Source organism: Pseudomonas parafulva (genome assembly GCF_000800255.1).
Taxonomy (GTDB): Bacteria; Pseudomonadota; Gammaproteobacteria; order Pseudomonadales; family Pseudomonadaceae; genus Aquipseudomonas; species Aquipseudomonas boreofloridensis.
Genome location: NZ_CP009747.1, coordinates 3,993,928 through 4,051,598 on the forward strand (window position 1 = coordinate 3,993,928; position 57,671 = coordinate 4,051,598).

Genomic DNA, 57,671 nt, shown 5'->3' on the forward strand with positions numbered 1-57,671 from the left:
CAACCGCGTGCTGGGCGGCTTCGTCAACCTGTTCCGCTCGGTGCCATTCCTGATCCTAATGGTGGCGCTGATCCCCTTCACCCGCCTGATCGTCGGCACCACCTACGGCGTATGGGCTGCCGTGGTGCCGCTGACCATCGCGGCCACGCCGTTCTTCGCGCGCATCGCCGAAGTGAGCCTGCGTGAAGTGGACCATGGCCTGATCGAAGCGGCCCAGGCCATGGGCTGCCGGCGCTGGCACATCGTCTGGCACGTATTGCTGCCCGAAGCGCTGCCCGGCATCGTCGGCGGCTTCACCATCACCCTGGTGACGCTGATCAACTCCTCGGCCATGGCCGGTGCCATCGGCGCCGGGGGCCTGGGCGACATCGCCTATCGCTATGGCTACCAGCGCTTCGACAGCCAGATCATGCTCACGGTGATCGTCATGCTGGTGGCGTTGGTGGCGGTGATTCAGTTGGGCGGGGATCGCCTGGCCAGGGGCTTGAACAAGCGCTGAGGGGCCGTGATTGGAGGCGGGTCAGAACGAAACGCTCTTTTCGATTCAAGAGTGAGTGCGCGAGCGCACGACCTCGTCACCCCCAGCTCAACGCCTGCGGCGCCACCGGCCGACCGAACCAGTAGCCCTGCCCCAGGTCGCACTGCTGCTCCAGCAGAAAGCGCGCCTGTTCGGCCTGCTCGATGCCCTCGGCGTGCACCTGCATGCCCATGCTGCGCGCCAGGGCGATGATCACCCGAACGATGGCCACGTCGTCGTCATCCTGCGGCAAGCCGGCGACGAAACCTTGGTCGATCTTGAGCTTCTGCACCGGCAGGCGCTTGAGGCGCAGCAACGACGAATAGCCGGTGCCGAAATCGTCGATCGCCAGGCGCAGGCCCAGTTCGCGCAGCCGGTGCAGTTGCTGCATGGCCACCTCCGGGTCCTCCATCACCGCGCTCTCGGTGACTTCCAATTCCAGCAGCGCCGGGTCCAGGCCGGTGTCGTGCAGCACCTCGGCGACTTGACGATACAGTTCGCGCTGACCGAACAGCCGGCTCGACAGGTTCACCGCAACGAAGCTCAGCGCGCGCCCTTCGGCTTGCCACTGGACCATCTGCCGGCAGGCTTGAAGCAGCACCCAGGCGTCGATATCGGCGATCAGGCCGGTGCGCTCGGCAATCGGGATGAACTCGCCCGGCGGCACCAGGCCGCGCTCGGGATGCTGCCAGCGCACCAGCGCCTCGACGCCGACCAGGGTGCCGGTCAGCAGGTCGTGCACCGGCTGGTAGAACACCCGCAGTTCCTCCTGGGCCAAGGCGCGGCGCAACTCGCCGGCGGTCTCGACGCGGTGCTGGGCGTGGGCGGTCAGCTCTTCGGTGTACAGCGCATAGCAGGCACGACCATTGTTCTTGGCCTTGAACAGCGCCGAGTCGGCATTGCGCAGCAGTTGCTCGGCGCTCTGTGCATCGCTGGGGAACAGGCTGATGCCGATGCTGGCGCTGATGAACAGGCGCTGGTCCTCGACCTCGAACGGCTCGTGCAGACGCTCGATCAGGCACTGCGCGGTGCTCGCGGCCTGGGCCACCTGCTGGCCGCCTTCGAGCAGCACGGCGAACTCGTCGCCGCCCAGCCGCGCCAGGGTCACACTGGCGCCGACCTGATCGCGCAGGCGGTCGCCCACCAACTTGAGCAACTGGTCGCCCACGGCATGGCCGAGGCTGTCGTTGATGCTCTGGAAGTGATCGAGGTCCAGCAGCAACAGGGCGCAGCCGCGCTTGTTCGACTGCGCGGCGGTCAGCGCCTGTTCGGCACGGTCGCTGAACAGCAGACGATTGGGCAGGCCGGTGAGCGGGTCGTGGTGGGCCAGGTAGGTCAGTTCTTCCTCGGAATGCTTGATCGCGCTGATGTCGCTGAACACTGCGACGTAATGACTGAGCGCGCCTGCGTCGTCGCGAATGGCGCAGATGGTCTGCCACTGCGGGTAGATTTCACCGCTCTTGCGCCGGTTCCAGATCTCGCCGCTCCATTCGCCACAGGCTTCCAGGGTGTCGTAGATCTGCTTGTAGAACGCCGCGTCGTGGCGGCCTGACTTGAACTTGTTAGGGCGCTGGCCGAGTACTTCGTCCTGCTGGTAGCCGGTGATGCGCATGAAAGCGCGATTGACGTGCACGATCAAACCGTTACGGTCGGTCACCAGCACGCCTTCGAGGGTGCTGTCGAACACGGCGGCGGCCATGCGCAGGCGCTCGCGGTCTTCGCTGCGCAAACGCGCACCGACGCCGATGAAGTTCAGCAGGCGCACCCGCGAGACGAAGATCAGGCCGGCGCTGAGCAACACCCAGACCACCAGGTTGATCTGTCGGCCGACGGTCAGGGCCAGGTCGTCGTCGGTCATGCCACGCAACACCACCTCCGACAGGGCCAGCCAGAGGAACGACAACACAACGTAGAGCGCAGCCATGCGCAAGGCGTCGCGAACAGAAACAGACATGTCGGGCGTATCGGTCCTGGGAAAATGATGGCGCAGTATAAATGCTGAAACATGCCGTGACTTTAATTCCGGGCTCATTAATAAGTCGTGTTTCGCGCCGACGCCTCCCGGCTGGCCTGCCTTTGCGGCCTGGCCGGTGGCCTGCACCAGACCGATGGCACGCCTGCCCGGCGACGCTCGACTGGTTTTATTTCCCCGCCCAGGGATAATGCGCCCGTTGTCCACCCTACTCTCGAGGGCTTTTCCAACCATGTGGCATAACGGTCTACTCGACCTCTCGGCCTGGCAACTGGTCGCGGTCACCTTGCTGATGACTCATGTGACCATCGTCAGCGTCACCATCTATCTGCATCGCTATTCCGCGCACCGCTCCCTGGAGCTCAACGCCGGACTCAAGCACTTCTTCCGCTTCTGGCTGTGGCTGACCACGGCGCAGAACACCCGCGAGTGGACCGCCATCCACCGCAAGCATCACGCCAAATGCGAAACCCCCGACGACCCGCACAGCCCGGTGCACAAGGGCCTGGGCACGGTGCTGCGCAAGGGCGCGGAGCTGTACCGCGAGGAGGCCCGCAACCCGGACACCTTGCGCATCTACGGCAAGAACTGCCCGGACGACTGGATCGAGCGCAACCTGTATTCGCGGTACAAGCTCGGCGGTATCGCCCTGATGGCGGTGATCGACCTGGCGTTGTTCGGCACCATCGGCATCACTATCTGGGCCATCCAGATGATGTGGATTCCGTTCTGGGCCGCTGGCGTGGTCAACGGCCTGGGCCATGCGGTGGGCTACCGCAACTTCGAGTGCCGCGACGCCGCCACCAACCTGGTGCCCTGGGGCATCATCATCGGCGGCGAGGAACTGCACAACAATCACCACACCTACCCCAATTCGGCCAAGCTGTCGGTACGCCGCTGGGAGTTCGACATGGGCTGGATGTGGATTCGCCTGCTGTGCCTGCTGCGCCTGGCCAAGGTGCAGCGCGTGGCGCCCATCGCCCATCGGGTCGAGGGCAAGGCGTCGCTGGACATGGACACCGCCATGGCGATCCTCAACAACCGTTTCCAGATCATGGCCCAATACCGCAAGCTGGTGATCGCCCCGCTGGTCAAGCAGGAACTGAACAAGGTCGATGCCTCGATGCGCCACCAGTTCCGCCGTGCCAAGCGCCTGTTGTCGCGTGAACCCAGCCTGCTGCAGGACCGCCATCACCTGCGCATCGAGTCGATGCTCGAACACAGCCAGGCGTTGAAAACCATCTACGAGAAACGCCTGGCTCTGCAGCACATCTGGGCACGCACCAGCGCCAACGGCCACGACATGCTGGCGGCGATCAAAGACTGGGTACATGAGGCCGAGGCCAGCGGCATCCAGTCGCTGCGCGACTTCGCCGCTCAGCTCAAGACCTACTCCCTGCGCCCCGGCGCCGCCTGAGCGCCGTTGATCGGCGTGCCCTCGTTCGGGGCACGCCCTCCGGAACTTCACCCCCTGCCTCGACTCGAAATCGGATCATCGCCCGCGTGGCGGGCTGTCTGGCGGCCGCACGCCCTCTCGTCGAGAACCGATCCGTGCTCATGGCCAAAGAACGTCCCTCTTCGCACACCGGCGACTCCCGCCCCGAAGCCGCTCAGATGCTCCTGGCCCTGCTGCATGCCCAAGGCGAAGTAGCCCGCCTGAGCGAACGCGAACAACTGTTCAGTTCGTTGCTCGACAGCGTCAACGCGGTGCTCTGGGCCTTCGATTGGGAAAAGCGTCAGGTGCTCTACATCAGCCCCGCCTACGAGCGCATCTACGGACGCTCCGCGAGCCTGCTGATGGCCGACTTCAACGAATGGCGCGACGCGATCCACCCGGACGATCTCGACTACGCCGAGCGCAGCCTGGCCCAAGTGCTGGTCAAAGGCACGGTCGAGGACCGCGAGTACCGCATCGTCAACGGCCAGGGCGAAGTGCGCTGGCTCAGCGACAAGTGCTACATCAACCAGCAGCGCGAGGGCGAGCGGGTGATCATCGTCGGCATCGCCGAGGACATCACCGAAAAGAAGCACCTGGAAGGCGAACTCAAGCGCCTGGCCACCACCGATGTGCTGACCCAGAGCAGCAACCGCCGGCACTTCTTCGAATGCGCCCGCCAGGCCTTCAACCGCGCCCGCGACAACGGCACGCCGCTGGCCTTCCTGCTGCTGGACATCGACGACTTCAAGCTGATCAACGACAGTTATGGCCACCCCGAGGGCGACCAGGTGCTGCAGCGCATCGCCGACAGCGGCAAGACCATCCTGCGCCGGGGCGACCTGTTCGGCCGCATCGGCGGCGAGGAATTCGCCGCCGTGTTCCCCGGCTGCAGCGCCGAGGTGGCCGCACAGATCGCCGAACGCCTGCAACGGGAAATCGAACGCCTGGCCTTCAGCCATGGCGAGCAGCGCTACAGCGTCACCATCAGCCAGGGCCTGACTGCACTTTCAGCCCAGGACACCGACCTGGACAGCCTGTTCAGTCGCGCCGATGCGGCGATGTACCAGGCCAAGCGGGAGGGGAAGAATCGGATTGTGTGTGGGTAGGAGAACACGCTGGCGCCGCGCTACGGAAAAAACTCATCGCTCCTGATAGCGGTCATGGGCACGTGTCCTTCGACGATTTACGGCCGGGTCCAGAATCTCGATTGGCTCCGACAAAGCCCCGCACACAACAAAACCGACACGCCTAAAAACAGTCAGCGCTCTATGTGCTGATCGTCACCACGAGCCTTACCCTGACTTCCGATTGAATAACCGCGACCAGAATCCTCGACGCTCTTCGGGTTTCGCTTCCAGGCTCTGCTGCGCTGGCAGCGTCTCGGGGTGGAGCAACGCTTGGGGATAGTGCTCCTGCCCTAGACACAGCCTGTCGTCGAGCCCAAACGCCTTCACCGCCGCCACAGCCTCCACGCACCAGCGGCCGAAATAGGCTCCCCCCTCAAAGTTTTCATCACCATAGCGATACCAATAAGGGTGCTTGAATGCCGTTGCCTGCTTACCCACACCTGAGCGCGCCCCTGCACCGACTTCGCCATACCAATGTCGAACGAAATCCAACAATGCAGACGCTCGTTGGTCAGGCTGGTCATCGATCGCCTTGAGCAAGCGGGCATAGGGTTTGGGATAAAGCAGCACATCACCTATACGCCGTTGCGGGGAGCGGGAGGCGATGATTCGGTCCAACAGACGGTCTTCGCCCTCATTCCCTACGAGTGTGAGCAATTGCTCCCACTGCTGGTCCGGTATTTCCAGAGCCAATGCCAAGCCGACCAGCCAGAAGCAGACGATGTAGTGGTCGTAATTAACCCGCCAGGCGTTGCGCGTGTACTGCTCATCCTCGTTCCACTGCTCAGCCCCCAGTCGCTTGGAGCGGTCCCAGGCGTCGAGCAAGCCGGGAAAGTAGGCGGTCATTTGCGCCACTGCATTCCCCGCTGAATAGAGTCTCAGCATCTGATGCAAGTGCTTCTGTATCAATGTGAAAAGGTACTGTGGCTCATAGCTGGGGTCGCCAGGTGACGTGCTGGCGTGCATCTTTGCCTGACAGATAGACTCCTCCCCGTAAGTAACCCAGCCCTTCCAATATGCCGAATCTCCTCGGTTCGCTCTTATCATCAGTGTCCAGCCCTCCTCGAGGATCAGCGCCATTAGTTCAGCCCCCTAACGGCGGCGACTCAAGGACATGCACCTACCCAGATAGCGACCGCGGCACAAAGACGCTTGGACTCAGACCGCTTCAGTCAACTCAACGCCTGAATTGGTCAAGCAGTGTCAGATGTACATCCATATCGACTTTTACCAGACCATCTAGGTCCGCACGCCCCCCCAGACTCAGCGCAGGCTCAAAAGCGTACATTTCGCTCTCCGATACAGGCCCTAGCTTGGCGAGCGCACGCTCGAACAAAGGGTTACCCATTCGGTCTTCGAAGTCGAAGTCGGCTTTTGTAGCGGTTGCGAAAAAGATGCCCAGCGCCCGGTCAGGATTCGTCTGGCGTTGTTGCAGTTGGCTCTTCAGCGCGACGATGCCACCCGCCAGGCTCGATATCGTGATGCTACGCTGGTAGCGCTCGCCCCAGGCATACAGAGAACCAAAGGCGTCTCTCGCAATGACATGATAGTTATCGACATGCTCTATCTCCGAGCCACTCAGCCATTGTTTCAGCGTGGCCGAGTACTGATCGGGGTCGACGATCCAGAACAGACCGTCTGCGTAAGCACTCCAGCCCTCACTTTGCCAATAGCCAAGTAGTGCATCAGGAAGTTTAAAACGATATTTTTCAACGCTGGAAGCCGGAACTTCTCTGCGGTTCACAGGCTCCCCGAAGTTATCGACGAACATCTGAAAGTAATCATCTCTCATTGTTTAGGGCCTCTGAGCAGCTCCAATCTAACATTCATGTTCGATGCGCCTGCACCGTTAGCGATAGCTTTGTCGACTGCGGAATCCAGCGCATCCAGTCGACTCGGCCAACCCCCACCAATCGAAGAGTTGACAAGCGTATCGCCCATTCTGACAGGTTTGAAGCTGGACCACCCACCAGCGACCATGTCAGGCTCATGCAACGCGGCTAGGTCCGCACGTATTTGCTTAGCTCTGACAGTTGCTTCTGCGGTGGCAGTCCTTATATCCACCCCTTTCTCAAGAAGGCTCTCAGTCACATTCCGTCTGACCAACGCTTCGAAGTCCTTTCCGAATTTCTGCTGAGCAGCCACTGCATCAGGATTTCGCCCGACCTCCTTGTAGGCGTCTCGCGCAGCCTTGAAGTCATCAACCGTCATCCGATTGATAGCATCCTGCTGCGCTTGCAGCTGTTTGTTGTATTCCTTGAGGAACGCCTTCTGCTGTTCAGGCGTCATTGCCTTGAACTTATCACTGCCAAATGGATTGAATGACTTGACCGTGAACTCTTCCATTGGAGGCACTGGTTTGACAGAAGGCTCAGCTTTTGGAGGCACAGGATCCGTTGCAGGCTTAGTACCGCTGGCTACTGTTTCCGGATTAACCACCACAGGTTTTTCGGGAGCTCCGGTTACAGGTCTGGACGCAGGTTTACCTACTCCGGCCGCCGTGCTCTCCGCTTTCGCCATCCTGGCCCCATCCGTGGCCATCTTCTCTAACGTCCCACGACCGACCTTGATGCCGACACTGGCCAGCTTCACGCCACCCTTGGCCAGCGCTCCAGCACCCGTGGCGATGCCGCCCACCTGCCACACCAACTCACCCAGGTCACGCCCCAACTCGAAAGCCTTTTCATCCCCGCCCTTCTCCAGCGCCTCGGCCATGCGGTCGATCTTCTGGTCCAGGGCGGCGATCACATCGTCGCCAAACTGCTGGCGCGCTGCCGGATCGTCGATCAGTTGCTTCATGCCTTGCAGCCCCTGGATCGGGTGCATGACGAACTGGGCCAGGCCCTTGATATCGTCGAAGCCAGCGCCCACCAGGCCAGCGCCAACCCCGCTCTGGGTCAGCAGGTCCTGCTTCTTGCTGATATAGGCCCACTTGCCCAGCACTTTCAGCTCGGCAATACGCCCATCGGCCTCCTTCAATTCCTTCCTGGCCTGCACCAACTGCTGCGTCGCCAACCAGTTGTTATCCACAGCCCCGGAGGCCGCCGCAGTGGCCGTGGCGGCGTCCAGGTTCGAGGTGGCGGCGAGCCCGGTGACCAGGCTGACGATCAGGTTGCGCTTGGCCTCGCGCTCGCGTTCGCTCTCGTTCGGGCTGGCTTCGGAGAACAGCCCGGTCAGCAGGCTCGACGCCGCCGCGCCAGCAGCCCCGCTGCCGCAGCTCTGGCTGCTGGCGGCAGCACCGGCGCAGGCCAGGATGCCATGCAGTGCGGCGTGCAGCGGCGTGCCTTCAACCAAGGTGCCCTTGGCCACCAGGTCGCCGATGTAGCCAGCGCCCTGCTGCTGCACGTAGTTGACCACCATGCCTTGGAGGAAGGCGCCGTTGCTGGCGCTGATATTGCCGCTGGCGGCCGCCACCAACGCCGTGGTGATCTGCCGGTAGGTGCCGCCGGCGCCCCAGTTGCCGGCGATGCCGTCGGCTTCGTTGCGCAGGTTTTGCGCACGGGTGCGCAAGGCCAGCGCGGCGGTGGGGTCTGCGGCCTTGTCCGCTTGGGCCTCGGCCTCTTCGGCGGCTTTGCGCTTGGCATCGACCTCCTTGGCCTTGTTCGCCAGCAAGGTGCCGGCCTCGTTGGCGAAGGCCTGGACGATCTCGAAGCCCGAGCGGATCTGCTCTTCGTCGAAGATCGGCTTGAGTGCATTGCTGCCGTCACGCTCGCTGGACACCTCGCGGTCCAGGCCCGCCAGGGTCTGCTCGGCGCTCTGACCGCTGCGCTCGCGCTGGGCGGCTTCGTCGGTGATCAGGATCGAAGCGCCGCTGATGCCGCTGCGGGTCACGCTGCTGGCGCTGTCGCTCGCGCTGATGGCGATCGGCAGGCTGGCGCCCAGCTCGCGCTCGTTGGTCGGGATCTCGGTGCCTGGCGTGATGCTGCCACCGGTCTGCACGTTGCCCTGCTGGTCCTTGCCGATCTCGTTGAAGCCGCCACCGACGTTGAAGGTGCTGGCGTCGTACTCAGCCTTGTTGCGGATATCGCTGCTGGTCAGGCTGCCGGTGACCAGACGGTTGCGGCCCTCGGCCACGGCCTGCTCGCTGCTGGCGATCACCGCGCCCTTGAGGTCGGTGTTGCCGCCCACGCGGACGTCGAACCCACCGTCGCCGGCCTTGATCCCGGACTGCTCGGTGACGCTGGCGAAGTCCGAATCCATGTCGGTGCCGCCGAAGTTGGCGCTGGCCCCGCTGATCGAACTCATGCCCACGCAGAACGGCGGAATGCACAGGCTGACGCCGAAGCCCATGCTCTTCTCGTCGACCTTGAAGGTGTCGGTGTCCTGCAGGCTTTCGATGTTCAGGTCACCGCCGACATCGGCCATCACTTCCCGCCCGCTGACCACCGCACCGCGCAGGTTGCTGTCGCCACCGGACACCAGGGTGGCGCGGTTGCCAGCCTCGACCACGGCGTTGCGGTGGGTGAGCGTCTCACCGTCGGCCTCGCCACGGTTGCCGTTGACCCCGACGTCCAGGGTGAAGCCGTTGCGCGTGCCGCCCAACGACAGGCCGATGCCAACACTGGCGCTGCTGCCCTTGCTGTCGCTGTCCAACTGGCTGGTGTTGCGGGCGGCCAGCAGGTTGATGTCGCCGTCGGCGGCCAGCGTGGCATCGCGACCGGCGCGGATCTCGCTGCCCTGCACCGTGATATCGCTGTCGGCACCGGCGCCGGTGGCACGCAGGCGCACGTCGTTGCCCGCCACCACCTTGGAGCCGGCCGCGGTGTCGCTGTGCTGTTCGGTGGTGCTCTGCTGTTTCTTGGTGCCCAGCGACAGGCTGATGTTGACCCCACCCGCCGCGCCCGGATCCTGCGCCACCGCCGTGGCCGCGTTGTTCACCGCCAGCGCGGCCGTGGAAGCGGCCAGCACCTGCATGCGCCCGTCCTCGGTTTTGTTGGCCGCCCGCTGCATCTGCTGGGTGGTCTGGATCGCACTGATCACCGGGTTGGTGATGGTCACGGTGAAGCCGGTCTGCTTGAACAGCGTTTCGCGGGTGCGGTCGGTGGTTTCCCGAGCCTCGGTAATGGCGATCTGCTGAGCCAGGATGTCCACGTCGCCCTTGGGCGCCATGACGTCGCTGCCGACCTGGCGATACTGGCGTCCGGCCTCGATCAGCACATCGCCCTCGGTGCTGCCCACCGTGCTGGCGCGTGCGGTTTCACGGGTGGTGAGGTCCTTGACGCTCTGCTGCTGGGTGCCGATGGTCAGCGCCAGGCCACCGCCGCTGAACAGGCCGCTCTTCTTCACCGATTTGTCATGGCGCTCGCTGCTGCTCTGGCTGGCCGCCTCGACGTCGATATCGCGATCGGCCACCAGCACGGTCTGCTGGGTCGACACCACGTCGCTGCCACGCACCTGGATATCGCGCCCGGCCTGCAGGTAGGTCTGCTCGGCGCTGACGGTGCTGCCCTGGGCCTGGGTCTGGCTGACGGTGTCGCGCAAGGTAGTGGTCTTGCTGGAGAACAGCCCGCTCTTGCCTTTGAACTTGTGGGCTTCGTCGGCGAATTGGTACTGCTCGGCGGCGCTCAGGCTGATGTCGCGCCCAGCCTCGGCCATCACCATGCCCTGGTCGCTGGCCACCGTCGCGCCACGCGCGGCGATGTCCTGCCCGGCCTTGATGCGCAGATCGCCGGTACTCTGCACGGTGCTGCCCACTTCGCCGCGACTGGCCTCGTTGCGCCAGTTGCTGGCGTTCCAGCTGATCGCCTGCTGGTGCTGCTCGGCAACGGTGCCCAGGTTGACGTCGCGCCCAGCCTCGAGCTGGCTGACGCCACCGGCGCCGGCATTGACCACCTGGGCGCCCAGCAGGTTGAGGTCGCGACCGGCGGCCACGCGCATAGCGCCACCTTCGCCACTGACGAACAGGCCGGCGACCCGCGAGACGTTGCTGCGACTGCCTTGCTCGCTGCTGCTGTCGCGGGTCAGGGAGCGCACGTTGATGTCCTGGCCAGCTTCGATCGCCAGGCTGTCGGTGGCGCCGATCAGGCCGCCGAGGTTGTTCAGGTTGTCGCGGGTCTTGAGCGCGACGTTGTTGCCCTGGATGCGCCCTCCGAGGTTGTCGATGTTCTGCGCGGTCAGCGCCACCACGCTGCGCCCGCCGAGGCTGCCGCTGTTGAGCAGGTCGCCGGAGAGGTCCAGACGCAGTTGCTGACCGGCGATCAAAGCGCCGTTGCCGTCGAGATCGCCGTCGCGCACCCGCACGTATACCTGCGGCACCAGCACCTGGCGCGTCTGGCCGTTGGCCAAGGTGACGTCGCGCGACACCAGCCAGACGATATCGCTGGTCAGTTGGGCCATCTGCTCGGCGGTCAGGGCCACGCCTGGCACCAGGTTCCAGGTGTCGGCGACGGTCACTGCGTTGTCGATCAAGGCGCGGTACTGCGCTTCGTCATTGGCGAAGCCGTCGAGGAAACGCCGCCCGGTGAGCTGGGCGATCTGCTCGCGGATCAGCTTCTGCTCGTAGAAGCCATCGCCCAGGCGCTGCTGGGTCTGCGCCGGATCGACCTGCAGGCGGTCGAGCATGTAGTCCGACGACAGCCAGTTGCGGTAGCTGGTGAAGCGCGGATCGCTCTCGATCAAATAGCCGCGCACGGCATCGGGGTTGGTCTGGAACAGGCTGTTGCTCGGCAGCGCCAGGTTCAGCCCGCCGCTGCGCACCTGGTCGGCGACACCCTGGCCGTCAGCCAGCTTGACCGAGACCACCGCGCCGACACGGTACTGCTCGGCGACCGGGGTATCGACCGCGCCCACCGTGGCCACCTGCTGGCCGACCTGCTGCTGGTCGCGCCCGGCGATCTGCGTGCCGCTGCCGTTGATGGTGGCGTGCTCGCCGTACTCGGTCGGCGTCAGGTCGATGTCCTGGATCAGCGGCGCCGGGCGGTAAGCCGCGACGTTGGTGCCCTGGCGGTCGCGCCCTTTGCGCTGGATGCGGTAGAAGTTGGTGGCCGTACCGGCATCGGTGGTCACCCGCCGACCATCCACTTCGGTGTTGGTCACCTGCGCCGCGCCAGCCTGCAACAGGCCACCGGCGAGGATGCGGCTCTTGTCGTTGAACACCGTATCGCCGCTGAAGGTCAGGTCGCCCCCGGCGAGGATCTGGCCTGGCGCAGAAGTGGCGATGCGGGTCTCGCTGACACTGCGGGTGTAGTCGTAGCGGTTGAAGTTGTCGCGGGTGCCTTCGGGTGTATTGAGGTGGTCCACTTCGTCGTTGTAGACGGAAATCTGGTCCGGCCGGTAGCGATTCGGCGAGCCGCTGAGCTGGTATTCGCGCAACTGCTCGGTGCTCACCAGCACCTCGGTGGTGCTGAAATGTTCGTTGGTGTTGCGCAGCTCGCCCACCGCCAGGCGCAGGTCGCCCAAGGCTTCGAGGGTGGCGCTGGCGTTGCTGAGCAGCGTGGCGCGGCCGCTGGCATGGTCGTCGCTGTCCAGCGCGCCGCCGATGGCCAGGTCGCCAGCACTGAAGATCAGCGCCTGCTCGCGGTTGTCCAGTTGCTGGCTGCCGATGTCGAGTTGCTCGCGGGCGGCGATGGTGGCCGCGCGGTCATTCTCGTCGCGGTTGACCACGCTGCGGCTGGCGATGGCCAGGCGGTCGCCGTACACGCGCCCGGTGCCGAGGTTGAACAGTTCATCGGCCTGCACGCGCACCTGCTGGCCGTCGATCAGGCCACGGTTGGTCAACGGGCCACTGAGGCGCAGATCGACCTGGGTCGCCGACAGCTCGCCCTCGGCGCGGTTGTCCAACTGCGCGGCGCGCAGGCTCAGGGCTTTGCCGGCCAGCAGCTTGCCGCTGTTGTTCAATTGCCCGCCAACCTCCAGCGTCAGCGTGTCGTTGGCTTGCACCTGACCGGCCAGGGTCAGGTCGCCCTGCTGTTGCAGCAGCAGATCGCCCAGGCTCAACGCCCGGCCGCTGCCACTGAAATAGGCGACGTTCATGGCCAGCAGACGCCCAGCGATCAGCGTGCCGCTGCCGTTTTCCAGCCGCAGCCGCGACTGCGCCGCGTCACGGTCGGCGAGGCGCAGTTCGCCGCCCGCCGACACCAGGCCCTTGTCGTTGTCCAGGGTGCCTGCCAGGCCCAGGTCGATGGCCTGATCCGCGCGCAGGGCGCCTTCGCGGTTGTCCAGCGCGTCGGCGCGCAGCAGCAGGGATTGTGCTTCGATGCCTTTGTCGGTGACGGCCGTGGCGCGGTTATCCACCTGGGCGGTCTGCAGGCTGAGCTGCCCGGCGCTGCGCAGCAGGCCGTCGCGGTTGTCGAGAGCGTCGCGCAGCGTCAATTGCAGGTCGCCGCGGGCCTGCATTTTGCCGCCCTGGTTGTCCAACTGCTCGCCCTGCACCTGCACCTGACGCTCGCCGACCACCTCGCCGCGGTTTTCCAGCACGGGGGCGACCAACAGCACATCGCCTTTACCGGCGATGAAACCATGGTCGTTGAGCAAGTGGCCGCTGCGCAGCTCGACCGCGTCCTGGCCGACGATGCCTTTGTCGCTGCCGGAATTAGCGTTGTGCAGGGCCTGGCTGCCGGTGTCGATGAACAGGCGGCCACCGGCCTGGATCAGGCCGGCACTGTTGCGCAGTTCGCCACTGCGCACGTCGAGCGTGGCGCCGGCGTCGAGGGTGCCGCCGTCGTTGTCGAAGGTCTGCTGGCGGCTGTCGAGCGACAGTTGACCCGCGCTGAGGGTGCCCTGGCGGTTGTCCACGCCGTTGGCCGCGACCTGGACCAGGCCTGCGGCTTCGATACGGCCGCCCGCGTTCAGCAGGGTGCCGTCGGTGACGTCCAGGCGCACGCTGCCGGCGACCGAGCCCAAGGTGCCCCCGGTGTTGTCCAACTGGCCGGCGATGATCTGCATGGCCTGGGTGGCGGCAATGGTGCCGGCAAGGTTATCCACACGGTCGCTGCGCAGGTCGAGGGTGCCACCTGCGCTGAGGGTGCCGCCGTCGTTGCGCACTGCGGTCGCGGCGATGTCCAGGCTGCCGCCTGCGGCCAGCGTGCCGCCGCGATTGTCCAGTTGCGTGGCGTTGCGCACCCGCAAGGCGCCGCCCTGAGTGGCGATCACAGTGGCGTTGCGGGTATCGAGCTGAGGGCTGTCCAGAGTCACCTGGCGGCCCTGGGCCTGGCCCTGGGCGAGCACGGCCTTCTGCGCGCTGATCTGCAGCGCACCATTGCTGGCCAAAGTGCCAGCGGTGCCGTCGATTTCGCGGGCGCGCACGTCCAACTGGCCGCTGCCGGCATGCTCGACCTTGCCCTGGCGGTTGTTCAGGGTGCTGCTGTCGAGGCTGAGGTTGCGCGCGTTGCTGGCGATGCGACCGTCACTGTTGTCGAGGTTGTCGCGGACCTTGATCCGGCTGTCGGCAGCGCCGGTCTGAACCAGCTCCCCGCCCTGGTTGCTCAAGCCGACCGCATCGACCTGCAACTGGCCGACGTTGACCTGCGCACGATCGCTGCGCAGTGTGCCACCCGTGCTGGCCTGCAACGCGCCGGGGCTGTCGAGGGTGCTGTCGCTGAGGTCCAGGTCGCCCTTGTCTGCGCTCAGCGCCAGCGTGGCGCCTTGGGTCTTGCTGTGGCGCAGGTCCAACGTGCCAGCCTTGAGATCGACCGCGCCGCTGGCGTGGTTCTGGCCGTTGGCGGCGATCTGCTGCGCCTGGACCTGCAAGGTGGCGTTGCCGCTGGATACACCTTGCGTATCGACACCGGCCGCCAGCAGGGCGTCGCGGGCGCTGTCGAGCTTGGCCGCCTGGATGCGCACATCGCCTTGAGCCGCCACGGTGCCGGTGTTATCCACAGCCCCGGCCGTGCTCACCTGCACCGCCCCCTTGGCGTAGACGCTGCCGCGGTTATCCACACCGCCGCCGGTGGCCAAACCGGTGTCGGCGGCACTGCTGATGGCACCCTGGTTGACCAGTCGTCCGTCGGCGGTGACAGTCACTTCACCGGCCATGGCGCCGATCTGCCCGGCGTTGCGCACGCCGACGCCCGCTTCGGTGCCCACCAGCTTGATCTTGCCGGCATACATGCCGCCCAGCTCGGCGACGTCGATGGCCACCTCGGGCTTGGCGCTGCCGTCATCGGCCAGGGCGCTGGCCTGGCTGTTGTCGGCATTGACCTCGTTGCGACCGGTGGTGACCTTGAGGTCGTTCGCCCAGACCCCGGCGTTGACCTGCACGGTCCGGGCGATCAGGTCGGTGTAGTCGCTGTCGCGGGCATCCAGGCCCTTGCCGGTGATGGTCAGGGTACCGCCTTCGACGCGGTAGCCGACGATGCGCCCGTCTTCGAGCTGGGCGCGGCCAGTGGTCAGGGTGGAGCGGTCGGCGTTGATGAAGCCGCAGCCGTCGCAGGTGATACCGGCCGGGTTGGCGATCACCACCTCGGCGCGTTGTCCGGCCACCTCGACATAGCCGCGCAACTGGCTGGGATTGCTGGCGTTGACCTCGTTGAGGATGACCCGCGCGCTGCCGTTGCCCAGGTAGGGGTTGCCCTCGATCCAGCCACCGAGCTGGGTCTGGGCATTGTTGCCGGCGTTGTTGAGGATGGCGCCGCGCGAGTCGACGTCGAACTGGCTGTACTGGTTGCGCGACACCCCGGCCGCGCTCGGCGTCTGGATGTTCACCTGCGGCGTGCCGTTGGCGCTTTCGATGATCATCGGCCGTTGCCCGCCGGGCGCGCTGGGGTCGGCGACGATACCGTTGGCCCAGGCCGGCGCCACGCCAAGGCTGATCAGCCCCAGCGCGCCCATCAGCGCGAAGCGCAGGCGGCCGAGGGTGACCACGCACGACGCGTCGGCGTGACTGGCGGCCTCACGGGTACCCGGCGCCTTGCCCTGGCGGCTGACGTTCTCGGCCACGACCATGAGCAGGCCACGGGCCTTGTTGAAGATGACGCGGTGCAGATGCTTGTTCATGCAAGTCCCTTTGCTGGCGACTCAGGCGCCGGTGGCCAGTGGATGAGCGGCGAACCAGGCGCGCGCCTGTTCGGGGATCACGCCGATGCCGTGAAATGTCTTGATCTTCAAACCGCGCTGCTCGCCCTTGTGATACAGCGCGCGGGCGCAGCGGTCGGGAAACACGCGGCTGAGCAGCAGGCGGCTGAGCACCGCCGTGTGGCCAAACGGGGCGATCCAGTCGTTGACCCAGAGGCGCTCGCCGCTGTGCCAGTCGTCCGGGTCCATTTCCACCGGGGAGCGGGTCAGGTAGCGCCGTTCGGCCTCCTCGCTCAGGCTCAGCCACGACAGGTAGAACACGGGTTTGCCGTGCTCGCTGCCGAGCACGAACTGGCGCTGCTTGAGCGCCGGCAGCAGCAGGCTCGACAGGGTGTGCAGCGGCGCATCGCGGTGCGCCTCGGACTGCATCCACAACCAGGTGGCGCAACCCAGCACCGTGGCCTCGTTCCACGGCTCGTCGAAGACGGCCGGGGCGGTGATCTCGAACGTGTCCAGACGCATGGCGTGACCTCAGAACGACAGGGCGACCGTGAAGGCGCTGGTGAAGTGGGCGGTGTCGAAGCCGTCAGGTTTTTTCAGCGGCGTGCCCCATGACCAGTCGTAGGTCAGGTTGCGGTAGCCGCCGCGCACGCCGACCACCGCGCCGGCCAGGCGGCGGCCCACCAAGTAGTCGGCGGCGTTGCCACCCACTTCGCCATAGTCGATACCGGCGTAGGCTTCCTGGCCGCTGTTGCCCAAGGCCAGGCCCAGTTCGTTGCTCAGGGTCCAGCCACGGTCGCCGGAGAGAATGTTCTCGCCATCGAAGCCGCGCACCGAGTAGCGGGTGCCGATGGTGAAGCGGTCCTGGGGCACCAGTTCGGTACGGTTCCACTGTGCGCGCCAGGCGCCGATGTAGCGCAGGCGCTGGTCCTGGACGGTGAACGGCACTTGCAGTTGGGCGTCGGCGAGGATGATCTTGGCGCGCGCGCTGCCATCGCCGAAGGCTTCTTCGGGCGCGGCCAGGGCGCCGTGCGCGCCGGTGCCGCGGCGATAGCTCAGGCCCAGGTCGAGGGTGGAGGCGCCGATGAATTCGCGGTGACCGACACCGGCCTGCCAGCCGGCCATGCGCCGGTGCTGCTGCTCGATCTGCGTGTCGTCGATGAAGTTGTCCGACGAGCGCGTCCACAGGCTGCTCCATAGCGTGGTCTTGCGCACTGCATCGCGGTACACCAGGCGCGACAGGCGCAACTCGTTGTTGCGGCTTTCGCCCCGGTAGCTGAAGTTCTGGTTCACGCCCGCGACGGTCTGGTGATAGTCGTATTCGCTGGTAGTGAAGGCCAACTGCCAATAACCGAACGGCACCGAGTAATGCAGGGTGTGGCCCTTGGTGCCCTTGCTGCCGGACTCGCCGCCGCCCAGGTCGTGGTTGAAGCTGGCGTAGAACAGGTCGTTGAGCGACAGCGGGTTGTCCAGCGACAAGGCTACGGCGCCCTGATACTTGCCGGTGGTCTTGCTGCCGCTGTTGTCCACCGACAGGCTCAGGCGGGCCGGGAAGCGCTGGCGCCAGGCAATGATCACATCGCTTTCACCGGGCTTGGCGTCCTGGGCGCTGGCAGGGGCGATGCGGATGTCGGCATCGGCGGTTGGCACGCGCTTGAAGTTCTCCAGGCCCTGCTCGATGTCGCGCAGGTTGAGCAGGTCGCCCGGCCGGGCCGGCAGCGCGTTCCAGGCATTGGCGCGGCTGCTGGTGGCGGCGTCGAAGCGAATCTGGCCGATGCGTCCGGGCAATAGGGTCAAGACCAGGATGCCGCTGTTGAGGTCCTGGGCTTCGGCGAGCACGCGGGTGGTGACGAAGCCTTTCTCGATGATCGCGTTTTGCACGCGCTTCATGGTCAGGTTCAGACCGCCTGCCCCCAGGCACTGGCCCAGCGCCGGGTCATGCGCGGGGTTGGCCGCGCGCAAGGCCCACTGAAACTGCTCGGCGGCGTCGCCGATCAGGCGGATCTGCTGGATGCGAAAGCACGGGGTTTCGTTTTGCGGCAGGCGCCCGGTGGCGCCCTCGGCAGGCGCCGCTTCCAGGCGCACGTCGGGGCGGGTATCGAGTTGCTCGCGCAGCACCCGCTCACGCTCACGCTGGCGTTGCAGTTCTTCTTCGGGACCGGCCGCCAGGGACGTCTGAGTGGCGAGCAGGCCCGCCAGCAATAGCCAGGCGGATGACAGGCAGTGAGCAGCGGTGACGCGCGAGACGCGCGCAACCAACGCCGAACGACGGGCGAGTGGCAGCATGGCACATCCTTGTGGGCCGAAGATCAGGTAAGAAGGGGCGCCGCGCAGGGAAGGAATGAAGCGCGGTCAGCCGAGCGTTGAGACGGGGAATTAGTCGGAAAGTTGCGACCGTTCGTAGGAATAGTCCTACAAAGCGCGAATCTGTGAACGGGATCGCGAAACGCACGGCGTATTTCGTCGTGCGTTCATCAGCGCTGGGCGGATCAGGCGGTGGGGGGCGTGTCCATCTCGTCGCCCGACACCGCTGGCCGTTGCGACGCGGGTTCTGAAGCGGTCGCTTGCTCGGTCAGAGGCGCGTCCGGCACGGTCTCGATGGCCGCTGCCGCAGGCGGCTCGCGCAGACGGTTGAGCTCAGGCAGGCCGAGCTTGAGCAGGCGCGCGGTCTTGCTGCTGGCGACCTTGGCGTTGTTCTGCGAAGCCGGCAGGCGCGACAGTTGACCGGCCAGGTTCATCGCCAGGATCTCCCGCGAATACACACCGCCGCCCAACTGGTAGATGGCGGCGATCAGTTCGCGCAGGTCCAGCGGCAGGCGCCAGCGGGTGCGCAAGGCCGAGCCGAACGGCGCGCCGAATTCGTTGAGCGACAGTTGCACCTGATCTTCGTCCAGCTCGCCCCCGGCCAGCCGCCACTCCTGCAAGGTGCGCAGCACCGCCAGATCGCCCAGGCAATGCAGCAGGCCGGCGCAGTAGCAGCGCTCCGGGTCGAGGTCGAGCTGTTGCGCCAGGGTGCGGCCGTAGTCGGCGGTGCGCAGCGAGAGGTTCCAGTAATGCGCCGCGTGGTGGGTCAGCAGCGGATCGCTCAGGCGCGCGCTGCGTTTGAGGGTCAGCCCCAGCACCAGGTTCATGCTCTGGGTGCTGCCCAATTGGTTGAGCGCCTGAAGCAGCGTCTGCACCGGCTTCTCGCGGTGCAGGGCGGCGCTGTTGGCGGCGGCGATGAGCACGGCGGTGATCTGCGGATCAGTGCGGATGTCTTCCTCCAGCACGCGCAGGTCCAGGCCCTGCGGGCTCAGCGCACGCTTGACCGCCGCCTGCACGTCCGCGAGCAGCGGACCGCCGTCGGCGCTGGCGCGGCGTTGCTCGAGGAACGCTGGCAGGCGAGCGCCGGGCTGCAGCGGCGGCACCGGGCAGGCGATCTGCTCGCCCACTTCCAGCAGCAGGTTTTCCAGACGCTTGCGCAGGTTGTCCAGGTTCAGCGGCTTGCTCAGGTAGGCGGTAGGGTGCAGTGGCAGCGCTTCCTTGACGCTGGCGCTGTCGTTGCGCTCGCTCATGAGAATGAACGGCAGCGCGGCCTGTTCGCGCCGGCCACGCACCCTGCGCAGCAGATCGAGGCCATCGAGGCCCACCAGCTCGCGGGCGGCGATGATCAGGTCGGGCTTGCTGGACAAGGCGCTCAGCGCCTGGGAGCCGTCGGCGCAGACTTCCAGGCGCGCGTCGCAGCGCACGCTCAGCAGCATCTCGCGCAGCATGTCGCGAACCCAGGGGTCGCTTTCGGCGATCAGCACGCGCGGTGGAAGGGGATCTGCAGCATTCATGGGCAACTCCTGGCAATCAGTGACGCACGATCCTTCGCAGCTTCCGGAAACATCCTCTGGACACCATAGCGCCACCTGCCGGACTTGGGCATAAAAAAACCCGCCGAAGCGGGTTTTTCCAGCGAAGCCGTGAATTACGCCAGTTCGGCGAAGCACGCTTCGATGATGGCCAGGCCTTTGTCCAGCAGCGCGTCTTCGGCGGTCAGCGGCACCAGGATGCGCAGGACGTTGCCGTAGGTGCCACAGGACAGCAGGATCAGGCCTTTGTCGCGCGCCTTGGCCACGACTTGTGCCACGGCCGCCGCGTTCGGCGTGTGGGTGCCCTTCTCGAACACTTCCACGGCGATCATCGAGCCCAGACCACGGACGTCGCCGATGATCGGGTGCTTCTGCTGGATTTCACGCAGGCCAGCGGTCAGGCGCTCGCCGACGGCCTTGCTGCGCTCCAGCAGTTTCTCTTCCTCGAACACCTGGATGACGGCCAGCGCCGCGGCGCAGGCGATCGGCGAGCCCGCGTAGGTGCCGCCCAGACCGCCTGGGGCGATGGCGTCCATGTACTCGGCCTTGCCGCACACACCGGCCAGCGGGAAGCCGCCAGCGATGGATTTGGCGAAGGTGGTCAGGTCAGGCGCGACGCCCATCTGCTCCATCGCGAAGAAGGTGCCAGTACGGCCAGCGCCGGTCTGCACTTCGTCGGCGATCAGCAGGATGCCGTGCTGGTCGCACAGGGCGCGCAGACGCTGCATCAGTTCTTTCGGCGCCGGCAGGAAACCGCCTTCGCCCTGTACCGGCTCGAGGATGATCGCGGCGATGTCGCGCGGCTCGGCGTCGTTCTTGAAGATGCGCTCGACCGAGGCGATGGCGTCATCGACGCTCACGCCGTGCAGTTCGCTCGGGAACAGGGCGCGGAAGATGCCGCCGGGCATCAGGCCCATGCCAGCCGAGTACGGCACGACCTTGCCGGTCAGGCCCAGGGTCATCATGGTACGGCCGTGGTAGCCGCCGGTGAAGGCGATCACCCCCGCACGGCCGGTGGCGGCGCGGGCGACCTTGACGGCGTTTTCCACGGCTTCGGAGCCGGAGGTGACCAGCAGGGTTTTCTTGGCGAAGTCGCCCGGCACCAGGCTGTTGATCTTCTCGGCCAACTCGACGTAGGGCTCATAGGCCAGCACCTGGAAGCAGGTGTGGCTGACCTTGGTCAGCTGCTCCTGGACGGCTGCGACCACTTTCGGGTGCAGGTGGCCGGTGTTGAGCACTGCGATGCCGCCGGCGAAGTCGATCAGTTCGCGGCCTTCGACGTCGATCACCGTGGAGTTCTTCGCCGACTCGACGAAGATCGGGTGAATCTGGCCGACGCCACGTGGGACGGCGGCGACACGGCGTTGCATCAAGGATTCGTTGGTCTTGCTCATAATGCCCTCATTCGCGCCGAGGCTTACGGCGCTGTTATTCGGGGGTGGCTGGGCGGACGGCGGACAGTATTCGTTGATCGACTGCCGCGCACGCCCTGGCCACCAGGTACTGCGCTGTCAAAAAAACCAGCGGGACGTCGCTCTCGCGCCCCGCTGGCGAGGTAAATCCCTTAGCGCATCAGACGCTGATGCACAGGTATTTGATTTCGAGGTAGTCCTCGATGCCGTACTTGGAACCTTCGCGGCCCAGGCCCGAGGCCTTGATGCCGCCGAACGGCGCGACTTCGTTGGAGATCAGGCCGGTGTTGATGCCGACCATGCCGTACTCCAGCGCCTCGGCGACGCGGAACACGCGGCTCATGTCGCGGGCATAGAAGTAGGAGGCCAGGCCGAACTCGGTGTCGTTGGACAGGGCGATGACTTCGGCCTCGTCCTTGAAGCGGAACAGCGGGGCCAGCGGGCCGAAGGTTTCTTCCTTGGCCACGGCCGCGTGCTTGGGCACGTCCACCAGAATGGTCGGCTCGAAGAAGTTGCCTTCGATCAGCTTGCCGCCGGACAGCACCTTGGCGCCTTTGGACACGGCGTCTTCAATGTGTTCCTGGACCTTGGCCACGGCCTTGTGGTCGATCAGCGGGCCGGTGGTGGTGCCGTCTTCCAGGCCATTGCCGATCTTGAGCTTGGCGACCGCCGCCTTGAGCTTCTCGGCGAAGGCGTCATACACGCCGTCCTGCACATAGAGGCGGTTGGCGCAGACGCAGGTCTGACCGTTGTTGCGGTACTTGGAGATGATCGCGCCCTCGACCGCCTTGTCCAGGTCGGCGTCGTCGAACACGATGAACGGGGCGTTGCCACCCAGCTCCAGGGACACTTTCTTGATGTCCTTGGCGCATTCTTCCATCAGTTGGCGACCGATTTCGGTCGAGCCGGTGAACGACAGTTTGCGCACCAGCGCGTTGCCGGTCAGCTCGCCGCCGACTTCGCCGGCGCTGCCGGTGACCACGCTCAACACGCCCGCCGGGATGCCGGCGCGGGTGGCCAGTTCGACCAGGGCCAGGGCGGAGTACGGGGTCTGCGAGGCGGGCTTGAGCACCATGGTGCAGCCAGCGGCCAGGGCCGGGCCGGCTTTACGGGTGATCATCGCCGCCGGGAAGTTCCACGGGGTGATGGCGGCGGTGACGCCGATCGGCTGCTTGATGACGATCAGGCGCTTGTCCGGCTGATGGCCAGGAATGGTGTCGCCGTAGACGCGCTTGGCTTCTTCGGCGAACCACTCGATGAACGACGCCGCGTAGGCGATCTCGCCCTTGGCTTCGGCCAGCGGTTTGCCTTGTTCGGTGGTCATCAGGCGGGCCAGGTCGTCCTGGTGCTCGATCATCAGCTCGAACCAGCGACGCAGCTTGGCCGAACGCTCTTTGGCCGTCAGCGCGCGCCAGGCCGGCAGGGCCTTGTCGGCGGCCTCGATGGCGCGGCGGGTTTCCGCAGCGCCCATCTTCGGCACGCTGCCGATGACATCGCCCGTGGCCGGGTTGGTCACCTGGATGGTCTGACCGCTGTCCGCGTCCAGCCACTCACCGTTGATGAAGGCCTGCTGGCGGAACAACTGAGCGTCTTTGAGCTGCATGTCGGCTTCCCTTGACCGCACCGTACACGCACGGCGCGAATGGTTGATTGTGCTTCAGGCGCCGGCTAAGGCGACCGTCATGGATGCTGGCACCCGGTCGAATCGGTGTTCGATATGGGCATCGAGCGTTTGAAATCTCAAACGAATGCTAAGCGGCTGCTGGGGTGTTGGACAATAGCCTGTTCGAAAAAAAGAACGAATGGGCAAATGCGGTGAGTGGCGTCCAGTCGGGAAGTTCACGGGCCGGAGGTGGAGCGACGAGCTTGCCGAGGGCGACACTGCCTGCAGGTTAAACGAGCGGGTTGACGCAAATGTGATAGGCGCGTGAAACGGCCCCTGGAGGGGTGCTTATGGCTACGATCCGGAGATCGTCCTTAATACGGTGAACTCAAACGTTTCATTCAGCTCGATGGCCACCCGGGCGCTGCGGGAAAACCTGCCAGAGATCAAGGCGATGGACGCCATCGACACAGACCGGTATCATGGCGCCCGCGTTGCACTCGTAGCTCAGCTGGATAGAGTACTGCCCTCCGAAGGCAGGGGTCGTGGGTTCGAATCCCGCCGAGTGCGCCATCTCCAAAAGCCCTGGGAATCTCCCGGGGCTTTTTCGTTCCTGCGCCCCCCCACCGCGCCCCTCCCCTCACCACGGCCATTGATGGTAGCGTGGGCACGTTCCTACTTTTGCACGTGCCCTTTAAACCCTTCGCGAAGGAATGCGCTCGATCATGCCCTTGCCCAAGTTTTCTGCCGCCTCCCTGCTGCTGGCCAGCCTCGCCCTGCTCAGCGTGCCGGCCCACGCCAATCTCAGCCCGCAACAATCCGCCGCCATCCTCAAAGCCTACGACGGCAGCGAGCCGGCCGACTTCAAGCAGTTCATCGGCCAGTTGGCCACGCATGAGCTGGCCAAGACCGATGGGCTCGAACAGACCCTCCAGGCCTATCAGGCCGGCACGTCACTGAATGCCGAGCAGCAAAACGAGATCAACCGTCTGCTGGGCCTCTATACCCGCATCAAGTACGGCAAGGCGGCCACCGAGACGCTGCGCGAACTGGTCGAGATTCCGACCTTCCAGGTCGAGGGCGTGGCGCAGCACGACAACCCGCAGTTCCACAAGATCGCCGCGAAGATCCAGGCGCTGGCCGAAGGCTTTGGCCTGGCCTTCCGCAACGTCGACAACCGCGTCTACGAAATCACCCTCGGCGAAGGCAAGGAAATGGTCGGCCTGCACGCCCACGCCGACGTGGTGCCAGTGAACCCGGACAACTGGAAGCTGGAAAACGGTACTCGCCTGGACCCGTTCAAGGTCACCCTGGTGGGCGATCGCATGTACGGGCGCGGCACCGAGGACGACAAGAACGGCATCGTCGTCGCGCTCTATGCGTTGAAAGTGGCCAAGGACGAGCAGCTGCCGCTGGCGCGCCAGTTCAAGCTGCTGATCGACACCACCGAAGAAACTTCCGGCGACGCGATTCCTTATTACTTCGCCCACAACGCCACGCCGGACTACAACCTGGCCTTGGACGGCGGCTATCCGGTGGTCATCGCCGAGAAAGGCTACGGCACGGTGATGGCCAGCTTCGCCAAGCGCGCGGCCGAAGGCAAAGGCGCGGAAGTGATCAACCTCACCGGCGGCCTGGCCACCAACCAGATTCCTACCACCTCGGTGGCGACCTTGCTCGGCGACCACCCGGTGGACCTGGCCCGACGCCTGAAAAAGGCCGGCACCGATTATCGCAAGGCCCACGGCAAGGACTTCCGCATCGACAGCGTGGTGTCCGGCAAGCACGTGATCCTGACCGTGACCGGCGTGTCTGCGCACTCCTCCTCGCCGCAGTCGGGGGTCAACCCGGTGGCGCGCATGCTCGACTTCCTCAACGGCCTGGGCGAACGCGTGCCGCTCAAGCGCAACCACTTCACCGACGCTGCGCGCTACGCCGCCGACAACTGGGGCCTGGACTACCTGGGCAGCAAGCTGGGCATCGGCTTCAAGGACGACTTCATGGGGCCGCTGACCGCCTCACCGACGTTCGTTGGCGTGGACGACAAGGGCCTGAAGCTGGCGGTGAACCTGCGCATTCCCAAGGGCAAGTCGATCCAGACCCTCAAGGACGAGCTGGGCAGCAAGCTCGGTGCCTGGTCGAACGACACCCACACCGCCGTGGCCTTCGACTACAGCCTCGACGAGCCGATGTACCGCAACCCCGAAGGCGCGTGGGTGAAGGCGCTGCTCGACGTTGCCAGCCAGAACCTCGGTCTGCCCCATGAGTTCGGCACCTCCGCCGGTGCCACCTCGGTGCATGACCTACCCAACGGTGTGCAGTTCGGTCTGGCCATGCCCGGCGTGAAGTACACCGGTCACAACGACAACGAGTTCAAGACCGTAGAGCAGTTCATGCTCGACCTGCAGGTGGTCAGTGAAATGGTCGCGCGCATCGGGCAGATGCCCACGCTCTAGCGACGCCTGCCGAGGGCTGCCTGCCAGCCCTCGGATTTTTCCCGCCAATGACGTTTTTCAATCGGCTCCATGCCGTTTCCTGCATTGCCCGGCCACGCGCGGTCTTGGATGCTTGAGGCTTTCCAGGACAGCGTTTTTTCCACTGCCGAGGCCGCCATGAAGAACGTCGAACACATCCTCAAGAGCAAATCCCAGCATCAGACCGTCTACACCATCGGCCCTGACGATTCGGTGCTCGACGCACTCAAGCTCCTGGCGGAAGTGAATATCGGGGCGCTGCCGGTGGTGGAAGGCGATCAGGTGGTGGGCATCGTCAGCGAGCGCGATTATGCGCGCAAGCTGGTGCTCAAAGGCCGCTCGTCGGCGGTCACCCCCGTGCGCGAGATCATGAGCGCGCCGGTGGTCACCGTGGAGCCCAAGCACAACCTGGAATACTGCATGAACCTGATGACCAACCGGCATCTGCGCCACTTGCCGGTGGTGGACAACGGCAAGTTGCTGGGCCTGCTGTCGATCGGTGACCTGGTCAAGGAAACCATCGCCGAGCAGGCCAACCTGATCCTGCAACTGGAGCAGTACATCCGCGGCGAGTGAGGCCTCAGGCCTTGGGCTTGTGCAGCGCCTCATTGAGCTGGTCGATCATGACGATCCAGTCGGAATCGGCGATGTAGTTTTCCTTGAGGAAGGCGCGCTGCGAATCGCTCCAGAACGGCGCGTCCACCAGTTTGACGTCGTCGTCCAGCGGGGAATGGGTGGTGATGAAGCGGTCGATCTCGACAGGATCGTCATCCAGGCCCAACTGCTTGAAGATTTCCGAGAACTCGTGAGTTGGTGCGTCCATGGTGCGTACCTCCGGGTAGGTCTAAGGGGTGCCTACCTCTAGACAGCTCGCAGGCCGCACTGACTCGATCCGATGCGCCGATCCGCTGGAAAAAACGCCGCGCCGCCTACAGGGGCGCGCGGCGCAGCGTGGCGAGGAAGGTCGCTGCACCGATGAACAGCCCGGCGAAGGTGCGGTTCAGACGCTTCTGCTGCCGGGGCGTGCGCATCAGGCGCAGCACCCGCGAGGCCAGGCCGGTATAACCGGCCATTACCAGCAAATCGACGCTGATCATGGTGACAGTGATGGTCAGGTACTGGGGCAACAACGGTGCGTGCGGGTCGATGAACTGCGGCAGGACCGCCAGCATGAACACCAGCGCCTTGGGGTTGCTGACGTTGACCAGGAAGCCCCGGAACACCAGGCTCAGCGGCTTGCCGATGGGGCGCACGGTCGAGGGGTCGGTGAGGTCCATCGGCAAGGCCCGCCACTGGCGATAAGCCAGATACACCAGGTAGGCGACGCCGAACCATTTGATCACCTGGAACGCGGTGGCCGAGGCGGCGAGGATGGCGCCCACCCCGGCGGCGATGATGGCGATCTGCACGATCAAGCCCAGTTGCAGGCCCAGCGCGTTCCAGTAGCCGCGCCAGAAACCGTATTGCAGCCCACTGGACATCGAGGCGATCGCCCCGGCGCCCGGCGACAGGCTGATCACCCAGCACGCAGCGAAGAACGCCAACCAGGTCTCCATCGACATCGCACACCTCACTCGCGCTAATGTTGCAAAACGTTAAGCTACGGTCCTGGCCAAAAAAGCACCAGTGGTTTTTGCGCGAATGCCCACGCAGCAGCGCCGCTCAGGACAGCGCTTCGAGCTCCGCCTGCATGCTCTCCAGGGTTTCCAGCGCCAGCATCCACGCTTCTTCCAGCTCGCCTTCACGTTGCTTGAGGCTGCTCTGACGCGCCAGCAACTCGCGCAGCTCGTCCTTGCGCGCCGCCTCGTAAAGTTCGGCATCGCCCAAGGCCGTCTCGATCTGCGCCAGTTGCGTGTGCACCTGGCCCAGTTCGGTTTCCAGCTTGTCGGCCGCTTTCTTGTGCGGCGCCAGTTGCTGACGCAGCGCGGCGGCGGCCTGGCGCTGGGCCTTCTTGTCGGTCTTGTCCGGGTTGACCGGGGTGCTGCTGACCGGCGCGGTGCGCTGGCGATAGTCGATCAACCAGCGGCTGTAGTCGTCCAGATCGCCGTCGAAAGGCTGGACCTTGCCGTCGGCCACCAGCAGGAAATCATCGGTGGTGCTCTTGAGCAGATGACGGTCGTGGGAGACCACCACCACGGCACCGGCGAACTCCTGCAAGGCCATGGTCAGCGCCAGGCGCATTTCCAGGTCGAGGTGGTTGGTCGGCTCGTCGAGCAGCAGCAGGTTCGGCCGCTCCCAAGCGATCAGCGCCAAGGCCAGCCGGGCTTTTTCGCCACCGGAGAAGTTGAGCACCGGCTCGTCGATGCGATCGCCGCGAAAATCGAAGCCGCCGAGAAAATCGCGCAAGGTCTGCTCGCGCTCGCTCGGCGCCAGACGTTGCAGGTGCAGCAGCGGGCTGGCCTTGTCGTCCAGCGAGTCGAGCTGGTGCTGGGCGAAGTAGCCCACTGCCAGGTTCTCGCCGCGTGCCAGGCGACCGCCCAGCGGCTCCAGCTCGCCGGCCAGGTTCTTGATCAGGGTGGACTTGCCCGCGCCGTTGGGGCCGAGCAGGCCGATGCGCGCGCCGGGAGTGAGTTGCAGCTTGACCTTCTCCAGGATGGTCTTGTCGCCATAGCCCAGCCGGCCTTCGGACAGGTCGAGCAGCGGACTGGAGATTTTCTGCGCTTCGCGGAAGACGAAATCGAAGGGCGAATCGACGTGCGCCGCCGACAGTTCCTCCATGCGCTCCAGGGCCTTGATCCGGCTCTGCGCCTGACGTGCCTTGGTGGCCTGGGCCTTGAACCGGGCGATGTACTTTTCCATGTGCGCGCGCTGCGCCTGCTGCTTCTCGTAGGCCTGTTGCTGCTGCGCCAGACGTTCGGCACGGGTGCGTTCGAAGGCGCTGTAGCCGCCTTTGTACAGGTTCAACTTGCGCTGCTCGACGTGCAGCACGTGGTCGACCACGGCATCGAGGAAGTCGCGGTCGTGGGAGATCAGCAGCAGCGTGCCCGGATAGCCCTTGAGCCAGTCTTCGAGCCAGAGGATGGCATCGAGGTCCAGGTGGTTGGTGGGCTCGTCGAGCAGCAGCAGGTCGGAGGGGCACATCAGCGCCTGGGCCAGGTTCAGGCGCATGCGCCAGCCACCGGAGAAGTCGCCGACGCGGCGATCCATCTGCGCGCTGGTGAAGCCCAGGCCGGCCAGCAGCTTGCGTGCACGGGCGTCGGCGGTGTAGCCGTCGGCGCTGTCCAGCTCACTGTGCAGACGCGCCAGGGCGGTGCCGTCGTGGGCGTGCTCGGCGGCAGCCAGGTCGGCCTGGACCTTGCGCAGGCGCAGGTCGCCATCGAGCACGTAGTCCACGGCCAGGCGGTCGAGGGTATCGACTTCCTGACGCATGTGGGCGATGCGCCAGTCGGCAGGGATCTGGCAGTCGCCGGCGTCCGGCGACAGCTCGCCGCGCAGCAAAGCGAACAGGCTGGATTTGCCAGCACCGTTGGCGCCGATGAGGCCGGCCTTGTGACCGGTGTGCAGGGTCATCTCGGCGCCTTCTAGCAAGCGCTGCGGACCACGCTGTAAAGTGAGGTTGGATAGTCTGATCATGATGGTCGCGGAGTCTATCAGCTTCCGGGTGGCCCACACAGGGCGCTCGATCACTGACGCGAGTCGAACCAATGCACACCGATCTATGGGATCACGCGCGGGCCTTGTATGCCCGGCCAGGCGTCGAGCACGCCTGTCTTGCCTTGCAGTCGCTGGGCGGCGATGTCTGCCTGCTGCTGTGCGCCACCTGGTTGCAAGCGCGGGGCGTGGCGGCAGAGCCGCAGCGGGTGGAAGCATTGCTGGCGGTCAGCGGGCCGTGGCAACGCGACGTGGTGGCGCCGCTGCGGGCGTTGCGTCAGGCATGGCGCGGGCAGGCGGCGCACGACGCTGCGTTGGCGGCGCTACGCGAACAGGTGAAGAGGTTGGAACTGGAGGCTGAGCGCACCGTGCTGGAGCGCTTGCAGGGCATTACCTGCGGGTGGTCGGCGAGTCCACACGGACACGCCGATGATTGGCTGCTACGGCTGGCGCCGGCGCCGACCCACGACCACGACGCGCTGCATCAATTGCGCGCCGCGGCCGCTGCGCTTCAGGAGGCCGAAGAGGACGACTGAGCGTTGCCGCTGGCCACAGGAGCCGCGGCAGGGGTTGCCGAGTTGGACGACGATGCGGCGGTGTCGGCTGGCTTGGCTGCCGGCTTGGCCGCCGCCGGTTTGCGAGCGACGCGCGCAGCGGCTGGCTTGGCCGCAGGCTTCGCGGTTGCAGGCTTGGCGGTCGAAGCCTTGGCGGCGGCAGGTTTGGCAGCAGCTGGTTTCGCAGCGGTGGGCTTGGCGGCAGCTGCTTTGCTCGGCGCTTTGGCCGCTGCAGGCTTGGCGGCGACGGACTTGGCGGCAGCAGGCTTGGCCGCGGTCGCTTTGGCGGGCGTCGATTTGGCCGGGGTTTTGGCAGCAGCCGGCTTGGCGGCGGCGGACTTCACCGCAGTTTTCGCAGCAGGCTTGGCAGCAGGTGCCTTGGCCGGCTTGGTGGCGGGAGCCTTCGCTGCTGGCTTGGCTGCAGCCTTGCCAGCCGGCTTAGCGGCAGGTTTGGACGCTGCTTTGGCGGCGGGTTTGGCGGCGGCACGCTGATCCAGCGCCTTGCCGGCCGCCTCGCGGACCTTACCGACGCCCTGCGCCAGTTTCAGGCTGTCCTGGGCATCGCGCTTGAGTTGCTGAATATAGGTGCGCGTTTGGGTCTGACGCTCTTTCAGCGAATCGAGCAGCGTTTCCAATTCACCGATGGCGCCTTGGGCCTTGCCTTGCGCCTTGGCTTTGCCAGCCTGGGCAGCGTCCTGCAACTTCAGGCGGGCGTTGTGCAGTTTCTCCTGCGCTTTGCCGCGTTGTTTTTCCAACTTGGCGAGCAGTTTCTCCGCATCCGCCAGCGCTTGCGAGCAAGCCTCTTCCAGATGTTCGAGCAGGCTACCGGAAAGTTGCTGGAGCAGGTGCAACGGCGTACTAACGGGCTTCTTCTTGGCCGACATGGCTTACCTCCTGGCTGACGAGAGTGCGGCTCATACTATGCTTCTGCTGCTAACGCCGCTAGGCCATGTTGACAGTATTCTCGGCGGCGCGTTGCATGTTCGGTCAAAGTTGGAAACTTGCATCTGCGCCGGTCTGCCGCCGTCGTGTGGCTGTTCGATAATGGCGGCCTCCCGGCCACGGGGAAAGACTGACATACTTCGCCCTCAACGCCGCAGGAGTCGTCCGTGCACCGTCTTTCGATATTGCTGCTGAGCGCGCTGGCCTTCTCGGCCGTCGCCGCCACGCCCACGTCACCGCCCAATGACCAGGACCTGGCCTACAGCCTGGGCGCCAGCCTGGGCGAGCGCCTGCGCCAGGAAATGCCCGACCTGCAACTCGACGCCCTGGTCGAAGGGCTGCGCCAGGCCTATCAAGGTCAACCGCCGCGTATCGACAAGTCACGCATGCAAGCCATCCTGCAACAGCATGAAGAACAGGCGGCAGCGGCCGGCGCACAGGCCCACACCGACCAGTTGCTGGCCGCCGAGAAGCGCTTCATGGCCACCGAGCGAGGGCGCGCCGGCGTGCATGAGTTAAGCGAGGGTGTGCTTTACAGCGAACTGGCCAGCGGCAGCGGCGCACAGCCCAAGGCCGGCGGCAGGGTGCAGGTTCGTTACGTGGGGAAATTGCCAGACGGCTCGGTGTTCGATCAGAGCCAGCAGCCGCAATGGTTCAGCCTGGATTCGGTCATCGCGGGATGGCAGGTGGCGCTACCGCAGATGAAGACCGGCGCCAAATGGCGAGTAGTGATCCCTTCGGCGCAGGCCTACGGGGCCGACGGGGCGGGCGACCTGATCGCGCCTTACACCCCACTGGTCTTCGAGATCGAACTGCTGGCGGTGGGCGACTGACTCAGGCCTGCACCGCGCCCTCGACCTTGTGCGCGGTGTGCAGCACTTCGATCAGGCAGTCTTCCAGCTCGAAGCGCTCATGCAACAGCCCGCCCAGCTTGCCCAGCTTCTCGGCGAATCGCTCCGGATCGGTGCACTCGCCTTTCTCGCAGTGATCGTTGAACGCCAGGGCGATCTGAGTGCTGTCATCGATGCGCGGGTTGATCTGGGTGGCGAGTCCAAGGCCGCGGGTGTCGCCAAAGGCCTTGGCTTCGCTGACCAGTTGCTCGCTGATCTCGAAGTGCCACGCCGATACATAGTCGACCAGCGCCGCGCAGAAGTCGCGATTCTTGTCCTTGTCGGCGAAGGCAGGCTTGGCGTCACGCAAGGCGTAGAACGCCTGCACCAATTCGTGACGCTCCTTGAGCCAACGGTCGATCAGCTTGTGGACCCCGCCCCACCGTTCCTGGGCGTTCTGGCAACTATCGAGCATGGCAGTCTCTTCCCTAGCTGGGCAGATGCAGCTGCACCCGGCGCCTCGATCGGGCGACACAGCGGTGAAATCAGCGCAACGGCATCGAACCGTGTGATTTAGGTATGTGTGCAGGGCAGATTATTCCCGCACGTGCTGCCCATCAAGGTACGCAGTGGACTAAGTTCATACAAGCGTTCGATAGGCTTGGCCCGAGCCGCTGGTCGTGCGCTTGCCCCAGATCAACCCTTGCCCGGCATGCGCCGGCGCCACGCCAACAGGTGCCAGCATGGCAGTGCCGCCAGCGCCAGGAACGCCAGCAAGCTCCATTCTGGAAGGGTGAGGTCGAGGAAGCTCCAACTGATAGACACGCACTCGGAGTTACCAACCAACAAGCGCGCCAGCGCCTGCGCCCAGGAGCGCTGGAAGGTATGCTCGAACGGTTCGGCCGATACGGTCGGCCACTCGCCCTGTAACCAGACATGCCGGGCGGCCAAGGCCAGGCCGAGGGTGGCCACGACCATTGCTGTCGACGCGTAGGCGCGGGCGCCCTTGAGCCCCGGCGCATGCAGGACAGCGCACACACAGATGACGCCGTAGAGCGCTAGCAGCAAACGCTGGCTCAGGCACAGCGGGCACGGCACCAACCCCAGCCAGTTCTCGAGGACGAACGCTGCCGCCAAGGCCAGCACCGAGCCGAGCAAGCCTAAGAAGAACAGAGGGCGCGAGCGAACCTGCGACATGACCGATGCGAATCCCATGGTGTTCGGAGTGGTTTGAAACGGTAGAGGAAAGAGGACCGCTGTTTCAAGTTGGCTACAGAGGGAAGAAGTCGTTCATTGGAAGGGAAAGATTTCTGATGTCGGTAGGAAGAATCCTAGGCCTTAACGACAATGAAGTAGCGTCTGACCCGCCTGATTGAAATAGGCCGTAAATACTGCGGCGGTCAGGGTGCCCAGCGGCACCCGATCAAGGCGCAGGCGATGCCGGGCCACGCAGCAGAATCACACGGCTCCGGCACCCAGACGCCGCTCAGGCCTGGACCGCCTCAGGCAACGGCAGGGCCAGCAGACGCTCGTCGAGCAGCCCCAGACCCTCCTGGAACAGTTGATTGCTGCGCTCGGTCTCGCCCAGCCCTGCCAACAGTCGCGCAAGCTCGGCACAGGTTTCCGGGTTGCGTTGCATGCGCAGACTGCTCTCGAAGTAGTCGCGAGCTTTGCCCCAGAGGCGGTTCTGCTGGCTCAGACGACCGAGGGTCAGCAGCAAGCTCGGGTCCTGCGGGTGGTCCTTGAGCCAGCCTTCGGCGGTCTGCAACTGGCGCAATGGATCGTCACCGCGCACCAGCCCGTACAGACGCGCCAAGTGGCTTTCATACTGACGCTTCAAGGCGCTGCGCAGCACCTGCTCCGCCTCCCCTTGGGCGCCCACCTGACGCAGTTGCTCGGCATAAGCCAACACCAACTGCGGCTCATGGCGCTGGGCCGAGGTCAGTTGCTGCCAGGCACGCTCCAGCGACTGACGCGCCGCCTGTGGATCTTCACCCCGCGTGGCAGCCAGGCTCAGATTCTGCCCCCAGGCACGCTGTTCCAGTTCGGCCAGCTCTGGGGCCGGCAGCACCTTGCCCTTGCGCAAGTCGGGCAGCAGGCGAATCAACGCAGGCCAGTCGCCGCGCTCGCGGTGCAGACGCTGCAGTAGACGCAGCACCTGGACGTTGTGCGGATGGCGCTCCTGCATCACCAGCAGGGTATCCAGCGCACCGTCGGTATCGCCGCGGTCCATCTGCAGTTGCGCATGGGTCAGCGCAATGGCCAGCTCGGCCTGGGGCTGACGCTCCAAGGCGCGCTCGAGCAAATTGTCACTGTCCTCGGTACGCCCTTGCTCGTTGGCGGCGCGCGCCGCACCGAGGTAATACAACAGCGGCTGACGCTCGGCCTCGGCGGCACGGTGCAGGTGACGCTGAGCACTGGCCCAACGACCCTCGGCCAGGTCCAACTGCCCCTGCTCGATGGCGATGCGCACACGACGGCGACGGTTGCGTCGCGACCATGGGTTGACCACGCCGCTGGAAGTCAGCACCAATCCCACCAGATAACGCAGCAGCAGCAGGGCCAGTACGAACACCACCAACGCGGCCAGCGCCGCCCACAGCCCCGACTGATAGCGGAAGCCCCCGTAGGCGATCAGCACGTAGCCACTGTGCTTGGCGATGGCCACGCCCAGCCCCGCCGCAACGACGATTGCCAGCACGGCCAGCAGGTAGACACGCTTCATGGCTTGGCCCCCTCACCCTCGGCCGGCAGGTGCCGGCGCTGGATGTAGGCCTGCACCGCCGCCAGGCTTTCAGCCAGATCAGGAACCTGCACCGACACCGGCTGTTCGGCCAGGGCGTTGAGGCTGTCGAGCATGGCCTTGCTCTGCGGATTGTCGGCATTGAAGTTGGCCAGCAGCACGCTGCGGGCATCATCCAGCGCACGGGTATACACCTTGTCCTGACCGTTGAGCGCGGCCCACTGGGCCTGTTCGAGGGTCAGGCTCAACGCCAGGCGCACCTGGCTGAGCGACTGCCCGGCCAGCAGCGGACGCACGTTCTGGTCGGCATTGAAGTCGACTTGGAAGTATTTGGAAATTTCTGCCCACCAGTTCGACAGACGCGTGCTGAAGTCGCCGTCTTCGGTCAGCGCACCCACCGCGTTGGCATCGCTGTCGAACTCCGGCGCCAGGGCGCTGAGTTGCTGGACCTGCTCGCGCTGCGCGGCGAGCTTGAGGAACAGGCCGGTTCGGTCAGGTTGCTGGGTGCTTTGCAGGGTCGCCAGGCTGCGCGCCAACTGCTCACGCGCGGCGAACACACCAGGATCGCTCTGCTCGCGCAGAATCTCGTCGGCGCCTTCGACCAGTGCCGTGGCGCTGGTGATGTCCTGCAAGGCTGACAGACGCAGGGTGGCCAGGCGCAGCAGATGCTCAGCCTCGGCCAGCCGCCATTCCTTGCGGCTTTCGCCCAACACCGTTTCCAGGCGCTGACTCAGCCGCTGCTGGTCGCCCTGCAACTGCGCCACCAGACGCCGGCGGTCTTCCAGTTCACTGGCTGCCGGCAGTCCGGCGAGCTGCGAGCCCAGTTGTTGCTGACGCTGCTGCAACGCCTCGGCGCGCTGGTTCAGCGCCTCGATATGCTCGCCCTGGCCCTGCTCGTTGCCTTGCAACTGATGCACCTGCCATGCGCCCCAACCGCCAACGCCCAGACCGGCCGCGCCAAACAGCAGCGCCAGCATGGCCAGGCCGTTGCCAGCCCGCTTGGCCGGCTGCTCGACGGGGGTGTGCGGCGCCTCGGCCGCCGTGGGTTGTTCGTTGTTGGACAAGACAGTCTCGCTCACGTATCCATCCTTTGCATGGGGGCGCCGTCGCTCTGCGCTGGGCGCCTTAAGAGGCAGGTGCAGCGCTGCGCTGCACGGCTGCCAGCAAAGCCGTGGCACTGGCGCCACGGCAATCCACAACCTGTTGGGCACCTGCTGCCCTGGCCTGCTCGGCGACCCGTGGGCTCGGCACGAACAGAGGCATCTGCGCAACGCGGGGCCACTGGGCGCCAGCGAGCCGCTGCAGATGTTCGAAACCCTGCCCACTGCTGACCACCAGCCCGTTCAGGCGTTCCGCTTCGATCCGTTGCAGCAGGCTGCCTGGCGGATGATCCGGCAGGCGACGTTCATACAGTTCCAGATATTCGACACTAGCACCTTGCTCACCAAGACGCTCGGCCAGCAGTTCGCGACCACCCTTGCCACGGACGATCAGGACACGCGCTGTAGGAACCGCGATAGCCTCGCGCAGGACGGACACACCGAGCAAGGCCTCGCTGTCATCACCGGCTGTAGGGTAAGTCACCTGCAGGCCCGTGGCCTGGAGCACCCGGGCCGTGGCTTCGCCCACGCTGAACCAGCCGTGGCGCGGCGCGGCGAGGGCGGCGTCGGCGAGCCGATCCAATAGCAGGCGCGCGGCCGGCTTGCTCACGACGATGATCGCCTGGTAGCTGCCGATAGCGTCCAGTCGCTGCCGCGCGGCAGCGTCCAGGGCGACAGGCGCGATGGCCAACAACGGCAGGCTGCTGCTGGCAATACCCGATGCGCTCAGCACCTGCGCCACCGCCGCGCATTCCTCGGCAGGCCGAGTCAGCAGCAGGCGCCAGTTGCTCACGGATGACCGGCCTCGCCGTAGACGTCCTTGAGGATCGCCTCGGCGCCCTGCGCCAGCAGTGCTTCGGCCACCTGCACACCCAGGCGCTCAGCCTCGACGCGCGGCGCGCGGGCATCGGCCATCAGCAACGTCCCGCCGCTGGGCTGGCCCACCAGCCCGCGCAGCCACAGGTCATCGCCTTCGAGCACGGCGTAGCAGGCGATCGGCACCTGGCAGCCACCGTTCAGACGCTTGTTCATCGCCCGCTCGGCCTTGACCCGATCCGCCGTGTCGGCATGGTCGAGCGGCGCCAGCAGCGCATGGATTTCCCGGTCGGCACTGCGGCACTCGATGCCCACTGCGCCCTGGCCACCCGCCGGAAGGCTGTCGTCGATGCCGATGCTGGAGGTGATACGCGCTTCGAACCCCAGACGAATCAGCCCCGCTGCCGCCAGAATGATCGCGTCGTATTCGCCGGCATCGAGCTTGGCCAGGCGTGTGTTGACGTTGCCGCGCAGGAAACGGATCTCCAGGTCTGGGCGACGGGCCAGCAACTGCGCCTGCCGGCGCAGGCTGGACGTGCCGACGATGCTCCCGGCCGGCAGCGCATCAAGGCTGTCGAAGGTGTTGGAAACGAAGGCATCGCGCGGGTCTTCGCGTTCGCAGATGCAGTACAAACCCAGGCCTTCGGGGAAGTCCATGGGCACGTCCTTCATCGAATGGACGGCGATGTCGGCCTCGTTGTCGAGCAGGGCGGTTTCCAGCTCCTTGACGAACAGCCCCTTGCCGCCGATCTTCGCCAGCGGCGCGTCGAGCAGCTTGTCGCCACGGCTGACCATCGGCACAAGGGACACGATGAGACCGGGATGCGCCTGTTCCAGGCGCGCTTTGACGTATTCGGCCTGCCACAGGGCCAAGGCGCTTTTACGGGTGGCAATGCGGATTTCGCGAGTGGACATCTGACGCACCGAAGCAGAGAAATGCCGGCGATGATAACAGCTCGGCTCGCTTGGCTAGCAGATCCAGGTCATCACAAGGCCTGCCATCCCTGGCGACGGCCATGCGCGGGCAAGGCTTAGAGCTGCTGCATCATCTTGCGCACACCGGCTACATGCCGGCGGCTGACGGTCAGCGCATCGCCGTTCAGGCCCTTGAGGAACAGTTGGAAGTGGCCAAGCGGCGTACGTTGCAGCCGCTCGATGCGATCGCGCGCCACCAGCGCGTTGCGATGGATGCGCACGAAGCGCTCGCCGAACTCGTCTTCCAGGGATTTGAGCGGCTCGTCCAGCAGCACCTCGCCACCTTCGTGGCGCAAAGTCACGTATTTGTGATCGGCGATGAAGTAGATCACCTGACCCAGCGCAATCAGTTCGATACCTTTGCGGGTGCGCGCGCTGATATGGCTGCGTGGGCCTCCACCGGCTTCGGTGGCGGGCCGGGTGAGTGCCGCGAGCTGGGTACGGTTGGGTTTGTCGGCCCTGCGCAGGGCATCGCGCAATGCCTGGGGTTGGGTGGCGTGGCCGACGTGGCTGAGGGTGCTGTGGTTGAACGCCTCCAACTCGTCGTCATCGAGGCAGAACACCACCGCGGGCGGCGCCTCACGTTCGCACAGGCGAGCCGCGACCTGCAGGCCGTCCAGGCCTGGCATGCGGGTGTCGAGCAGCACCACGTCGGGTTTCAAGCTGTCGATCAGTGCCAGGGCCTCCTCGCCGCTGGTGGCACTGGGTTCCAGCACGTTGTAGCCCTCCAGCTCGCCAAGCAGGCGGCTCAGGCGGTCACGGGCCTGGGATTCATCGTCAACGATCAGGACATTCATAATTGCGCTGGATTCCTGAGTGAGTCTCGCAAGGTGGGTCTGCGTGACAGGAGTCGGTGGACCGTGTTGCGGTCACGCTACAGACCCATGCGAAGGCCAAAGATTCACTGGTCCGACAGAATCGCTGCCGGCCCTCTGTGAAACTGTAGACGGTCCGTGGAACGCTGCCGTTCAATCGCTGAATATCCTGTAGCGCCGCTGGCATGCCGCAAAACGGCCATCGCGGCGACCGCTGTCCTACGGACGGCAGCCCAATCCTGCTATCATCGGCGCCACTTTTTCATTCACGCCTTCTATGAGTGGATCCATGAGCACCGACAAGACCAACCAGTCCTGGGGCGGCCGCTTCAGCGAGCCCGTCGACGCCTTCGTCGCCCGCTTCACCGCCTCGGTCGATTTCGACAAGCGCCTGTACCGTCACGACATCATGGGTTCGATTGCCCACGCCACCATGCTGGCGCAGGTCGGCGTGCTGTCGGACGCCGAACGCGACGCGATCATCGACGGGCTGAACACCATCCAGGGCGAAATCGAAGCGGGCCAGTTCGACTGGCGCGTCGATCTGGAAGATGTGCACATGAACATCGAAGCGCGCCTGACCGACCGCATCGGCGTCACCGGCAAGAAGCTGCACACCGGCCGTAGCCGCAACGACCAGGTCGCCACCGACATCCGCCTGTGGCTGCGTGACGAGATCGACCTGATCCTGGCCGAAATCACCCGCCTGCAGCAGGGCCTGCTGGCTCAAGCCGAGCGCGAAGCCGAGACCATCATGCCCGGCTTCACCCACCTGCAGACCGCCCAACCGGTGACCTTCGGCCATCACCTGCTGGCCTGGTTCGAAATGCTCAGCCGCGACTACGAGCGCCTGGTCGACTGCCGCAAGCGCGTCAACCGCATGCCCCTGGGCAGCGCCGCACTGGCCGGCACCACCTATCCCATCGACCGTGAACTCACCTGCACGCTGCTGGGCTTCGAGGCGGTCTCGGGCAACTCGCTGGACGGCGTTTCCGACCGCGATTTCGCCATCGAATTCTGCGCGGCCGCGAGCCTTGCGATGATGCACCTGTCGCGCTTCTCCGAAGAGCTGGTGCTGTGGACCAGCGCGCAATTCCAGTTCATCGACCTGCCCGACCGCTTCTGCACCGGCAGCTCGATCATGCCGCAGAAGAAGAACCCGGACGTCCCGGAGCTGGTGCGCGGCAAGACCGGCCGTGTGTTCGGCGCCCTCACCGGCCTGCTTACCCTGATGAAAGGTCAGCCGCTGGCCTACAACAAGGACAACCAGGAAGACAAAGAACCGCTGTTCGACGCCGCCGATACCCTGCGCGACTCGCTGCGCGCTTTCGCCGACATGATTCCGGCGATCAAGCCCAAGCACGCGATCATGCGCGAGGCCGCGCTGCGCGGATTCTCCACCGCCACCGACCTGGCCGACTACCTGGTGCGTCGCGGTCTGCCGTTCCGTGACTGCCACGAGATCGTCGGGCACGCGGTCAAGTACGGCGTCGACCACGGCAAGGACCTGGCCGAGATGAGCCTGGAAGAGCTGCGCCAGTTCAGCGACCAGATCGAGCAGGATGTGTTCGCCGTGCTCACCTTGGAAGGCTCGGTGAACGCGCGCAACCACATCGGCGGCACCGCACCTGCCCAGGTGCGCGCCGCCGTCGCTCGCGGCCAGGCGCTGCTGGCCGCACGCTGATCGAGCAACGGTCGGGGCTGCCCGCCAGCCCCGGCCCCTTCAGCGCTTGTTCTTGATCATTTCCAGGAACGCCGGCATCGCCGCTTCCTTGTCGGCGACGATCCGCGCCATGTGCGGGTTTTCCTGCAACTTCTGCAACAAGGCTGCGGCCTGCGGGAAGTCAGCGAGGAAATCGATGCCCAGCACCTTCTTGCCTACCGCGCAGGCCAGATCCACCGAGAAGCAGAACATCAGGTCCGCCAAGGTCAAGCGTTCGCCCGCCACATAAGGCGCGAACTTGCCATTGCGCTTGAGCGTGGCGAAGCCCACCAGCAGTTCGGCGCGGGCTTTCTCCTTGACCAGCGGCTCCACCGGCTGACCGAAGAACGCCTCGGCATAGCAGGTGCGCGCGGGCAGTTCGATGTACAGCTCGATTTCCTTGAGCAGCTCGCGCACCTTGGCCAGCTCGAAGGCATCGCGGGGCAACAGCGGATGCTCGGGGTGGGTCTGCTCGATGTACTCGAGGATCACGCTGGTTTCACTCAGGAAACCGTGCTCGGTCTCCAGCGCCGGCACCTTGCCGCGCGGGCTCACCGCCAGCACCTGCGGGGTCTGCCCGGAGACGAACAGCACTTCCTCGAAAGGCACGCCTTTTTCCAGCAGGGCCAGTTTGACCATGTTGTAGTAGTTGCTGACCGCGAATCCGTAGAGCTTGAGCATGGGGTACAGCCTCCAGGCCGTGTGAGGGGTTGGCCCGCACGTTTATAGCCGCACTGGCCCTGCTCTGACCAGCATCATGGCGCACGTCGATGATGGGGCATTGCCCAGGCAGGCATGGCACACTGTGCGCCTTATCCACAGGAGCAGCGCCATGAGCGAACCCACCGACCTCGACAACGACGACGAAGCCTTCGCCGAAGCCACCCTGACCCAGGCTATCGAAAACCAGATCGAAAGCGGCAATCCGCCCGCCGCCAAGGCCACCTACAACAAGCTGAGCCTGGTCGGCTACGCGCATGAGGACATCCTCAACCTCATGGCCCACGTGCTGGCCATCGAGATCGACGCGCTGCTCAATGAAGACCGCGCGTTCAATACCCAATGGTACGAAAACGCCCTGCGCGCCTTGCCGGAACTGCCGCCTGAGGCAAATCAAGGCGACGACGAACAAGTCTGACTACACTCCTGACTTCCATCCTCGTCTGGAAGTCAGGAGTTGCCCATGTCCTTCACCCCCGATCTGATCGCCGAACTGGAAGTGCTTGCCCTGTTCAACCTGGACAGCAGCCAGGAAGGGATCAAGATTCACGCCAACGCTTCGCCCTCGCTCATCGCCGCCGCCAAGCGCCTGCATGAGAAGCAGCTCACCGATCAGCCCGATGGCGGCTACCTGACCAGCCTCGGTCACGACGCGGTCGAGAGCGTGCAACTGCTGCTGAACGTGCTCAAGTCACCACAGCCGGCCTAGCCACGTAAAGACGCCTTCTCGGGATCGCACCGCGCAGGCGTCCCTCACGACGCCTGCCTGCCAGGTCGCCAGCCGCTGGAAAAATGGCGTCAAAATGCCATCCACTCTCTTATGCATTCTTGTCGCTCAGGTTACACTCGCCGACGCATCCCGACTTGCCTGAGCACGTCATGAGCCACCCTCACGAAATTCGCCCCGACCTGGACCAAGGCATTGACCGCAAGGTGCTGTCGACCCTGCGTGGGCGCTTCCTGCAGATCAATCAAGGTCGCCTGGAACGGGCCATGGACGGGCTCTCCAGCCGCCAGCAGACAGTGCTCAAGCTGTTGCCACTGTTCTTCCACGTCAATCACCCACTGCTGCCTGGCTACGTCTCGGGCGGCACGCCAGCCGGCGTATCGGGCTTCGAGCCGGACGCTGAACTGCTGGCCGAAGCCCAGCGCCTGACCCGCTCGTTCACCTACAAGGCACGCCACGGCAACCCGCCTCAGCCGATCCATGGACTGTTTCTGATGGGCAGCCTCGGCACCCTGGCCCAGGCCGAACAGAGCGACATGGACCTGTGGGTCTGCCACGCGCCGGACCTGGCCGAATCTGAGCTGGCCGAACTGCGGCGCAAGTGTCAATTGCTCGAGGCTTGGGCGGCCACCCAGGGCGCCGAGGCGCACCTGTTCATGATCGAGCCGCACGGCTTCGCCCAGGGCCAGCGCGACGGCCAGCTCAGTTCCGACGACTGCGGTACCACGCAGCACTTTCTGCTGCTCGACGAGTTCTACCGCACGGCGATCTGGCTGGCCGGACGCACCCCGCTGTGGTGGCTGGTGCCGGTGTATGAAGAGTCGAACTATCAGGCCTACACCTGCACGCTGCTCTCCAAGCGCTTCATCGGCCCCCATGAGGCGCTCGACCTTGGCCACCTGGCGCACATTCCCGCGCAGGAATTCGTCGGCGCCGGGCTGTGGCAACTGTTCAAGGGCATCGACTCGCCCTACAAATCGTTGCTCAAGCTGCTGCTCACCGAGGCCTATGCCAGCGAGCACCCCGAGGTGCGCTGCCTGAGCCTGGACTACAAACGCGCCGTATTCGCCAATTGCCTGGACCTGGACGAGCTCGACCCTTACGTACTGGTCTACCGGCGCATCGAGCGCTACCTGTTGCAGCGCCACGAGCGCGCGCGCCTGGAGCGGGTACGCCGCAGCCTGTATCTGAAGGTGAACAAGAAACTCAGCCTGTGCGCACGCTCGACCCGCGACGGTTGGCAACAGCGCCTGCTCGCCCGCCTGACCGACGAATGGGGCTGGAGCGATCAGCAACTGGCCCTGCTCGATACCCGCAGTCAATGGAAGGTCCGCCAAGTGGCGCTGGAGCGCCGCGAGCTGGTGAGCGAACTCAATCACAGCTATCGCTTCGTCAGTCAATTCGCCCGCGAAAAAGGCGCCGGCAGCCGCGCCGAGCAGCGCGACCTGAACGTACTCGGACGGCGCCTGTATGCCGCCTTCGAACGCCGCGTCGGCAAGATCGAAGTCATCAACCCCGGCATCGCGCCGGACGTGGCCGAGGACACCCTGACCTTGGTGCAATCGCCCAACCGCAAGGAGCCTGGCACTTACCTCTGGGGACTCTACCCCGGCAGCCTGGGCGTGCATGAATGGGAGCATACCCACCCGCTCAAGCGCTGCCGCGAGCTGATCGAACTGCTGGCCTGGGCGCACCGCAACGGCGTCATCGACAGCAGCACGCGCCTGGCTCTGCACCCTGGGGTCAGCGACCTGAGCGAATTCGAACTGTTCAACCTGATGGGAAGCTTGCAGCAGAGCTTGCCCCTGCCGCTGCAGAACGTCAGCGACATCGACCTGCTGCAACCGAGCGTGGCCCAGGAAGTCCTGCTGCTGGTGAATGTCGGCCTCGATCCGCTGCGTCAACACCGTGACCTGAACATTCTGATGACCACCGAGCGCACCGACTCGCTGAGCTACGCCGGGGTGCGCGAAAACCTGGTGCTGACGCTCGATCAGGTCACCCTCAACAGCTGGAACGAGGTGCTGGTGCAGCGCTACGACGGCGAACATGCCTTGATGCGCTGCCTGCGCGATTTTCTCAACAGCCGTGGCTCACGCACCCCGCGCCCGCGCCTGACGGTACGCTGCTTCTGCCACAACCGCGCCCAGGCCATCGCCCAGCGCGTCGAGGAACTGTTCGACACCGCCCAAGGCCTGCTGGAGCGCAACCTCGGTCATCGGTTCCTGCTGCAGGTGGCGCAGCATACCCATGTGCTGGCGCTCGACGCGGGCCAGGTCGAGCTGACCACGCTGGAAGGGCACGCGGCCCTGCTCACCCACCTGGGCGAAGAGCGCACGCACTACAGCCCCTTGCTGCTGGATGCCCAGGCCCTGACGGATCACGACTTGCCGCTGTTGCTGGCACTGGGTCAGCCCGAGTGCATTCAGGTGTTCTATCGCCTGCATGAAGGGTTCGCCGACCTCTACGTGCTCGACGAGCACGGGGCGTTGTGGCAACAGCAATCACCGCTGCAGGATGAAGAGCACCTGCTGCTGCCCTTGCAGCGTTTCCTGAACTCGGTGGCCATGCGCCGCAAGGCGCGCCTGCCGTTGGACGGTCGCCAAGCGGCGCTGGATATCCACTATTACCAGTTGCTGCCCAATGGCCCGGGAAAGGCTCGAAGCGTGGAGCGGCGCCCGACACCGGCCGTGGACGAAGCCCAGCCCTACTACGAAGTGCAGGCGATCGTTCAGGCCGCCCCACAGCAGGCGCCACAGGTCACCCTGTATTGCGATCAGCTCGAGTATTCCGAGCTGGAGTATGGCGATCAGCTGTATGCCGTGGTCGCGCGACAGATCCTCGAGCAGCGCCACAGCGCAGGTGTTTACCGCTGCTATATCACTGACCTGGACCTGTCGGGCCTGGACGACGAACGACCGGCATCGACTGCGGTTCTGTTGCGCCACAAGCAAGCCCTTGAGCAGGCGCTGAACGATGGCCTGCATCTGCAACAGCACACATCGCAGCCCTGACCCTGCACCGATTCCCGCTGCTGCCAATCCATCGGCCGCACCACCATCAAGGGCTCTTGGCACTGGAGTACTTGATGATGAACAAAGCATGTTGGATGGGCTCGACCCCTGAACTGGGCAGCCTGCGTATTCACGAACTGATTCTGCCCGGCAGCCACGACTCGGGCATGGACACCAAGGTCGGCGGCGTGATCGCCCAGGAGCTCACGCAGGACGTGCCCTGCATCGATCAGGTCCGTGGCGGTATTCGCGTGCTGGACCTGCGCGTGCGGGCATACCACGAATACACCCCGGATCAAGCCTACCGCTATCAGCTGTTCCACATGAGCAGTTCCGGGCGCAACCTGTTCGGCGACGTCCTCAATCAGCTCAAGCAGTTTTTCAAAACGCCGGCCAACGCCAAGGAAATCGTGATCCTCGACTTCCATCAGTTCGAGCGCTTCGGCGAAAAGGAACACGGCTGGCTGCGCGAGGCGATGAACCGGCACTTCGGCTCGATGTTCATCCCCAAGTCCCTGAGCCACCTGACACTGGACGAGTTGTGGAGCCAGCACCCGGGCAAGAACATCGTGATCGCCTACAACCATCAAGACCGCGGCGACTACTGGCCTGGCGTGCGTCAGGTGTGGATCGGTGAAAACACACCCTCGGCCGCCACGCTGAAGGCGTTCATGGACAAGCAACCACCGGTGGACGATACCAAGGGCGAGCTGAGCGCGATTCAGTGCGCCAAGTACAACGTGGCCGAGTTGTTCCGCCCGGATGACTTCAGCGACAAGATCGACGAGTGGTTCGAATCGCAGGACCTGAACAGCTACATCCAGAAATTCCGCATCATCAACACCGACTGGTCGCTGCGCAGCCGCATCGTCGACAACTGCATCCATGCCTGCCAACTGCGGGCCAGGCAGGCCCGCTGACGCTTGTCGGGCAAGGCCTCAAGTCTCGGCCAGCTTACAGATCGAAATCGCCCGCCGCTTCGGGCTGGTATTCGACCGCCAGCAGCTTGAGCTTGAGGGTCTTGCCGCCCGGTGCCGGCCAGTCGATCTGGTCGCCCACCGACAGGCCGAGCAGCGCGCAACCGATCGGTGCGAGGATCGAGACGTTGCCCTCCACGCCCGCGTCCTTCGGGTACACCAGCGTCAAGTGGTAATCCTTGCCGGTGGCCTGCTCGCGGCAGTGCACGCGCGAGTTCATGGTCACCACACCGGCCGGGACTTCCTCGTGACCGACCACCTGATCGGCGCGGTCCAGCTCGTCCTGCAGGGCGAGCACACCCGGCGTACTGTCGTCGAGGCTGTCGATCAGACGCTCCAGACGCTGCACGTCCAATCGGGTGAGGATAAGGGTAGGTTGGGTGCTCATGATCCAGTCGGACTCCTTTCAACGGGGCATTTCAGGCTGTAGATAAAGCAAAACCCCGCCCAAGGGCGGGGTTTGCTGATGGCTTCTGGCGAGGCCAGTAATGGCTCGACACTACCACAGCCGGACAAATACTCAAGCCTCAGGCGTCGCCGCCCTCAGCGTCCGGGCCTCGCGGCAGATGTGCCGGCGCCGTTCATCGTCAGCCGCGCGCCACTCGCGGATGTGCTCCACATGCCGGTAGCAGCCGGTACAGACACGGCGCTCATCGAGCCGACACACATTGATGCAGGGCGAAGGCACGGCTGGGCTGACGTTGCTGTAGAGCGGCTTGGGAGGCCGCGGCTGATCGCTCATGTCAGATCTCGTCGAAGTCCAGCTTCTCGCCGACCCGCTCCCAGACGATGCGTTCGAGCATCTCGCCGAGCAGCTCTTCGCTCTTCTCGCACACCCACTTGCCGCTCTCTTCGTCGTAGTCGAAGTGAAAACCGCCGGAACGGTCGGCCAGCCACAGTTGGCGCAGCGGTTCCTGGCGGCTGAAGATCAGTTGGCTGCCGTTGTCGAACTTGATGGTCAGCACCCCGGCGGAGTTTTCCATGTCCAGATCCAGGTCGGTGTCATCGAACAGATCCTCCAGGGCCTGTTGGGTGGCGTCGACCAGATCGTGGAAACGCGCTTCGCTCAAACTCATTGCAGGAACCTCGGAAATGGCTGCAGGGACGCAAGCCGGGCACGATACCGGCGCAAGGCGCCCAGCTTCAAGCCGTAAGCGGCAAGAGACAAGAAAAACCGCCCAGCGCAGACGACCGGCGCCACCAACTTGCCGCTTGCAGCTTGCCACTTGCCGCTCGCGGCTTGCGGCTCGACTCGCCCGGACCCTCGCATAGGCAATCTGCCGGGCGCTCGGTATACTCGGGCGCAATACTGCTTAATTCAAAGGATTTCGCCCATGAAGCGCCTGATTTCCTCCGTTGCGGCGCTGGTCGCTGTTGCCTGCCTCGTTTCGGCCTGCGGCCAGAAAGGCCCCCTGTACCTGCCTGAAGACGGCAAGGACGGCAAGAGCGCACGCAAGTCGTCGCATCAACACGGGCAGCCGGCCCAGGCCGCGCCGCAAGACGAAGAACCGCTGCCCGAGCAGTCGCCAGCGCAGTAAGGAAATCCCATGGACGCATTCAACTACCGCGGCGGCGAGTTGTTCGCCGAGGGCGTGGCCCTGTCGGCCATCGCCGAGCGCTTCGGCACCCCGACCTACGTCTATTCGCGCGCCCATATCGAGGCCCAGTACCGCAGCTACACCGACGCCCTGCAAGGGGTCGAGCACTTGGTGTGCTTCGCGGTCAAGGCCAACTCCAACCTGGGTGTGCTGAACCTGTTGGCGCGCCTGGGCGCAGGCTTCGACATCGTCTCCGGCGGCGAGCTGGAGCGCGTGCTGGCCGCAGGTGGACGCGCCGACCGCGTAGTGTTCTCCGGCGTCGGCAAGACCCGTGAAGACATGCGCCGCGCCTTGGAAGTGGGCGTGCACTGCTTCAACGTCGAATCCACCGACGAACTCGAGCGCCTGCAAACCGTGGCCGCCGAGATGGGCAAAGTGGCCCCGGTGTCGCTGCGGGTCAACCCGGACGTCGATGCGGGCACCCACCCGTACATCTCCACGGGCCTGAAGGAAAACAAGTTCGGCATCGCCATCGCCGATGCCGAAGCCCTCTACGTGCGCGCCGCACAACTGCCGAACCTGGACGTGGTCGGCGTCGACTGCCATATCGGCTCGCAGTTGACCACCGTCGATCCATTCCTCGACGCGCTGGATCGCCTGTTGGCCCTGGTCGATCGCCTGGCCGAGTGCGGCATCCACCTGCGTCACCTGGACCTGGGCGGCGGTGTCGGCGTGCGCTACCGCGACGAGCAGCCGCCGCAGGTGGCCGACTACCTGCAGGCCATCCGCGAGCGCGTCGGCGCGCGCGATCTGGCGCTGGTGTTCGAACCGGGCCGCTACATCGTCGCCAACGGCGGCGTATTGCTGACCCGCGTCGAGTACCTCAAGCACACCGAACACAAGGACTTCGCCATCATCGATGCGGCGATGAACGACCTGATTCGTCCGGCCCTGTACCAGGCCTGGATGGACGTCAGCGCCGTCAGCCCGCGCGAAGGCCAGACACGCGCCTACGACCTGGTCGGGCCCATCTGCGAAACCGGCGACTTCCTCGCCAAGGACCGTGCGCTGAACCTGGCCGAAGGCGATCTGCTGGCCGTGCGTTCGGCGGGCGCCTATGGTTTCGTCATGAGTTCGAACTACAACACCCGGGGCCGCTGCGCCGAGGTGCTGGTCGATGGCGACCAGGCCTTCGAAGTGCGCCGCCGCGAAACCATCGCTGAATTGTTCGCCGGCGAAAGCCTGCTGCCGGAGTGAACCCATGCTGCTGCGTTTTACCAAGATGCACGGACTGGGCAATGACTTCATGGTGCTCGACCTGGTCAGCCAGCATGCGCACATCCAGCCCAAGCACGCCAAGCAATGGGGCGACCGCCACACCGGCATCGGTTTCGACCAACTGCTGATCGTCGAGGCGCCGAGCAATCCGGAGGTGGACTTCCGCTACCGGATCTTCAACGCCGACGGCTCCGAAGTCGAACAATGCGGCAATGGCGCGCGCTGCTTCGCCCGTTTCGTGCTGGACAAGCGCCTGACGGCGAAGAAGCGCATCCGTGTCGAGACCAAAGGCGGCGTCATCGAGCTGGACATCCAGAACGATGGCCAGGTCTGCGTCGACATGGGGCCACCGCGCTTCGTGCCGGCCGACATCCCCTTCGTTGCCGACGAGCAGGCGCTCAGCTACCCGCTGCAGATCGATGGACAGGTTCATCAGATCGCCGCCGTGTCGATGGGTAACCCTCATTCGGTGCTGCGCGTCGATGACGTGCAGCGCGCACCGGTACACGAGCTGGGACCGAAGATCGAACATCATCCGCGCTTCCCGCAACGGGTGAACGCCGGCTTCCTCCAGGTTGTCGACCGTCACCGCGCCTACCTGCGCGTGTGGGAGCGCGGTGCTGGCGAGACCCAGGCCTGCGGCACCGGCGCCTGCGCCGCCGCCGTGGCCGCCATCGCGCAGGGCTGGATGGACTCGCCCGTGTGCATCGAGCTGCCGGGCGGACGCCTGAGCATCGAATGGGCAGGCCCGGGCCAGTCGGTACGCATGACCGGTCCCGCCGTGCGCGTCTACGAAGGACAGGTCCGTTTCTAAACGAGTATCCGCCATGACCGATCAGCCACAGGTTGTACCCGAGCAAGCCGCCGATCTCGACGCCGAGGCGGTGATCGCCTACCTGCGCGCCCACCCCACCTTCTTCGCCGAGCACGACGACCTGCTGGTCGAGCAACGCATCCCCCATCAGCGCGGCGACAGCGTATCGCTGGTGGAACGTCAGCTCACGCTGCTGCGCGAGCGCAACATCGAGATGCGCCATCGCCTGTCGCAACTGATGGACGTGGCCCGCGACAACGACCGACTGTTCGAAAAAACGCGTCGGCTGATTCTCGACCTGCTTGACGCCAACACCTTGGAAGAAGTGGTGATGGCGGTCGAAGACAGCCTGCGCCAGGAATTCCAGGTGCCCTTCGTCAGCCTGATCCTGTTCGGCGACAACGCCGCGCCCGTTGGTCGCTGGGTCAGCAGCGCCGAGGCGCAACAGGCCATCGGTGGGCTGCTGGGCAGCGGCAAGACGGTCAGCGGCAACCTGCGCGAGCATGAGCTGGCATTCCTGTTCGGCGACGAACAGCGCCTGGAGGTGGGCTCCAGTGCCGTGGCCTCGCTGGAGCACCAGGGGCTGCACGGGGTACTGGCCATCGGCAGTCGCGACCCGCAGCACTACAAGAGCAGCGTCGGCACCCTGTTCCTCACCTACATCGCCGAAATCCTCGGCCGCGTGGTTCCACGGGTGACGCAGACGCTGCGCTCGGTGCGCTGATGGAACGTGAGCTGGCGGCTTATTGCGCGCACCTGCGCAACGAGCGCCAGGTGTCCGAGCACACCCAACTCGCCTACCGGCGCGATCTGACCAAAGTGCTCGAGTTCTGCAATAACCAAGGCATCGCCAGTTGGAAGACCTTGCAGATCCAGCAGTTGCGTCAACTGGTGGCGCGTCTGCACCATCATGGCCAGTCCTCGACCAGCCTGGCGCGCCTGCTCTCGGCAGTGCGCGGGTTGTATCGCTACCTCAACCGCGAAGGATTGTGCGAGCACGACCCGGCCAACGGCCTGGCACCGCCCAAAGGCGAGCGCCGCCTGCCCAAGACCCTCGACACCGACCGCGCCCTGCAACTGCTCGACGGCGGCGTCGATGACGATTTCATCGCCCGCCGCGACCAGGCCATCCTCGAACTGTTCTATTCCTCGGGCTTGCGCCTGTCGGAGCTGACTCAGCTGGACCTGGAGCAACTCGACCTCGCTGGCGCGCTGGTGCAGGTCCACGGTAAAGGGGGCAAGGCGCGCGTGCTGCCGGTCGGGCGCAAGGCCCGCGAAGCCTTGCAAGCCTGGCTGAAGCTGCGCGGCATCAGCGCACCGCGTGACAGCGCGGTGTTCGTCACCCGCCAAGGCAAGCGCCTGGGCCAGCGGGCCATTCAGCTACGGGTCAAGGCAGCCGGCGAGCGCGAGTTGGGCCAGCACCTGCACCCGCACATGCTCCGCCATTCGTTCGCCAGTCATCTGCTGGAATCGTCCCAGGATTTGCGGGCGGTACAGGAAATGCTCGGCCACGCCGACATCAGTACCACGCAAATCTATACCCACCTGGACTTCCAGCACCTGGCCGCCGTCTACGACAGCGCCCACCCACGGGCCAAACGCAGCAAGGATAGCGACTCATGACCATCAAACTGATCACCTTCGACCTGGACGACACCTTGTGGGACACCGCGCCCGTGATCGCCAGCGCCGAAATCCTCTTGCGCGACTGGCTGGCTGCCAATGCCCCACGCCTGGGCAGCGTGCCGGTCGAACACCTGTTTGCCATCCGCGAACGCCTGGTCCAGGCCGAACCAGCGCTCAAGCACCGCATCAGTGCACTGCGCCGACGCGTGCTGTTCAACGCGCTGGCGGAAGTCGGCTACGCCCAAGAGCAGGCGCAGGCGCTGGCAGACGAAGCCTTCGAGGTGTTCCTGCAGGCCCGGCACCAGGTCGAGGTGTTCCCAGAAGTCGAGCCGGTATTGGAGATCCTGCGCCAGCACTATGTGCTGGGCGTCGTGACCAATGGCAACGCCGATGTGCGCCGCCTGGGCATCTCCGACTACTTCCGCTTTGCCCTGTGCGCCGAGGACCTGGGCGTGGGCAAGCCGGATCCGGCACCGTTTCTCGAAGCGCTCAAGCGCGGCGGGGTCGAGGCAGCGGCCGCAGTACACATCGGAGACCATCCGGGTGATGACATTTCCGGCGCCCAGCGCGCCGGCCTGCGCGCGGTGTGGTTCAACCCCCAGGGCAAGGACTGGACCGGCGAGCGCGCGCCGGACGCCGAGGTCCGGCAGCTGTCGCAGCTTCCCGAGGTGCTGGCGCGTTGGCGGTGAAGGCCTGCCTTTTCACCACCCACAAAAAAGCCCGCAGCGACGGCGGGCTCTTTCGCACTCAGCCACTCAGATAGGGCGGCTGCCGTACTTGTTGTCCGGCTTCTTGGGCGGATCGGCGACCACGTTGGCCTCCACTTCCTGCACCTTGCCACCACGCGCCAGGAACTCTTCCATGGCCCGGGCCAGCGCATCGCGCTCTTTCTGCTTGGCCTCCAGGCTCGGCATCTCGTCTACAGAGACAGCGGCCTTGGATTTGCCCTTGGCCGCCGGCGCCGGACTGCTGTCGTCGTCGCCGGCATCTTCGGCACCGTCGTCGGCCGCCGTTTCGAGGGCCTCGTCACCCTCTTCGTCGTCGCCGACTTCGAGGTCATCGTTTTCCAGATCGTCGTCGCTCATGTTCTACCTCATGACTTGCGAAAAGCAGATTAGTTATGGCCCAGTGATGCCGTAGACCGGCAGCCACCGGTGAAAATTCCACCGACCGTGGATTGGCCACGGCCTGGAGTATGCGCTGCGTACAGGGAGCGCTTGCCAGCAGGTTCCGGCCTAAGGCCAGCACTGGCGAAATCTTCGGCGGGGGCCGATGGCCTTGCGCTATGAGCCAGCCTAGCAAAGCTGGCACCGACGTGCGCAGGGCGCCTCGAAGGCCCCCTCCGGCGCGCATTCTAGCGCGCCGGGAGAAAAAGCAAAGCTCCATCAATACCCGTCATTTTGTAAGTATTCGCCCTACGTCACGAACGTGTCGGGTAAACCGTTTGCCCCAAGGCGAAACAGTAAAAATCAGGCAAAAAAATGCCCGGACGAGCCGGGCAAGTTTTTTATCGCGTGGCGATTACAGGTTGTAACCACGCTCGTTGTGCTGAGCCAGGTCGAGACCGACCGACTCTTCTTCTTCGTTGACCCGCAGCCCCATCACCGCGTCCAGTACCTTGAGAATCACGTAGGTGACGATGGCGGTATAGGCCACAGTGAAGATCACGCCCTTGGCCTGAACCCAGACCTGCGCACCGATATCGGTGACCGTGCCGAAGCCGCCCAGCGCAGGTGCCGCGAACACACCGGTGAGAATCGCGCCGACGATGCCGCCCACGCCATGCACGCCGAAGGCATCGAGCGAGTCGTCATAGCCCAGCTTGCGTTTGAGGCTGGTGGCGCAGAAGTAGCAGATCACACCGGACGCCAGGCCGATCACCAGAGCGCCCATCGGACCTACCGTGCCCGCCGCCGGGGTGATGGCGACCAGACCCGCGACCACACCCGACGCGATGCCCAGCGCACTCGGTTTACCATGACCGATCCACTCGGCGAACATCCAGCTCAGCGCGGCGGCGGCGGTGGCGATCTGGGTCACCAGCATGGCCATGCCGGCGGTACCGTTGGCGGCCGCGGCGGAGCCTGCGTTGAAGCCGAACCAGCCGATCCACAGCATGGCCGCACCGACCAGGGTGTAGCCCAGGTTGTGCGGGGCCATCGGCGTGGTCGGATAGCCCTTGCGCTTGCCCAGCACCACGCAGGCCACCAGGCCCGCGACACCGGCGTTGATGTGCACCACGGTGCCGCCAGCGAAGTCCAGCACGCCCCAGTCCCACATCAGCGCACCGTCACCGCTCCAGACCATGTGCGCGATCGGCGCATAGACCAGGGTGAACCACACGCCCATGAACACCAGCATGGCGGAGAACTTCATGCGCTCGGCGAAGGCGCCGACGATCAGCGCTGGGGTGATGATGGCGAAGGTCATCTGGAAGGTGATGAACACCGCCTCGGGGAACAGCGCAGTGGCCGAGGTCAGGCCCGATGGCGTGACGCCCGCGAGGAAGGCCTTGGAGAAGCCCCCGATGAAGGAATTGAAGTTGAGCACGCCCTTTTCCATACCGGCGGTATCGAAGGCGATGCTGTAACCGTAGACGACCCACAGGATGCTGATCAGACCGGTGATGGCAAAGCACTGCATCATCACCGACAGCAGGTTCTTGGAGCGCACCATGCCACCGTAGAACAGGGCCAGGCCCGGGATGGTCATGAACAGTACCAGCGCGGTGGCGGTGAGCATCCAGGCGGTGTCGCCGGAGTTCAGCACCGGGGCGGCGGCTTCGTCTGCCAAGGCCAGGCCAGGCATGACGAGGGACAATAGGGCTCCTAGCCCTGCGATCTTGCGCAGAGTCATTTGTTTTCTCCTGGGGCGTGTTGGGTTTGGTGAGGCGGTGTTGCGTCGCTTAGATCGCGTCGGTATCGGTCTCGCCGGTACGGATGCGGATGGCCTGCTCCAGATTCACCACGAAGATCTTGCCGTCACCGATCTTGCCGGTGTTGGCAGCCTTGGTAATGGCTTCGATCACCCGGTCCAGGTCCTTGTCGTCGATGGCGACATCGATTTTGACCTTGGGCAGGAAATCGACCACGTACTCGGCACCACGGTACAGCTCGGTATGGCCCTTCTGCCGGCCGAAGCCCTTGACTTCGGTCACGGTGATGCCCTGCACGCCGATTTCCGACAGCGACTCGCGCACGTCGTCCAGCTTGAACGGCTTGATGATGGCAGTGACTAGCTTCATGAAACTCTTCTCCCGATTTGGTGGACTTGCCCCAGGAAAACAAACCCGTCTCAAGTCTAAGCGCAGCGCCTGGCTTTGTAACGCGTCGTTGGTTTCCTTCCCCCCTCCGACGCACGCTTCGGTGGGTGACGTGAGACCTAGCGATTGCGCCTGCACACTGCCCGATCACTCAGGACGTCATCAGTGCATGGCTTGCGAGAGCCATTGCAGAAACCTTGCCATTTCTCAAAAAGCTCGGAATTACAGGCCATTACGTTATCGCTCGAGGATTGGCCTAAGGCCATCAGGGAAGAAGACGCACAATTCCGGTGCATCCAACCCCTACATGCTGCGCAAAAAGTGTGCATCCAGCCGTTCCGGGGCACCGTGCTACACTGCCAACCCTTCCCTCTTGATGGACAGCCTGCCCCATGCTCGCGCCCAAAGCCCTCCTCGATGCCCTGAGCGACCAGGCCTCGCGCCTGTTCAGCGGCGATACCGCGCAGCCGCGCGCCGAACTCGAAAGCCAGTTCAAGGCCCTGATGCAGAGCACCTTCAGCAAGCTGGACCTGGTCAGCCGAGAAGAATTCGACAGCCAGATGGTGGTGTTGGCCCGTACCCGTGCCCGCCTTGAAGCACTGGAAAAGCAGGTGGCCGACCTCGAGGCCCGCCTGGCGCCTTCAGCGGACCACTGAGCCCCCAGTTGGCAGAGCCTGCACGGTGCAATGCCGCCTGCAGGCCGAGCCTATGAAGAATGCTTTCCTACACACTCAATATCGCTTTCGACAAGATGAAAGTTATTTAACGACCCCCTCTGCGATTGACTTCGATACTACCCTTGAATAAAGTTCGCTCGCCTTGGGAAAAGGCCCTTACTCCACTCAATGAAGCATTCAATGGACACAGTATCTAGTCGCTGCCTGATCGGCGCCCCACGGGCCGGTCAGGCACTGAAATCGGAACACCGGTCCCGACACCTGGATCGGGCACGCCGCGCCAGAGCCTGACGCTCCGCCGTGACTTGCCTCGCCCGGTGCCCGCCGGTCGGAGGCAAGCTCATGACCCTCACCTCGTTCGTTTCACATCGCCTGCACGCCTGCCTGGCCGCGCTGCATGCGCGCACCCGCAGGCCACTCGCCGCGAGGCTTGAAGACGTTCCCACGGCCGCTGCACGCGGCCCGCAACTGCGCGCCATATGGCAGGCCCATCCTGGCCACGGAAAACTCCAGTTGCGCCTGCACTGGAGCCATGACGCCCCTCAGGAACCTCCGAGTCGCAGCGGGCCGATGGCCTGGTTTCGCGCCTGCCTGAGGCCCTCGAACTTCATCTGAAAACCGTATTTAAACGGCCAGTTCCGTGCAAACTTTTTTAATTTAAAAGTTTGAGGGTTCCTTATTGCCTGAATTATTTGAACGAGGACACACCCATGGACTGCGCGAGTAGAAAGTTCGCTGCCGGATCAACTTCCGACCCTCGGCAGCGAACAGACAACCGTCGGAAAAACCTGGTTTTTTCATGCGACCCGACATACCGCCGTTCACCCCGTGAGTGAAACGTCTGTGTGGCGTGCCGCCGCAGCGGCAGGAGCACAGCAACATGACCGCCAAATACCGCAATACCCCGTCGGCCAAGGCCGAGCGCGAAACCCGCCTGTCCACCCAGGCCGCCCGTGAGGCGCACCATGGACTGGCCGTCACGCTGGCCAACCTCGACACCAGCGAGTTGGGCCTGACCGAGCACGAAGCCGCCAAGCGCCTGCAGCGCGACGGTGCCAACCAAGTGGCCCAGGACCGTCAGGCACCCGCCGTGGTGCAACTGCTCAAGGCCCTGAACAACCCCTTCATCTATGTCCTGCTGACCCTCGCCGCGATCAGCTTCGTCACCGACTACTGGCTGCCGATCCGTGCCGGCGAAGGGGACGACGCCGACCTGACCAAGGTCATCATCATCATGACCATGGTCAGCGTCAGCAGCCTGCTGCGCTTCTGGCAGGAGTACCGCTCGAACAAGGCCGCCGATGCGCTCAAGGCGATGGTTCGCACCACCGCCACGGTGCTGCGCCGCGAACGCTTCGGCCAGGCACCGGCCCTGCGTGAAGTGCCCATGAACGAATTGGTGGTCGGCGATCTGGTACAGCTCTCGGCGGGCGATATGATCCCCGCCGACGTGCGCCTGCTCGAATCGCGTGACTTGTTCATCAGCCAGGCGGTACTGACCGGCGAGGCGCTGCCGGTGGAGAAGTACGACACCCTCGGCCACGTCGCGCAGAAATCCGCCGAAGACGCTGGCGACGCCGACAGCCCGCTGGAGCTGTCGAACATCTGCTTCATGGGCACCAATGTGGTCAGCGGCCGGGCTCGTGCGGTGGTGCTGGCCACGGGCAAGCGCACTTATTTCGGCTCCCTGGCCAAGGCCATCGCCGGGTCGCGCACCCAGACCGCCTTCGATCGCGGGGTGAACAGCGTCAGCGCACTGCTGATCCGCTTCATGCTGGTGATGGTGCCGGTGGTGTTCATGATCAACGGCCTGGTCAAGGGTGATTGGGGCGATGCCTTCCTCTTCGCCCTGGCCGTGGCGGTGGGTCTCACTCCGGAAATGCTGCCGATGATCGTCAGCGCAAACCTGGCCAAGGGCGCGGTCGCCATGGCCCGACGCAAAGTGGTGGTCAAGCGCCTGAACGCCATCCAGAACTTCGGCTCCATGGATGTGCTGTGCACCGACAAGACCGGTACCCTCACCCAGGACCGCATCATTCTCGAGCACCACGTTCGCCTCGACGGTCAGCGCGACCGTCGTGTGCTGGAGCTGGCTTGGCTCAACAGCTACCACCAGAGCGGTATCCGCAACCTGATGGACCAGGCGGTGCTGTATTTCGCCGGCCAGGACCACGCCTTCGAGGCGCCGCGCAGCTACACCAAGATCGATGAGTTGCCGTTCGACTTCATTCGCCGGCGCCTGTCGGTGGTGGTGAAGAACGTCCTGGGCCAGCACCTGATGGTGAGCAAGGGCGCGGTCGAGGAAATGCTCGCCATCGCCACCCATGTCCAGGAAGGCGATGACGTGGTGGCACTCGATCCTCTGCGCCGCCAGCGCCTGCTCGACAGCGCCGACGCGTTCAACCGCGATGGCTTCCGCGTGCTGGTGGTCGCCACCCGGCACATTCCCCCTACCGAAGAAAAGGCGCAGTACCACACCGACGACGAGTGCGACCTGGTGATCCAGGGTTTCCTCACCTTCCTCGATCCCCCCAAGGAAACCGCCGGCCCCGCCATCGCCGCGCTGCGTGATAGGGGCGTGCAGGTCAAAGTGCTGACCGGCGACAACCCGGTGGTCACCTGCAAAGTCTGCCGTGAAGTGGGCCTCGATCCCGGCCTGCCACTGTTGGGTCGCGACATCGAACGCATGGACGACACCACCCTGGCTATCCAGGTCGAAGCCCGCACCGTGTTCGCCAAGCTCACCCCGCTGCAGAAATCACGGGTGCTCAAGGCCCTGCAGGCCAACGGTCACACCGTCGGTTTCCTGGGTGACGGCATCAACGATGCCCCGGCCCTGCGTGACGCCGATGTGGGGATTTCGGTGGACAGCGGCACCGATATCGCCAAGGAGTCGGCCGACATCATCCTTCTGGAAAAAAGCCTGATGGTGCTCGAGGAAGGCGTGGTACAAGGCCGCGAAACCTTCGGCAACATCATGAAGTACCTGTGCATGACCGCCAGCTCCAACTTCGGCAACGTGTTCTCGGTGCTGGTGGCCAGCGCCTTCATCCCGTTCCTGCCGATGCTGGCGATTCATCTGCTGCTGCAGAACCTGATGTACGACTTCTCCCAGCTAGCGCTGCCGTGGGACCGCATGGACAAGGAGTTCCTGCGCCAGCCACGCAAGTGGGATGCCGGCAACATCGGCCGCTTCATGCTGTGGATAGGGCCGACCTCGTCGATCTTCGACATCACCACCTTCGCCCTGATGTGGTACGTGTTTGCCGCCAATAGCGTCGAAATGCAGGCGCTGTTCCAGTCCGGCTGGTTCATCGAGGGCCTGCTGTCGCAAACGCTGGTGGTGCACATGCTGCGCACCCGCAAGGTGCCGTTCTTCCAGAGCACCGCAGCGCTACCGGTGCTACTGGCCACCGGTGCAGTGATGGCCTTGGGCATCTACCTGCCGTTCTCGCCGGTGGGCGCGATGGTGGGACTCGTACCGCTGCCGTGGGAATACTTCCCTTGGCTGGCCGCCACGCTGCTGGGCTACTGCGTGGTGGCTCAGGGCATGAAGACTTTGTACATCCGCCGGTTCGGCCAGTGGTTCTAGGTGCTACCTGAAACCCCTTGAAGCGCGGTAAGGCACTATTGAAAGCCGC

General features: G+C 64.9%; 48 protein-coding genes and 1 tRNA gene (1 of these 49 running past the window's edge). 21 read left to right on the top strand and 28 right to left on the bottom strand.

The genetic code is table 11. The features are described from left to right. Positions 1-499 carry the 3' portion of a methionine ABC transporter permease gene (locus NJ69_RS17470; protein ID WP_039581473.1) on the top strand. Its footprint begins 146 nt before the window's first position, so only the last 499 of its 645 coding nucleotides appear in the window; its start codon lies beyond the left edge, outside the window; the stop codon is at positions 497-499. Positions 500-575: 76 nt separating this feature from the next. Here the strand turns inward: NJ69_RS17470 and dibA are convergent, their stop codons facing one another. After that, on the bottom strand, positions 576-2,471 hold the full coding sequence (gene dibA / locus NJ69_RS17475; protein WP_039581476.1) for a phosphodiesterase DibA: 1,896 nt from the start codon (positions 2,469-2,471) through the stop codon (positions 576-578). Positions 2,472-2,721: 250 nt separating this feature from the next. Between dibA and desA the strand changes: the two genes are divergently transcribed. Together desA and NJ69_RS17485 are read left to right on the top strand one after the other, a co-directional pair. Continuing rightward, a complete protein-coding gene (gene desA, locus NJ69_RS17480) occupies positions 2,722-3,906 on the top strand; it encodes a delta-9 fatty acid desaturase DesA (RefSeq protein WP_039581479.1) in 1,185 nt (394 codons plus the stop codon). A 98-nt stretch (positions 3,907-4,004) separates the two neighbouring features. After that, the gene (locus NJ69_RS17485; RefSeq protein ID WP_039583297.1) at positions 4,005-5,033 is read left to right on the top strand and encodes a GGDEF domain-containing protein; all 1,029 of its coding nucleotides are present in this window, start codon (positions 4,005-4,007) and stop codon (positions 5,031-5,033) included. 186 nt (positions 5,034-5,219) lie between these two features. Here NJ69_RS17485 and NJ69_RS17490 read toward each other — a convergent pair whose 3' ends face one another. From NJ69_RS17490 to gabD, 8 genes are all read right to left on the bottom strand, one after another. Continuing rightward, entirely contained in the window at positions 5,220-6,134 is a 915-nt protein-coding gene (locus NJ69_RS17490; protein ID WP_348529582.1) for a PoNe immunity protein domain-containing protein, read from the bottom strand. 97 nt (positions 6,135-6,231) lie between these two features. Then, on the bottom strand, positions 6,232-6,825 hold the full coding sequence (locus NJ69_RS17495; protein WP_240326926.1) for a GAD-like domain-containing protein: 594 nt from the start codon (positions 6,823-6,825) through the stop codon (positions 6,232-6,234). A gap of 17 nt (positions 6,826-6,842) precedes the next feature. Beyond that, complete coding sequence (locus tag NJ69_RS17500; RefSeq protein ID WP_039581480.1) at positions 6,843-15,986, bottom strand: hemagglutinin repeat-containing protein; 9,144 nt, start codon at positions 15,984-15,986, stop codon at positions 6,843-6,845. Between the two features lie 21 nt (positions 15,987-16,007). Then, complete coding sequence (locus NJ69_RS17505) at positions 16,008-16,526, bottom strand: toxin-activating lysine-acyltransferase (RefSeq protein WP_029614153.1); 519 nt, start codon at positions 16,524-16,526, stop codon at positions 16,008-16,010. 9 nt (positions 16,527-16,535) lie between these two features. Then, complete coding sequence (locus tag NJ69_RS17510; protein WP_039581483.1) at positions 16,536-18,290, bottom strand: ShlB/FhaC/HecB family hemolysin secretion/activation protein; 1,755 nt, start codon at positions 18,288-18,290, stop codon at positions 16,536-16,538. A gap of 203 nt (positions 18,291-18,493) precedes the next feature. Next, a complete protein-coding gene (locus NJ69_RS17515; RefSeq protein ID WP_039581486.1) occupies positions 18,494-19,822 on the bottom strand; it encodes a response regulator in 1,329 nt (442 codons plus the stop codon). Positions 19,823-19,956: 134 nt separating this feature from the next. Then, entirely contained in the window at positions 19,957-21,234 is a 1,278-nt protein-coding gene (gene gabT, locus NJ69_RS17520; protein ID WP_039581488.1) for a 4-aminobutyrate--2-oxoglutarate transaminase, read from the bottom strand. A 178-nt stretch (positions 21,235-21,412) separates the two neighbouring features. Then, entirely contained in the window at positions 21,413-22,855 is a 1,443-nt protein-coding gene (gabD, locus tag NJ69_RS17525; RefSeq protein ID WP_039581491.1) for an NADP-dependent succinate-semialdehyde dehydrogenase, read from the bottom strand. Between the two features lie 496 nt (positions 22,856-23,351). Between gabD and NJ69_RS17530 the strand changes: the two genes are divergently transcribed. The 3 genes from NJ69_RS17530 (at position 23,352) to NJ69_RS17540 (ending at position 25,905) form a co-directional block, all read left to right on the top strand. Further along, positions 23,352-23,428, top strand: a tRNA-Arg gene (locus NJ69_RS17530). Between the two features lie 152 nt (positions 23,429-23,580). Beyond that, positions 23,581-25,311 (top strand): dipeptidase, encoded by a 1,731-nt coding sequence (locus tag NJ69_RS17535; protein ID WP_039581494.1) that lies wholly within the window; start codon positions 23,581-23,583, stop codon positions 25,309-25,311. A 156-nt stretch (positions 25,312-25,467) separates the two neighbouring features. Beyond that, complete coding sequence (locus NJ69_RS17540) at positions 25,468-25,905, top strand: CBS domain-containing protein (RefSeq protein ID WP_029612567.1); 438 nt, start codon at positions 25,468-25,470, stop codon at positions 25,903-25,905. A 4-nt stretch (positions 25,906-25,909) separates the two neighbouring features. On the opposite strand, the gene NJ69_RS17545 is transcribed toward NJ69_RS17540, so the two are convergent. From NJ69_RS17545 to NJ69_RS17555, 3 genes are all read right to left on the bottom strand, one after another. Further along, positions 25,910-26,152: a DUF2789 domain-containing protein gene (locus NJ69_RS17545; protein ID WP_029612566.1), complete on the bottom strand. Its 243-nt coding sequence runs from the start codon at positions 26,150-26,152 to the stop codon at positions 25,910-25,912. Positions 26,153-26,258: 106 nt separating this feature from the next. Then, positions 26,259-26,891: a LysE family transporter gene (locus NJ69_RS17550; protein ID WP_039581497.1), complete on the bottom strand. Its 633-nt coding sequence runs from the start codon at positions 26,889-26,891 to the stop codon at positions 26,259-26,261. 100 nt (positions 26,892-26,991) lie between these two features. Further along, positions 26,992-28,902, bottom strand: coding sequence for an ATP-binding cassette domain-containing protein (locus NJ69_RS17555; protein ID WP_039583299.1), 1,911 nt, complete (start codon positions 28,900-28,902; stop codon positions 26,992-26,994). A gap of 71 nt (positions 28,903-28,973) precedes the next feature. Between NJ69_RS17555 and NJ69_RS17560 the strand changes: the two genes are divergently transcribed. Further along, on the top strand, positions 28,974-29,456 hold the full coding sequence (locus NJ69_RS17560; RefSeq protein WP_039581500.1) for a TIGR02444 family protein: 483 nt from the start codon (positions 28,974-28,976) through the stop codon (positions 29,454-29,456). Here NJ69_RS17560 and NJ69_RS17565 read toward each other — a convergent pair. Continuing rightward, positions 29,432-30,358 carry an AlgP family protein gene (locus tag NJ69_RS17565; protein WP_039581502.1) on the bottom strand — a complete coding sequence of 309 codons (927 nt, stop codon included), beginning with the start codon at positions 30,356-30,358 and terminating at the stop codon, positions 29,432-29,434. The two genes, NJ69_RS17560 and NJ69_RS17565, sit on opposite strands and share 25 nt — an antisense overlap. Before the next feature lie 246 nt (positions 30,359-30,604). Between NJ69_RS17565 and NJ69_RS17570 the strand changes: the two genes are divergently transcribed. Continuing rightward, a complete protein-coding gene (locus NJ69_RS17570; RefSeq protein WP_369811411.1) occupies positions 30,605-31,249 on the top strand; it encodes an FKBP-type peptidyl-prolyl cis-trans isomerase in 645 nt (214 codons plus the stop codon). A gap of 1 nt (position 31,250) precedes the next feature. On the opposite strand, the gene NJ69_RS17575 is transcribed toward NJ69_RS17570, so the two are convergent. The 7 genes from NJ69_RS17575 to NJ69_RS17605 form a co-directional block, all read right to left on the bottom strand. Then, complete coding sequence (locus tag NJ69_RS17575; RefSeq protein ID WP_039581508.1) at positions 31,251-31,721, bottom strand: Rsd/AlgQ family anti-sigma factor; 471 nt, start codon at positions 31,719-31,721, stop codon at positions 31,251-31,253. A 221-nt stretch (positions 31,722-31,942) separates the two neighbouring features. Next, positions 31,943-32,443, bottom strand: a complete 501-nt coding sequence (locus tag NJ69_RS17580) for a disulfide bond formation protein B (protein WP_039581511.1) — start codon at positions 32,441-32,443, stop codon at positions 31,943-31,945. Positions 32,444-32,732: 289 nt separating this feature from the next. After that, positions 32,733-33,971: a heme biosynthesis protein HemY gene (locus NJ69_RS17585; protein ID WP_039581514.1), complete on the bottom strand. Its 1,239-nt coding sequence runs from the start codon at positions 33,969-33,971 to the stop codon at positions 32,733-32,735. Continuing rightward, positions 33,968-35,068 carry a uroporphyrinogen-III C-methyltransferase gene (locus NJ69_RS17590; protein WP_039581516.1) on the bottom strand — a complete coding sequence of 367 codons (1,101 nt, stop codon included), beginning with the start codon at positions 35,066-35,068 and terminating at the stop codon, positions 33,968-33,970. The genes NJ69_RS17585 and NJ69_RS17590 overlap by 4 nt, the downstream gene beginning before the upstream one ends. A 46-nt stretch (positions 35,069-35,114) precedes the next feature. After that, positions 35,115-35,882, bottom strand: a complete 768-nt coding sequence (locus NJ69_RS17595) for a uroporphyrinogen-III synthase (RefSeq protein WP_039581519.1) — start codon at positions 35,880-35,882, stop codon at positions 35,115-35,117. After that, a complete protein-coding gene (hemC, locus tag NJ69_RS17600) occupies positions 35,879-36,820 on the bottom strand; it encodes a hydroxymethylbilane synthase (protein ID WP_039581521.1) in 942 nt (313 codons plus the stop codon). The genes NJ69_RS17595 and hemC overlap by 4 nt, the downstream gene beginning before the upstream one ends. A 116-nt stretch (positions 36,821-36,936) precedes the next feature. Further along, positions 36,937-37,677 carry a LytR/AlgR family response regulator transcription factor gene (locus NJ69_RS17605; protein WP_039581524.1) on the bottom strand — a complete coding sequence of 247 codons (741 nt, stop codon included), beginning with the start codon at positions 37,675-37,677 and terminating at the stop codon, positions 36,937-36,939. Between the two features lie 307 nt (positions 37,678-37,984). On the opposite strand from NJ69_RS17605, the gene argH reads away from it, so the two are divergent. Then, positions 37,985-39,379, top strand: a complete 1,395-nt coding sequence (argH, locus tag NJ69_RS17610) for an argininosuccinate lyase (RefSeq protein ID WP_039581526.1) — start codon at positions 37,985-37,987, stop codon at positions 39,377-39,379. A gap of 39 nt (positions 39,380-39,418) precedes the next feature. Here the strand turns inward: argH and NJ69_RS17615 are convergent, their stop codons facing one another. Next, on the bottom strand, positions 39,419-40,078 hold the full coding sequence (locus NJ69_RS17615; protein ID WP_029612560.1) for a glutathione S-transferase: 660 nt from the start codon (positions 40,076-40,078) through the stop codon (positions 39,419-39,421). Positions 40,079-40,229: 151 nt separating this feature from the next. Here NJ69_RS17615 and NJ69_RS17620 point away from each other — a divergent pair, with 151 nt between their 5' ends. From NJ69_RS17620 to NJ69_RS17635, 4 genes are all read left to right on the top strand, one after another. Further along, positions 40,230-40,535: a hypothetical protein gene (locus tag NJ69_RS17620; protein WP_029612559.1), complete on the top strand. Its 306-nt coding sequence runs from the start codon at positions 40,230-40,232 to the stop codon at positions 40,533-40,535. Between the two features lie 45 nt (positions 40,536-40,580). Beyond that, positions 40,581-40,826, top strand: coding sequence for a TIGR02647 family protein (locus tag NJ69_RS17625; protein WP_039581529.1), 246 nt, complete (start codon positions 40,581-40,583; stop codon positions 40,824-40,826). 170 nt (positions 40,827-40,996) lie between these two features. Beyond that, complete coding sequence (locus NJ69_RS17630) at positions 40,997-43,858, top strand: class I adenylate cyclase (protein WP_039581531.1); 2,862 nt, start codon at positions 40,997-40,999, stop codon at positions 43,856-43,858. Between the two features lie 77 nt (positions 43,859-43,935). Beyond that, entirely contained in the window at positions 43,936-44,778 is an 843-nt protein-coding gene (locus NJ69_RS17635; RefSeq protein ID WP_029612558.1) for a hypothetical protein, read from the top strand. A gap of 34 nt (positions 44,779-44,812) precedes the next feature. Here the strand turns inward: NJ69_RS17635 and rnk are convergent, their stop codons facing one another. The 3 genes from rnk to cyaY form a co-directional block, all read right to left on the bottom strand. Then, the gene (gene rnk / locus NJ69_RS17640; RefSeq protein ID WP_029612557.1) at positions 44,813-45,223 is read right to left on the bottom strand and encodes a nucleoside diphosphate kinase regulator; all 411 of its coding nucleotides are present in this window, start codon (positions 45,221-45,223) and stop codon (positions 44,813-44,815) included. Positions 45,224-45,355: 132 nt separating this feature from the next. Continuing rightward, the gene (locus tag NJ69_RS22490; RefSeq protein WP_080754774.1) at positions 45,356-45,577 is read right to left on the bottom strand and encodes a DUF1289 domain-containing protein; all 222 of its coding nucleotides are present in this window, start codon (positions 45,575-45,577) and stop codon (positions 45,356-45,358) included. Position 45,578: 1 nt separating this feature from the next. Continuing rightward, positions 45,579-45,911 (bottom strand): iron donor protein CyaY, encoded by a 333-nt coding sequence (cyaY, locus tag NJ69_RS17645; protein WP_029612555.1) that lies wholly within the window; start codon positions 45,909-45,911, stop codon positions 45,579-45,581. Between the two features lie 258 nt (positions 45,912-46,169). Between cyaY and lptM the strand changes: the two genes are divergently transcribed. The 6 genes from lptM to NJ69_RS17675 are packed head-to-tail and all read left to right on the top strand — an operon-like array spanning position 46,170 to position 50,780. Beyond that, complete coding sequence (gene lptM, locus NJ69_RS17650) at positions 46,170-46,373, top strand: LPS translocon maturation chaperone LptM (RefSeq protein WP_039581535.1); 204 nt, start codon at positions 46,170-46,172, stop codon at positions 46,371-46,373. A gap of 9 nt (positions 46,374-46,382) precedes the next feature. After that, positions 46,383-47,630: a diaminopimelate decarboxylase gene (lysA, locus tag NJ69_RS17655; RefSeq protein ID WP_039581537.1), complete on the top strand. Its 1,248-nt coding sequence runs from the start codon at positions 46,383-46,385 to the stop codon at positions 47,628-47,630. Between the two features lie 4 nt (positions 47,631-47,634). Then, entirely contained in the window at positions 47,635-48,465 is an 831-nt protein-coding gene (gene dapF / locus NJ69_RS17660; RefSeq protein WP_039581540.1) for a diaminopimelate epimerase, read from the top strand. A gap of 13 nt (positions 48,466-48,478) precedes the next feature. Next, entirely contained in the window at positions 48,479-49,189 is a 711-nt protein-coding gene (locus NJ69_RS17665) for a DUF484 family protein (RefSeq protein ID WP_039581543.1), read from the top strand. Then, a complete protein-coding gene (gene xerC, locus NJ69_RS17670) occupies positions 49,189-50,088 on the top strand; it encodes a tyrosine recombinase XerC (RefSeq protein ID WP_029612551.1) in 900 nt (299 codons plus the stop codon). Before NJ69_RS17665 ends, xerC begins: the two co-directional genes overlap by 1 nt. After that, positions 50,085-50,780: an HAD family hydrolase gene (locus NJ69_RS17675; RefSeq protein WP_029612549.1), complete on the top strand. Its 696-nt coding sequence runs from the start codon at positions 50,085-50,087 to the stop codon at positions 50,778-50,780. Before xerC ends, NJ69_RS17675 begins: the two co-directional genes overlap by 4 nt. 66 nt (positions 50,781-50,846) lie before the next feature. Here NJ69_RS17675 and sutA read toward each other — a convergent pair whose 3' ends face one another. The 3 genes from sutA to glnK form a co-directional block, all read right to left on the bottom strand. Beyond that, positions 50,847-51,176, bottom strand: coding sequence for a transcriptional regulator SutA (gene sutA, locus NJ69_RS17680; RefSeq protein WP_039581546.1), 330 nt, complete (start codon positions 51,174-51,176; stop codon positions 50,847-50,849). Positions 51,177-51,612: 436 nt separating this feature from the next. Then, on the bottom strand, positions 51,613-52,947 hold the full coding sequence (locus tag NJ69_RS17685; protein ID WP_039581549.1) for an ammonium transporter: 1,335 nt from the start codon (positions 52,945-52,947) through the stop codon (positions 51,613-51,615). A 49-nt stretch (positions 52,948-52,996) separates the two neighbouring features. Further along, positions 52,997-53,335 (bottom strand): P-II family nitrogen regulator, encoded by a 339-nt coding sequence (gene glnK, locus NJ69_RS17690; RefSeq protein ID WP_002555808.1) that lies wholly within the window; start codon positions 53,333-53,335, stop codon positions 52,997-52,999. Positions 53,336-53,745: 410 nt separating this feature from the next. On the opposite strand from glnK, the gene NJ69_RS17695 reads away from it, so the two are divergent. Then, positions 53,746-54,009: an accessory factor UbiK family protein gene (locus NJ69_RS17695; protein ID WP_029612547.1), complete on the top strand. Its 264-nt coding sequence runs from the start codon at positions 53,746-53,748 to the stop codon at positions 54,007-54,009. A gap of 384 nt (positions 54,010-54,393) precedes the next feature. On the opposite strand, the gene NJ69_RS22675 is transcribed toward NJ69_RS17695, so the two are convergent. Next, positions 54,394-54,564 (bottom strand): hypothetical protein, encoded by a 171-nt coding sequence (locus NJ69_RS22675; RefSeq protein ID WP_155290545.1) that lies wholly within the window; start codon positions 54,562-54,564, stop codon positions 54,394-54,396. A 346-nt stretch (positions 54,565-54,910) separates the two neighbouring features. Here NJ69_RS22675 and mgtA point away from each other — a divergent pair, with 346 nt between their 5' ends. Then, complete coding sequence (mgtA, locus tag NJ69_RS17700; protein WP_039581693.1) at positions 54,911-57,622, top strand: magnesium-translocating P-type ATPase; 2,712 nt, start codon at positions 54,911-54,913, stop codon at positions 57,620-57,622. Positions 57,623-57,671 lie beyond the last annotated feature (49 nt).

Excerpts from the sequence above, each read along its gene's own strand:
- NJ69_RS17585 (WP_039581514.1), bottom strand. The coding sequence starts at position 33,971 with ATGAAGCGTGTCTACCTGCTGGCCGTGCTGGCAATCGTCGTTGCGGCG.
- glnK (WP_002555808.1), bottom strand. The coding sequence starts at position 53,335 with ATGAAGCTAGTCACTGCCATCATCAAGCCGTTCAAGCTGGACGACGTG.
- mgtA (WP_039581693.1), top strand. The coding sequence starts at position 54,911 with ATGACCGCCAAATACCGCAATACCCCGTCGGCCAAGGCCGAGCGCGAA.
- argH (WP_039581526.1), top strand. The coding sequence starts at position 37,985 with ATGAGCACCGACAAGACCAACCAGTCCTGGGGCGGCCGCTTCAGCGAG.
- NJ69_RS17630 (WP_039581531.1), top strand. The coding sequence starts at position 40,997 with ATGAGCCACCCTCACGAAATTCGCCCCGACCTGGACCAAGGCATTGAC.
- cyaY (WP_029612555.1), bottom strand. The coding sequence starts at position 45,911 with ATGAGTTTGAGCGAAGCGCGTTTCCACGATCTGGTCGACGCCACCCAA.
- NJ69_RS17510 (WP_039581483.1), bottom strand. The coding sequence starts at position 18,290 with ATGCTGCCACTCGCCCGTCGTTCGGCGTTGGTTGCGCGCGTCTCGCGC.
- NJ69_RS17615 (WP_029612560.1), bottom strand. The coding sequence starts at position 40,078 with ATGCTCAAGCTCTACGGATTCGCGGTCAGCAACTACTACAACATGGTC.
- desA (WP_039581479.1), top strand. The coding sequence starts at position 2,722 with ATGTGGCATAACGGTCTACTCGACCTCTCGGCCTGGCAACTGGTCGCG.
- rnk (WP_029612557.1), bottom strand. The coding sequence starts at position 45,223 with ATGAGCACCCAACCTACCCTTATCCTCACCCGATTGGACGTGCAGCGT.
- NJ69_RS22675 (WP_155290545.1), bottom strand. The coding sequence starts at position 54,564 with ATGGCTCCAGTGCAGGCGCAACTGGAGTTTTCCGTGGCCAGGATGGGC.
- lysA (WP_039581537.1), top strand. The coding sequence starts at position 46,383 with ATGGACGCATTCAACTACCGCGGCGGCGAGTTGTTCGCCGAGGGCGTG.
- NJ69_RS17620 (WP_029612559.1), top strand. The coding sequence starts at position 40,230 with ATGAGCGAACCCACCGACCTCGACAACGACGACGAAGCCTTCGCCGAA.
- NJ69_RS17565 (WP_039581502.1), bottom strand. The coding sequence starts at position 30,358 with ATGTCGGCCAAGAAGAAGCCCGTTAGTACGCCGTTGCACCTGCTCCAG.
- NJ69_RS17675 (WP_029612549.1), top strand. The coding sequence starts at position 50,085 with ATGACCATCAAACTGATCACCTTCGACCTGGACGACACCTTGTGGGAC.
- NJ69_RS17665 (WP_039581543.1), top strand. The coding sequence starts at position 48,479 with ATGACCGATCAGCCACAGGTTGTACCCGAGCAAGCCGCCGATCTCGAC.
- lptM (WP_039581535.1), top strand. The coding sequence starts at position 46,170 with ATGAAGCGCCTGATTTCCTCCGTTGCGGCGCTGGTCGCTGTTGCCTGC.
- NJ69_RS17515 (WP_039581486.1), bottom strand. The coding sequence starts at position 19,822 with ATGAATGCTGCAGATCCCCTTCCACCGCGCGTGCTGATCGCCGAAAGC.
- NJ69_RS17575 (WP_039581508.1), bottom strand. The coding sequence starts at position 31,721 with ATGCTCGATAGTTGCCAGAACGCCCAGGAACGGTGGGGCGGGGTCCAC.
- NJ69_RS17540 (WP_029612567.1), top strand. The coding sequence starts at position 25,468 with ATGAAGAACGTCGAACACATCCTCAAGAGCAAATCCCAGCATCAGACC.
- hemC (WP_039581521.1), bottom strand. The coding sequence starts at position 36,820 with ATGTCCACTCGCGAAATCCGCATTGCCACCCGTAAAAGCGCCTTGGCC.
- NJ69_RS17635 (WP_029612558.1), top strand. The coding sequence starts at position 43,936 with ATGAACAAAGCATGTTGGATGGGCTCGACCCCTGAACTGGGCAGCCTG.
- NJ69_RS17500 (WP_039581480.1), bottom strand. The coding sequence starts at position 15,986 with ATGAACAAGCATCTGCACCGCGTCATCTTCAACAAGGCCCGTGGCCTG.
- NJ69_RS17685 (WP_039581549.1), bottom strand. The coding sequence starts at position 52,947 with ATGACTCTGCGCAAGATCGCAGGGCTAGGAGCCCTATTGTCCCTCGTC.
- NJ69_RS17495 (WP_240326926.1), bottom strand. The coding sequence starts at position 6,825 with ATGTTCGTCGATAACTTCGGGGAGCCTGTGAACCGCAGAGAAGTTCCG.
- NJ69_RS17550 (WP_039581497.1), bottom strand. The coding sequence starts at position 26,891 with ATGTCGATGGAGACCTGGTTGGCGTTCTTCGCTGCGTGCTGGGTGATC.
- NJ69_RS17535 (WP_039581494.1), top strand. The coding sequence starts at position 23,581 with ATGCCCTTGCCCAAGTTTTCTGCCGCCTCCCTGCTGCTGGCCAGCCTC.
- NJ69_RS17560 (WP_039581500.1), top strand. The coding sequence starts at position 28,974 with ATGCACACCGATCTATGGGATCACGCGCGGGCCTTGTATGCCCGGCCA.
- dibA (WP_039581476.1), bottom strand. The coding sequence starts at position 2,471 with ATGTCTGTTTCTGTTCGCGACGCCTTGCGCATGGCTGCGCTCTACGTT.
- gabT (WP_039581488.1), bottom strand. The coding sequence starts at position 21,234 with ATGAGCAAGACCAACGAATCCTTGATGCAACGCCGTGTCGCCGCCGTC.
- sutA (WP_039581546.1), bottom strand. The coding sequence starts at position 51,176 with ATGAGCGACGACGATCTGGAAAACGATGACCTCGAAGTCGGCGACGAC.
- dapF (WP_039581540.1), top strand. The coding sequence starts at position 47,635 with ATGCTGCTGCGTTTTACCAAGATGCACGGACTGGGCAATGACTTCATG.
- NJ69_RS17695 (WP_029612547.1), top strand. The coding sequence starts at position 53,746 with ATGCTCGCGCCCAAAGCCCTCCTCGATGCCCTGAGCGACCAGGCCTCG.
- gabD (WP_039581491.1), bottom strand. The coding sequence starts at position 22,855 with ATGCAGCTCAAAGACGCTCAGTTGTTCCGCCAGCAGGCCTTCATCAAC.
- NJ69_RS17505 (WP_029614153.1), bottom strand. The coding sequence starts at position 16,526 with ATGCGTCTGGACACGTTCGAGATCACCGCCCCGGCCGTCTTCGACGAG.
- NJ69_RS22490 (WP_080754774.1), bottom strand. The coding sequence starts at position 45,577 with ATGAGCGATCAGCCGCGGCCTCCCAAGCCGCTCTACAGCAACGTCAGC.
- xerC (WP_029612551.1), top strand. The coding sequence starts at position 49,189 with ATGGAACGTGAGCTGGCGGCTTATTGCGCGCACCTGCGCAACGAGCGC.
- NJ69_RS17555 (WP_039583299.1), bottom strand. The coding sequence starts at position 28,902 with ATGATCAGACTATCCAACCTCACTTTACAGCGTGGTCCGCAGCGCTTG.
- NJ69_RS17490 (WP_348529582.1), bottom strand. The coding sequence starts at position 6,134 with ATGGCGCTGATCCTCGAGGAGGGCTGGACACTGATGATAAGAGCGAAC.
- NJ69_RS17545 (WP_029612566.1), bottom strand. The coding sequence starts at position 26,152 with ATGGACGCACCAACTCACGAGTTCTCGGAAATCTTCAAGCAGTTGGGC.
- NJ69_RS17625 (WP_039581529.1), top strand. The coding sequence starts at position 40,581 with ATGTCCTTCACCCCCGATCTGATCGCCGAACTGGAAGTGCTTGCCCTG.
- NJ69_RS17605 (WP_039581524.1), bottom strand. The coding sequence starts at position 37,677 with ATGAATGTCCTGATCGTTGACGATGAATCCCAGGCCCGTGACCGCCTG.
- NJ69_RS17580 (WP_039581511.1), bottom strand. The coding sequence starts at position 32,443 with ATGTCGCAGGTTCGCTCGCGCCCTCTGTTCTTCTTAGGCTTGCTCGGC.